Origin of the sequence: Enterococcus columbae DSM 7374 = ATCC 51263 (genome assembly GCF_000406925.1) — a bacterium.
Lineage (GTDB): Bacteria > Bacillota > Bacilli > Lactobacillales > Enterococcaceae > Enterococcus_E > Enterococcus_E columbae.
Window position 1 is genome coordinate 1 of sequence record NZ_KE136347.1, and the last position, 57,671, is coordinate 57,671.

The 57,671-nt window shown below is 37.1% G+C and carries 48 protein-coding genes, 4 tRNA genes, 2 rRNA genes, 2 pseudogenes and 1 other annotated feature (1 of these 57 running past the window's edge); of the genes and pseudogenes, 43 read left to right on the forward strand and 13 right to left on the reverse strand.

The window, feature by feature from the left end:
* Positions 1–123: 123 nt before the first annotated feature.
* The 9 genes from RK02_RS00005 (at position 124) to RK02_RS00045 (ending at position 7,118) form a co-directional block, all read left to right on the forward strand.
* Positions 124–3,035, forward strand: a 23S ribosomal RNA gene (locus RK02_RS00005).
* A 64-nt stretch (positions 3,036–3,099) separates the two neighbouring features.
* Positions 3,100–3,215: ribosomal RNA gene (gene rrf / locus RK02_RS00010) — 5S ribosomal RNA — on the forward strand.
* Between the two features lie 5 nt (positions 3,216–3,220).
* Positions 3,221–3,294: transfer RNA gene (locus RK02_RS00015), tRNA-Asn, on the forward strand.
* A 149-nt stretch (positions 3,295–3,443) separates the two neighbouring features.
* Positions 3,444–4,109: an HAD hydrolase-like protein gene (locus RK02_RS00020; RefSeq protein WP_016182178.1), complete on the forward strand. Its 666-nt coding sequence runs from the start codon at positions 3,444–3,446 to the stop codon at positions 4,107–4,109.
* Between the two features lie 167 nt (positions 4,110–4,276).
* Positions 4,277–4,349 (forward strand) — tRNA-Thr (locus RK02_RS00025).
* A gap of 85 nt (positions 4,350–4,434) precedes the next feature.
* Positions 4,435–4,508, forward strand: a tRNA-Asn gene (locus RK02_RS00030).
* Between the two features lie 246 nt (positions 4,509–4,754).
* Positions 4,755–5,501 (forward strand): acyl-[acyl-carrier-protein] thioesterase, encoded by a 747-nt coding sequence (locus RK02_RS00035; protein WP_016182179.1) that lies wholly within the window; start codon positions 4,755–4,757, stop codon positions 5,499–5,501.
* Positions 5,502–5,668: 167 nt separating this feature from the next.
* Complete coding sequence (locus tag RK02_RS00040; RefSeq protein WP_016182180.1) at positions 5,669–6,508, forward strand: Cof-type HAD-IIB family hydrolase; 840 nt, start codon at positions 5,669–5,671, stop codon at positions 6,506–6,508.
* A 28-nt stretch (positions 6,509–6,536) separates the two neighbouring features.
* On the forward strand, positions 6,537–7,118 hold the full coding sequence (locus tag RK02_RS00045) for a pyrophosphohydrolase domain-containing protein (protein ID WP_016182181.1): 582 nt from the start codon (positions 6,537–6,539) through the stop codon (positions 7,116–7,118).
* A 55-nt stretch (positions 7,119–7,173) separates the two neighbouring features.
* On the opposite strand, the gene RK02_RS00050 is transcribed toward RK02_RS00045, so the two are convergent.
* A complete protein-coding gene (locus tag RK02_RS00050; RefSeq protein ID WP_016182182.1) occupies positions 7,174–8,523 on the reverse strand; it encodes an aspartate kinase in 1,350 nt (449 codons plus the stop codon).
* Positions 8,524–9,036: 513 nt separating this feature from the next.
* Here RK02_RS00050 and RK02_RS00055 point away from each other — a divergent pair.
* From RK02_RS00055 to radC, 10 genes and pseudogenes are all read left to right on the forward strand, one after another.
* Positions 9,037–10,758, forward strand: a complete 1,722-nt coding sequence (locus RK02_RS00055; RefSeq protein ID WP_016182183.1) for a septation ring formation regulator EzrA — start codon at positions 9,037–9,039, stop codon at positions 10,756–10,758.
* A 150-nt stretch (positions 10,759–10,908) separates the two neighbouring features.
* Positions 10,909–12,060: a cysteine desulfurase family protein gene (locus RK02_RS00060; RefSeq protein ID WP_016182184.1), complete on the forward strand. Its 1,152-nt coding sequence runs from the start codon at positions 10,909–10,911 to the stop codon at positions 12,058–12,060.
* Between the two features lie 20 nt (positions 12,061–12,080).
* Positions 12,081–13,292, forward strand: coding sequence for a tRNA uracil 4-sulfurtransferase ThiI (thiI, locus tag RK02_RS00065; RefSeq protein ID WP_026231353.1), 1,212 nt, complete (start codon positions 12,081–12,083; stop codon positions 13,290–13,292).
* A gap of 171 nt (positions 13,293–13,463) precedes the next feature.
* A complete protein-coding gene (locus RK02_RS00070) occupies positions 13,464–14,111 on the forward strand; it encodes a redox-sensing transcriptional repressor Rex (RefSeq protein WP_016182186.1) in 648 nt (215 codons plus the stop codon).
* A 109-nt stretch (positions 14,112–14,220) separates the two neighbouring features.
* Complete coding sequence (gene tpx / locus RK02_RS00075) at positions 14,221–14,712, forward strand: thiol peroxidase (protein ID WP_016182187.1); 492 nt, start codon at positions 14,221–14,223, stop codon at positions 14,710–14,712.
* Positions 14,713–14,747: 35 nt separating this feature from the next.
* Positions 14,748–14,961: a binding site (T-box leader), on the forward strand.
* Between the two features lie 300 nt (positions 14,962–15,261).
* The gene (locus RK02_RS00080) at positions 15,262–17,907 is read left to right on the forward strand and encodes a valine--tRNA ligase (RefSeq protein WP_211211263.1); all 2,646 of its coding nucleotides are present in this window, start codon (positions 15,262–15,264) and stop codon (positions 17,905–17,907) included.
* A 96-nt stretch (positions 17,908–18,003) separates the two neighbouring features.
* A complete protein-coding gene (locus RK02_RS00085) occupies positions 18,004–19,329 on the forward strand; it encodes a bifunctional folylpolyglutamate synthase/dihydrofolate synthase (protein WP_016182189.1) in 1,326 nt (441 codons plus the stop codon).
* The gene (locus RK02_RS00090; RefSeq protein WP_016182190.1) at positions 19,330–19,995 is read left to right on the forward strand and encodes an HAD family hydrolase; all 666 of its coding nucleotides are present in this window, start codon (positions 19,330–19,332) and stop codon (positions 19,993–19,995) included. It abuts the gene before it with no gap.
* Between the two features lie 81 nt (positions 19,996–20,076).
* Positions 20,077–20,337: a UPF0758 domain-containing protein gene (locus RK02_RS00095; protein WP_016182191.1), complete on the forward strand. Its 261-nt coding sequence runs from the start codon at positions 20,077–20,079 to the stop codon at positions 20,335–20,337.
* A gap of 373 nt (positions 20,338–20,710) precedes the next feature.
* Positions 20,711–21,160: pseudogene (gene radC, locus RK02_RS00100) on the forward strand (RadC family protein); the annotation flags it as partial.
* Positions 21,161–21,211: 51 nt separating this feature from the next.
* Here radC and rnjA read toward each other — a convergent pair.
* The 3 genes from rnjA to clpP form a co-directional block, all read right to left on the reverse strand.
* Positions 21,212–22,891 (reverse strand): ribonuclease J1, encoded by a 1,680-nt coding sequence (gene rnjA / locus RK02_RS00105; RefSeq protein WP_016182193.1) that lies wholly within the window; start codon positions 22,889–22,891, stop codon positions 21,212–21,214.
* A 1-nt stretch (position 22,892) separates the two neighbouring features.
* A complete protein-coding gene (locus RK02_RS00110; RefSeq protein ID WP_016182194.1) occupies positions 22,893–23,105 on the reverse strand; it encodes a DNA-directed RNA polymerase subunit epsilon in 213 nt (70 codons plus the stop codon).
* Positions 23,106–23,476: 371 nt separating this feature from the next.
* A complete protein-coding gene (clpP, locus tag RK02_RS00115; RefSeq protein WP_016182195.1) occupies positions 23,477–24,070 on the reverse strand; it encodes an ATP-dependent Clp endopeptidase proteolytic subunit ClpP in 594 nt (197 codons plus the stop codon).
* A 309-nt stretch (positions 24,071–24,379) separates the two neighbouring features.
* Here clpP and RK02_RS00120 point away from each other — a divergent pair.
* The 9 genes and pseudogenes from RK02_RS00120 to rho all read left to right on the forward strand — a co-directional run bounded on the left by RK02_RS00120 (position 24,380) and on the right by rho (position 35,072).
* A pseudogene (locus RK02_RS00120) lies at positions 24,380–24,913 on the forward strand (hypothetical protein).
* A gap of 11 nt (positions 24,914–24,924) precedes the next feature.
* Entirely contained in the window at positions 24,925–25,848 is a 924-nt protein-coding gene (gene miaA / locus RK02_RS00125) for a tRNA (adenosine(37)-N6)-dimethylallyltransferase MiaA (protein ID WP_016182197.1), read from the forward strand.
* A 50-nt stretch (positions 25,849–25,898) separates the two neighbouring features.
* Positions 25,899–27,146: a GTPase HflX gene (hflX, locus tag RK02_RS00130; protein ID WP_016182198.1), complete on the forward strand. Its 1,248-nt coding sequence runs from the start codon at positions 25,899–25,901 to the stop codon at positions 27,144–27,146.
* 300 nt (positions 27,147–27,446) lie between these two features.
* The gene (locus RK02_RS00135) at positions 27,447–27,827 is read left to right on the forward strand and encodes a MerR family transcriptional regulator (RefSeq protein WP_016182199.1); all 381 of its coding nucleotides are present in this window, start codon (positions 27,447–27,449) and stop codon (positions 27,825–27,827) included.
* 46 nt (positions 27,828–27,873) lie between these two features.
* Complete coding sequence (gene glnA, locus RK02_RS00140) at positions 27,874–29,214, forward strand: type I glutamate--ammonia ligase (protein ID WP_016182200.1); 1,341 nt, start codon at positions 27,874–27,876, stop codon at positions 29,212–29,214.
* A gap of 291 nt (positions 29,215–29,505) precedes the next feature.
* The gene (gene pyrG, locus RK02_RS00145; RefSeq protein ID WP_016182201.1) at positions 29,506–31,107 is read left to right on the forward strand and encodes a CTP synthase; all 1,602 of its coding nucleotides are present in this window, start codon (positions 29,506–29,508) and stop codon (positions 31,105–31,107) included.
* Positions 31,108–31,332: 225 nt separating this feature from the next.
* Positions 31,333–32,202: a class II fructose-bisphosphate aldolase gene (locus RK02_RS00150; RefSeq protein WP_016182202.1), complete on the forward strand. Its 870-nt coding sequence runs from the start codon at positions 31,333–31,335 to the stop codon at positions 32,200–32,202.
* Positions 32,203–32,493: 291 nt separating this feature from the next.
* The gene (gene murA / locus RK02_RS00155) at positions 32,494–33,753 is read left to right on the forward strand and encodes a UDP-N-acetylglucosamine 1-carboxyvinyltransferase (RefSeq protein ID WP_016182203.1); all 1,260 of its coding nucleotides are present in this window, start codon (positions 32,494–32,496) and stop codon (positions 33,751–33,753) included.
* Positions 33,754–33,755: 2 nt separating this feature from the next.
* Positions 33,756–35,072: a transcription termination factor Rho gene (gene rho, locus RK02_RS00160; protein ID WP_016182204.1), complete on the forward strand. Its 1,317-nt coding sequence runs from the start codon at positions 33,756–33,758 to the stop codon at positions 35,070–35,072.
* A gap of 137 nt (positions 35,073–35,209) precedes the next feature.
* Here the strand turns inward: rho and RK02_RS00165 are convergent, their stop codons facing one another.
* Positions 35,210–35,458 carry a type B 50S ribosomal protein L31 gene (locus RK02_RS00165; protein WP_016182205.1) on the reverse strand — a complete coding sequence of 83 codons (249 nt, stop codon included), beginning with the start codon at positions 35,456–35,458 and terminating at the stop codon, positions 35,210–35,212.
* Between the two features lie 211 nt (positions 35,459–35,669).
* Between RK02_RS00165 and RK02_RS00170 the strand changes: the two genes are divergently transcribed.
* Together RK02_RS00170 and RK02_RS00175 are read left to right on the forward strand one after the other, a co-directional pair.
* The gene (locus RK02_RS00170; RefSeq protein ID WP_016182206.1) at positions 35,670–36,662 is read left to right on the forward strand and encodes a hypothetical protein; all 993 of its coding nucleotides are present in this window, start codon (positions 35,670–35,672) and stop codon (positions 36,660–36,662) included.
* 21 nt (positions 36,663–36,683) lie between these two features.
* Complete coding sequence (locus tag RK02_RS00175) at positions 36,684–36,995, forward strand: antibiotic biosynthesis monooxygenase (RefSeq protein WP_016182207.1); 312 nt, start codon at positions 36,684–36,686, stop codon at positions 36,993–36,995.
* A 79-nt stretch (positions 36,996–37,074) separates the two neighbouring features.
* Here RK02_RS00175 and nrdF read toward each other — a convergent pair whose 3' ends face one another.
* The 3 genes from nrdF to nrdH form a co-directional block, all read right to left on the reverse strand.
* The gene (gene nrdF, locus RK02_RS00180; RefSeq protein WP_016182208.1) at positions 37,075–38,043 is read right to left on the reverse strand and encodes a class 1b ribonucleoside-diphosphate reductase subunit beta; all 969 of its coding nucleotides are present in this window, start codon (positions 38,041–38,043) and stop codon (positions 37,075–37,077) included.
* A 135-nt stretch (positions 38,044–38,178) separates the two neighbouring features.
* Positions 38,179–40,338: a class 1b ribonucleoside-diphosphate reductase subunit alpha gene (gene nrdE, locus RK02_RS00185; RefSeq protein WP_016182209.1), complete on the reverse strand. Its 2,160-nt coding sequence runs from the start codon at positions 40,336–40,338 to the stop codon at positions 38,179–38,181.
* 116 nt (positions 40,339–40,454) lie between these two features.
* Positions 40,455–40,676: a glutaredoxin-like protein NrdH gene (nrdH, locus tag RK02_RS00190; protein WP_016182210.1), complete on the reverse strand. Its 222-nt coding sequence runs from the start codon at positions 40,674–40,676 to the stop codon at positions 40,455–40,457.
* A gap of 323 nt (positions 40,677–40,999) precedes the next feature.
* On the opposite strand from nrdH, the gene RK02_RS00195 reads away from it, so the two are divergent.
* The 3 genes from RK02_RS00195 to RK02_RS12010 are packed head-to-tail and all read left to right on the forward strand — an operon-like array spanning position 41,000 to position 43,781.
* Positions 41,000–41,470 (forward strand): ferrous iron transport protein A, encoded by a 471-nt coding sequence (locus RK02_RS00195; protein WP_016182211.1) that lies wholly within the window; start codon positions 41,000–41,002, stop codon positions 41,468–41,470.
* Positions 41,467–43,617: a ferrous iron transport protein B gene (gene feoB, locus RK02_RS00200; RefSeq protein WP_016182212.1), complete on the forward strand. Its 2,151-nt coding sequence runs from the start codon at positions 41,467–41,469 to the stop codon at positions 43,615–43,617. Before RK02_RS00195 ends, feoB begins: the two co-directional genes overlap by 4 nt.
* Complete coding sequence (locus tag RK02_RS12010) at positions 43,617–43,781, forward strand: FeoB-associated Cys-rich membrane protein (protein ID WP_016182213.1); 165 nt, start codon at positions 43,617–43,619, stop codon at positions 43,779–43,781. The genes feoB and RK02_RS12010 overlap by 1 nt, the downstream gene beginning before the upstream one ends.
* A gap of 68 nt (positions 43,782–43,849) precedes the next feature.
* Here the strand turns inward: RK02_RS12010 and RK02_RS00205 are convergent, their stop codons facing one another.
* Positions 43,850–44,710, reverse strand: coding sequence for a DegV family protein (locus RK02_RS00205; RefSeq protein WP_016182214.1), 861 nt, complete (start codon positions 44,708–44,710; stop codon positions 43,850–43,852).
* Positions 44,703–45,263: a DUF1836 domain-containing protein gene (locus RK02_RS00210; RefSeq protein WP_016182215.1), complete on the reverse strand. Its 561-nt coding sequence runs from the start codon at positions 45,261–45,263 to the stop codon at positions 44,703–44,705. The genes RK02_RS00205 and RK02_RS00210 overlap by 8 nt, the downstream gene beginning before the upstream one ends.
* A 210-nt stretch (positions 45,264–45,473) precedes the next feature.
* Between RK02_RS00210 and RK02_RS00215 the strand changes: the two genes are divergently transcribed.
* The 10 genes from RK02_RS00215 to RK02_RS00260 all read left to right on the forward strand — a co-directional run bounded on the left by RK02_RS00215 (position 45,474) and on the right by RK02_RS00260 (position 55,716).
* Positions 45,474–45,546, forward strand: a tRNA-Lys gene (locus RK02_RS00215).
* A 195-nt stretch (positions 45,547–45,741) separates the two neighbouring features.
* Positions 45,742–46,446: a response regulator YycF gene (gene yycF / locus RK02_RS00220; protein ID WP_016182216.1), complete on the forward strand. Its 705-nt coding sequence runs from the start codon at positions 45,742–45,744 to the stop codon at positions 46,444–46,446.
* Positions 46,447–46,450: 4 nt separating this feature from the next.
* Positions 46,451–48,283 carry a cell wall metabolism sensor histidine kinase WalK gene (walK, locus tag RK02_RS00225; RefSeq protein ID WP_016182217.1) on the forward strand — a complete coding sequence of 611 codons (1,833 nt, stop codon included), beginning with the start codon at positions 46,451–46,453 and terminating at the stop codon, positions 48,281–48,283.
* Positions 48,271–49,584, forward strand: a complete 1,314-nt coding sequence (locus RK02_RS00230; RefSeq protein ID WP_245555665.1) for a YycH family regulatory protein — start codon at positions 48,271–48,273, stop codon at positions 49,582–49,584. The genes walK and RK02_RS00230 overlap by 13 nt, the downstream gene beginning before the upstream one ends.
* Positions 49,585–49,724: 140 nt before the next feature.
* A complete protein-coding gene (locus RK02_RS00235; protein ID WP_016182219.1) occupies positions 49,725–50,588 on the forward strand; it encodes a two-component system regulatory protein YycI in 864 nt (287 codons plus the stop codon).
* A 50-nt stretch (positions 50,589–50,638) separates the two neighbouring features.
* Positions 50,639–51,445, forward strand: coding sequence for an MBL fold metallo-hydrolase (locus RK02_RS00240; RefSeq protein WP_016182220.1), 807 nt, complete (start codon positions 50,639–50,641; stop codon positions 51,443–51,445).
* 315 nt (positions 51,446–51,760) lie between these two features.
* Positions 51,761–52,045: a co-chaperone GroES gene (groES, locus tag RK02_RS00245; protein WP_016182221.1), complete on the forward strand. Its 285-nt coding sequence runs from the start codon at positions 51,761–51,763 to the stop codon at positions 52,043–52,045.
* 27 nt (positions 52,046–52,072) lie between these two features.
* Entirely contained in the window at positions 52,073–53,704 is a 1,632-nt protein-coding gene (gene groL / locus RK02_RS00250; protein ID WP_016182222.1) for a chaperonin GroEL, read from the forward strand.
* Between the two features lie 188 nt (positions 53,705–53,892).
* Positions 53,893–54,672 (forward strand): hypothetical protein, encoded by a 780-nt coding sequence (locus RK02_RS00255; RefSeq protein ID WP_016182223.1) that lies wholly within the window; start codon positions 53,893–53,895, stop codon positions 54,670–54,672.
* A 45-nt stretch (positions 54,673–54,717) separates the two neighbouring features.
* On the forward strand, positions 54,718–55,716 hold the full coding sequence (locus RK02_RS00260; protein ID WP_016182224.1) for a DUF4365 domain-containing protein: 999 nt from the start codon (positions 54,718–54,720) through the stop codon (positions 55,714–55,716).
* A gap of 727 nt (positions 55,717–56,443) precedes the next feature.
* Here the strand turns inward: RK02_RS00260 and RK02_RS00265 are convergent.
* From RK02_RS00265 to RK02_RS00275, 3 genes are all read right to left on the reverse strand, one after another.
* On the reverse strand, positions 56,444–56,659 hold the full coding sequence (locus tag RK02_RS00265) for a hypothetical protein (RefSeq protein WP_016182225.1): 216 nt from the start codon (positions 56,657–56,659) through the stop codon (positions 56,444–56,446).
* A 47-nt stretch (positions 56,660–56,706) separates the two neighbouring features.
* Positions 56,707–56,928 carry a hypothetical protein gene (locus RK02_RS00270; RefSeq protein WP_016182226.1) on the reverse strand — a complete coding sequence of 74 codons (222 nt, stop codon included), beginning with the start codon at positions 56,926–56,928 and terminating at the stop codon, positions 56,707–56,709.
* Positions 56,929–57,278: 350 nt separating this feature from the next.
* A protein-coding gene (locus tag RK02_RS00275; RefSeq protein WP_016182227.1) for a YoaK family protein crosses the window boundary here: on the reverse strand, positions 57,279–57,671 show its 3' portion. Its footprint extends 342 nt past the window's final position; only the last 393 of its 735 coding nucleotides appear in the window; its start codon lies beyond the right edge, outside the window — the gene reads right to left on this strand; its stop codon occupies positions 57,279–57,281.

A 57,671-nucleotide genomic window follows, 5' to 3' on the forward strand; every position in this document is an offset into this window, starting at 1 on the left:
AATTGTTCATTGAAAACTGGATATTGAAGAGAAACATCAATTAATAAACCGAGAAAACACCGCGTTGAATGAGTTTAAGAAGTTCAATTGCTTTATTAAAAAGATCTGATCGCACAGATCGAAGGTTAAGTGAATAAGGGCGCACGGTGGATGCCTTGGCACTAGGAGCCGATGAAGGACGGGACTAACACCGATATGCTTCGGGGAGCTGTAAGTAAGCTTTGATCCGGAGATTTCCGAATGGGGGAACCCAATATCTTTAATAGGATATTACCTTTAAGTGAATCCATAGCTTAAAGGAGGTAGACGCAGAGAACTGAAACATCTAAGTACCTGCAGGAAGAGAAAGAAAAATCGATTCCCTGAGTAGCGGCGAGCGAAACGGGACCAGCCCAAACCAAGATGCTTGCATCTTGGGGTTGTAGGACTCCGATGTGGGAGCAAGCAAGATAGCCGAATGACTTGGAAAGGTCAGCTAAAGAGGGTGAAAGCCCCGTAGGTGAAATGTTGTAAGCCCCTAGGAGGATCCTGAGTACGGCGGAACACGAGGAATTCCGTCGGAATCCGGGAGGACCATCTCCCAAGGCTAAATACTCCCTAGTGACCGATAGTGAACCAGTACCGTGAGGGAAAGGTGAAAAGCACCCCGGGAGGGGAGTGAAATAGAACCTGAAACCGTGTGCCTACAACAAGTTAGAGCCCGTTAATGGGTGATAGCGTGCCTTTTGTAGAATGAACCGGCGAGTTACGATTGCATGCGAGGTTAAGTTGAAGAGACGGAGCCGTAGCGAAAGCGAGTCTGAATAGGGCGAGTGAGTATGTAGTCGTAGACCCGAAACCATGTGATCTACCCATGTCCAGGTTGAAGGTGCGGTAAAACGCACTGGAGGACCGAACCAGGACACGTTGAAAAGTGTTTGGATGAGGTGTGGGTAGCGGAGAAATTCCAAACGAACTTGGAGATAGCTGGTTCTCTCCGAAATAGCTTTAGGGCTAGCCTCGGAAGTGAGAATGATGGAGGTAGAGCACTGTTTGGACTAGGGGCCCATCTCGGGTTACCGAATTCAGATAAACTCCGAATGCCATTCATTTATATCCGGGAGTCAGACTGCGAGTGATAAGATCCGTAGTCGAAAGGGAAACAGCCCAGACCACCAGCTAAGGTCCCCAAATGTATGTTAAGTGGAAAAGGATGTGGGGTTGCACAGACAACTAGGATGTTGGCTTAGAAGCAGCCACCATTTAAAGAGTGCGTAATAGCTCACTAGTCGAGTGACCCTGCGCCGAAAATGTACCGGGGCTAAACATACTACCGAAGCTGTGGATTGCACTTAGGTGCAATGGTAGGAGAGCGTTCTAAGGGCGTTGAAGGTAGATCGTGAGGACTGCTGGAGCGCTTAGAAGTGAGAATGCCGGTATGAGTAGCGAAAGACAGGTGAGAATCCTGTCCACCGAATAACTAAGGTTTCCTGGGGAAGGCTCGTCCGCCCAGGGTTAGTCGGGACCTAAGCCGAGGCCGACAGGCGTAGGCGATGGACAACAGGTTGATATTCCTGTACTCGTTGTTTTTGTTTGAGCAATGGAGGGACGCAGGAGGCTAGGAAGAGCAAACAGTTGGAAAAGTTTGTCTAAGCAGTAAGTCTTGTGATGAGTCAAATGCTTGTCACTATAAGGATGAGCTGTGATGGGGAGGTTGATTAAGATCGACCGAGCTTCTGATGTCACACTGCCAAGAAAAGCTTCTAGTGAGAAAACAACGACCCGTACCGCAAACCGACACAGGTAGTTGAGGAGAGAATCCTAAGGTGAGCGAGAGAACTCTCGTTAAGGAACTCGGCAAAATGACCCCGTAACTTCGGGAGAAGGGGTGCTGCTCTATGAGCAGCCGCAGTGAATAGGCCCAAGCGACTGTTTATCAAAAACACAGGTCTCTGCAAAATCGTAAGATGAAGTATAGGGGCTGACGCCTGCCCGGTGCTGGAAGGTTAAGAGGAGTGCTTAGCGCAAGCGAAGGTACGAATTGAAGCCCCAGTAAACGGCGGCCGTAACTATAACGGTCCTAAGGTAGCGAAATTCCTTGTCGGGTAAGTTCCGACCCGCACGAAAGGCGTAACGATTTGGGCACTGTCTCAACGAGAGACTCGGTGAAATTTTAGTACCTGTGAAGATGCAGGTTACCCGCGACAGGACGGAAAGACCCCATGGAGCTTTACTGTAGTTTGATATTGAGTGTCTGTACCGCATGTACAGGATAGGTAGGAGCCGTAGAAGCCGGGACGCCAGTTTCGGCAGAGGCGCTGGTGGGATACTACCTTTGCGTTATGGCCACTCTAACCCGCACCACTGATCGTGGTGGGAGACAGTGTCAGATGGGCAGTTTGACTGGGGCGGTCGCCTCCTAAAAGGTAACGGAGGCGCCCAAAGGTTCCCTCAGAATGGTTGGAAATCATTCGAAGAGTGTAAAGGCAGAAGGGAGCTTGACTGCGAGAGCTACAACTCGAGCAGGGACGAAAGTCGGGCTTAGTGATCCGGTGGTTCCGCATGGAAGGGCCATCGCTCAACGGATAAAAGCTACCCTGGGGATAACAGGCTTATCTCCCCCAAGAGTCCACATCGACGGGGAGGTTTGGCACCTCGATGTCGGCTCGTCGCATCCTGGGGCTGTAGTCGGTCCCAAGGGTTGGGCTGTTCGCCCATTAAAGCGGCACGCGAGCTGGGTTCAGAACGTCGTGAGACAGTTCGGTCCCTATCCGTCGCGGGCGTTGGAAATTTGAGAGGAGCTGTCCTTAGTACGAGAGGACCGGGATGGACTTACCGCTGGTGTACCAGTTGTCTCGCCAGAGGCATCGCTGGGTAGCTATGTAGGGAAGGGATAAACGCTGAAAGCATCTAAGTGTGAAGCCCACCTCAAGATGAGATTTCCCATTTCTTTAAGAAAGTAAGATCCCTGAGAGATGATCAGGTAGATAGGTCAGAAGTGGAAGTATAGTGATATATGGAGCGGACTGATACTAATCGATCGAGGACTTAACCAAAAAAATCGGTAGATTGATAAACTTCAAATCCAGTTTTGAGTGAAGCAATTTACTCAATAAAAAGTGTGGTGGCGATAGCAAGAAGGATACACCTGTTCCCATGCCGAACACAGAAGTTAAGCTTCTTAGCGCCGATTGTAGTTGGGGGTTTCCCCCTGTGAGAGTAGGACGTCGCCACGCTTGATTCCGGCATAGCTCAGTTGGTAGTAGCGCATGACTGTTAATCATGATGTCGTAGGTTCGAGTCCTACTGCCGGAGTTATTAAACACTTATCATTCGATAGGTGTTTTTTTTATTGTTTGCTTTTTAGGCAGAAAGCTTGTTATACTAGTTATTGGAATTAATGTGAGAAATAATGAGCGGTTAAACCTTTGATTATATAGCTAAAAAGAAAAGAGGAACTATTTATGGTTGTGGATTCAACAAGGCTTTTTGCAGATAAAAAATATCTTTTATTTGATTTTGATGGAACGATTGTTGATTCGAGCCAAGGGATTTTTGCGGCCATTCAATATGCTTTGAAACAGCTTAATTTGCCAGCAGTAGATCAAAAAATCTTAAATACTTTCATTGGCCCACCATTACTAGATAGTTTTATACAGTTAGGTTTGTCAGCTGATCTTGCCAAACAAGCTGTAAGTTGTTACCGTAGCTTTTATGAAAAGGAGGCGATGTATCAACTGCAGATGTATCCTAAAATAAAAGAGAGCCTACAAATATTGTCTCAATCTTATCAGCTGTATATTGCTAGCTCTAAGCCGGAAGTTTTTGTTAAGCAGTTAGCTGAACATTTAGCCATTGCTCAGTATTTTACCGGTATTTTTGGTGCTGATTTATCAGGTGAACGCTCTAAAAAAGCTGATGTAATCAGCTATGCTTTAGCATCTGCGAATTTAAAGGCAAATGAAGGCGTAATGATAGGTGATCGTAGCCATGATTGCTCAGGAGCAAAAATTAATCAACTATCAGCTATCGGGGTATTGTATGGGTTTGGCAGTCAAAAAGAGCTTTTAGCAGCTGGTGCAGATTATCTATGCGCCTCACCTGAGGAATTGGTTTTGCTATTTAGGTGATTTTTTCGCTATTTAAAAATAATTTTTAGCTGATAAAGAAAGAATTGATAATGATATTTAAAGATATATATTTAATCATTCAATTTTTTTGAGAAAAGATAAAAAAATTTAAAAAAATGAATTGACAAATAGTAAGTTATCGGGTATTCTTATATTTGTGCTGATATGCCGCCTTAGCTCAGTTGGTAGAGCACCACCATGGTAAGGTGGGGGTCGCCGGTTCAAGCCCGGCAGGTGGCTTTCAAAAAAATTATTTTTTAAATGATTTTTTTGAAAAAAATACTTGCAAATTATTTGATAATCTGTTATATTTTAATCATCTCATTCCGGCATAGCTCAGTTGGTAGTAGCGCATGACTGTTAATCATGATGTCGTAGGTTCGAGTCCTACTGCCGGAGTGGATGAACACTTATCGTTTGATAGGTGTTCTTTTTTTAGTCTTTCTAACGACTTGTTTAGCCCATTTAAAAATTTGCATGGTAGTCGCTGTTTGAAAATGGCTGATTGAACATTTTTATGAAACGATGAGGTAAATTTTCTAAGTGGCTACTTGCCAAATGCGAATTATTTATTTCAAAAGGATGACGCAAGACAAAAAGAGATAAAATTGATATAATAACATGCGAATAAAAGGAGGAATTATTTTGGCTCAAATATATAGTATTATGCATCAAGTCGCTTATTATGAGTGCGATATTAATCAACAAATGACTTTACCTTCATTGATTCAGGTAATGATTAAAGCTTCTGAAGAGCAAAGTGATAGCTTGAATCGTGGCTCTGCTTTTGTTAATCACTTAGGTTTAGGCTGGGTTATTACCAATTATGAATTAACCATTCAACGCTTACCTCGTTTAGGTGAAACTATCCGTTTTTCAACAAAGGCCACAGCGTATAATAAATTTTTTTGTTACCGCGACTTTTATATAGAGGATGAACAAGGTAATCGCTTGGTGACAGTTGAATCGGTCTTTGTCTTGATGGATTTAGTGACACGCAAAATTAAAACAGTCGATGAGCAAGTGATTGCCCCGTTTGAAAGTGAAAAAATTAATCGGATTAAACGTTTCGAAAAAATCCCCGCATTAACCAATCCTACTAGCCAACCGTATCGTGTGCGCTTTTATGATTTGGATGGTAATCAACATGTCAATAATGCCATCTATTTCCACTGGATGTTAGATGTGTTAGATTATGAATTTTTAACAAAGTATCAGCCAACGCATGTGCAAATTCGCTTTGATAAAGAAATTGAATATGGCAATATTGTGGATAGTGCTTATCAGGTAATTTTTGATGCTGATGCACAGACGGCGCAAAGCATTCATCAGATGAAAGTTGCTGATCAATTGTGCTGTGAAGCTGTCTTTACTTGGCACGTAATGGACTAGGTTTCACTTTTTTACTTTGGCTACTTTTTTCTTTCCATAGACATCTTTTGTATTTTTCACATAACGTTTTTTTTGGTAAAATATGATTAGCAAAAGTCATAGTTATTGATAACTCCAAGTGTGAAAGGAGGGAATATCCTGCTAGATAAATGACAGGATAGCCAATGATGAAAATTAAAGCAGTTTTTTTTGATATTGATGGTACGCTGTTAAATGATCATGGATCGATTCTGCCTAGTACAAAGCGCGCAATTGCCTTGGCTAGAGCGCAAGGAATCTATTGTGGAATTGCTACAGGACGTGGTTTGCCGAATGTTAAGCAGGTTATTTCTTCTTTACCGATGGATATGTTTGTGACTTATAATGGTCAGTATGTGATTCATCATGACCATGTAATCTATGCGCATCCGTTTGATGTAACCACATTAAAGGAGATTGTCCAATATGCTCATGAACATAAGCGCCAAGCCTTATTTGGTAGTGGCGATAAGATGATGGGAAGTCTGACGATGCGAATCGGTCAATCGAAGCTCTTTAGTCACCTATTAAACCACTTACCTAAAGGAGAAGTGTTCCATTTTGGTTCTCAACTATTAAAAAAATTAAGTCCTAATCAAAAGGCACTACGCTATCAGCAGCTATCAATTTTACAAGAGCCAATTTATCAGTGTGTGATGCTTTGTTCTAATCGAGAGTTAGTAGAGATGCAGCAGTTTTTGCCTAATTGTGATTTTCAGCGTTCAAATCCTTATTCAGTGGATATTGTTCCTAAAGGAGGTTCAAAAATCAAAGGGATTAAGGAGTTTGCTGATTATTTAGGTATTGAGATGAGTGAAATCATGGCTTTTGGGGATCATTTAAATGATTTAGAGATGCTTGCTGGTGTTGGAATTGGCGTAGCGATGGGAAATGCGCAAGAGATTGTGAAGCAAAAAGCGGATTTTGTAACTTTAAGTAATAATCATGATGGAATTTATTATGCTATGAAGCAGTTTGAAGTAATTTAAAATTTTTGAAAGAAAGAGTTTGATAGATTTGCAACCTTATGAGATGGCAGCGACTTTTCATCAAATATTTGATGATCGTCAACCTAAGATACCTACCCCTTTTACTTTACAAGAAGCGATTTTTCGTCAGGGATTTAAGCTAGAGGAATTAATTGAACTCTTGCATGTGACTGCAGGCGATGATCAGCAGGCTTTTGATCAGGCATGCTTAGCAATGCATCAAGTGATTGAGCAAACAAAGGAAAAAATCTTAAAGAAAGCAGCGACGCAAAAAGTGTCTGTTCAAACAGCTAGTAAAGAAGTAAATGCAACCGATGATTTGACGATACTTACGCAACAGGTGGATGCTTTAGTTGATTTACTTTATTTTACCTATGGATCGTTTGTTTTATTAGGAGTTGATCCTAAGCCAATGCTAGAAATTGTTCATCAAGCGAATTTAGGTAAATTATTTCCAGATGGTAAGCCACATCATGATCCGGTCACCAATAAGGTCTTAAAACCAGCCGATTGGGCACAAAGATATGCACCTGAGCCTAAGATTTTGGCTGAACTAAAACGACAAATTGCCCTAGCACAAGAAAAGCAGCAAAGTGATCTCTTACAATAAATAGTAAAAAAAGACTAAATCAACGCAAGTTTAAAGTGTTGATTTAGTCTTTTGTTTAGTCAAAGAAGGTGTAGTAAAGGGTGCGAATGGCTGCTTTTTCATCTTTTTCTGGGATACTAAACATGATGCTTACCTCAGAAGAACCTTGATTAATCATAGCAAGATTAATCTTTTTACGGGCTAGCGCAGCTGCACTTTCAGCGGTAATCCCTACACGTTCACGCATCCCTTCACCAACGACGACAACCATTGCCAAGCCATGCTTAATTCGTAATTCATCCGGATCAATTTCATAGGCAATTTTTCTTAATAATTCTTCTTCTTTTTCCTCAGTTAGTTGATTGGAGCGAATAATGATGGAAATATCATCAATTCCAGATGGCATATGCTCATAATTAATATTAAAATCTTTTAGAATTTGTAAAACACGTAAAGTAAAGCCAACCTCACGATTCATGAGATATTTGCTGATATAAATCATGGTAAAGCCACGATCACAGGCAATTCCCACGACGGGTTTATCATTTTTTTGTTTTTCGTGAACAATGCGTGTACCTGGATGATTTGGGTTATTCGTATTTTTTATGACAACAGGAATTTTGGCCTTAAATGATGGAATCAAGGCTTCATCATGAAAGACAGAAAAACCAGCATAGGCCAATTCACGCATTTCGCGGTAGCTTAATTCTTCGACAAGTTCTGGTTCATGAATAATTCCAGGGTGAGCAGAATAAATTCCATCTACATCGGTAAAGTTTTCATATAAATCAGCATTGACACCGGCTGCGACAATTGCTCCAGTGATGTCTGAGCCACCTCTTGAAAAAGTGCAGATATTGCCTTCTTCTGTAATACCAAAGAAGCCTGGAATGACCAAAATTTCTGGATTTTTACGCCACTTTCTTATTTTTGGATAGGCTTGATTTAAAATACGCGCATTTTGTGGTTCATCTGTAACCAAGATTCCCAACTCTTGCGGACTAATATAGCGTGCGGATAAGCCTTGAGCTTTTAAAATCCCTGCGATTAATTTGGCATTATTATTTTCGCCACTAGCCAAAATCGTATCGTATAAATGAGGATTATCTTTAATCGGTAAGCTAGTCAAGCCTTGAATCGCTTGATGAATTTTTTCAAGTAAGGCACGATCTACTTGAAAGGCTGTACCAATTTCTTCATAGCGATGATAGATGGCATCAATCAAGCGATGAGGGTCTTTTTCAGCAACTAATTGTTCATAAAGTGAAATCAGTAAGTCTGTGACCTTAATGTCATCACTATGGCGTTTTCCTGGTGCCGAAACAACCACGAATCGACGTTCAGGATCGGCTTTGATAATATCAACAACTTTTTTGACCTGACCAGAAGAAGCAAGTGAGCTTCCTCCAAATTTTGCAACTTTCATTTGATTACTCCTTTACTTAAAGGGTTTGGATGAGCAATTGACCTTGTCAATAATTAAAAATTAAAGGTTTCTAAGAAAGTCTTTTTGAACTATTGACCTAGCCAGTACTTATCTTAGCTCTTTATCTTAATGTAATCTTAATATTATCACATAATTGATATTTTCAGAAAGAATTTTTCGAATTTTTTCAAATATAATAATTGTTATGAGTAGTTTTTACTAAGAAAAATTAAATTTATTTAAATTTCTTAACCGTCTAAGGAGACATGAAAAAGAGTCAAACGCAGAGCTAAGCGAGTGTTTCGGTTGATTTAGTTAAAATTTGCAAAAAAAAATTGAAAAAAATCGTTTATTTTCAGTCTTTTTAGTGATAGATTGTATACTTTGTGATATAATTCAATGCAGATGCCTTTTTGACCAGAAATATATTATATTTCGAAGTAGTATTCTTGTAGTATCACCTGTAAACCTAATACAAAATCTGTATTTTTTCGAAAACTGGAGGAATCATCAGTGGGTAGTAATCTAATCATTGGAATCGTCATTGCGATTATTTTGGCTGTGGCTATTGTTTACTTTGTAGGCTATTTTGTTAGAAAGAAAACGTTGGCTAGATTAGACGAAATTGAAAGACGTAGAGAAGAGTTGTTTGATTTACCGGTGATTGAAGAGGTCGACGAAGTGAAAAAAATGCACCTTGTTGGCCAAAGTCAGAATACTTTTAGAGAATGGAATCAAAAATGGACGGATATTTCAACGACAGCCTTTGCTGATCTTGAAAGTCAAATTTTAGAGGTTGAGTCTTTAAATGAGACATTTCGTTTTATGAAGGCAAAGACAGCGGTAGAAGATGCCGAAATTACTTTGCTTAATATGGAACAAGATGTTGCTGAGATTCGTAATGGTCTTAAAGAATTACGTGAGAGTGAGGAACGAAACTCTCTACAAGTTCAAAAAGCCTTGGATATGTATCAAGAGTTGAAAAAACGGATGCGTGAAGAATCTGATGCTTTTGGACCAGCCTATTCGGAATTACAAAAACAGTTAAAAAACATCGAGATCGAATTTACGCAATTTGTGACGTTAAATACTTCTGGTGACCCGGTTGAGGCACGTGAGGTTTTAGCAACTGCGGAAGATCACACCTATCATTTAGAAGATGTGATGGATCGTTTACCTGCTTTGTATGAAGAATTAAATAAGACTTTCCCAGATCAATTGAAGGAAATCGAAGAAGGGTACCAAAAATTGACAGAAGATCATTTTGTATTCCCTGAAGAAAACTTCTTAGCAGATATTCAACGCGTGCGCACACGAATTGAAAATTCTATGCGTGATTTAGCTAAAACTGAAGTGAATTTGGTTGAACCAGCGAACAGTGATACAGCGAATGATATTGATAATTTATACAGTATCATGGAACGCGAGATTGAAGCGAAGAAATATGTCTTGAAGAATCGTCAAATTATTGCAGATTATGTGGCACATGCTACGAAAAATAATCGTCAATTATTGATTGAAATCGATCATACGGCTCAAAGCTATACGTTAAATCATAACGAATTAGGTCGTGTAAGAGGATTTCAAACGGAAGTTGACGAATTAGTTCGTCGTAATACTAGCTACATGGAAGCAATGGAGGCCCATACGATTCCATATTCTGAGGTGCAAGAATTTTATAAGGATGCCTATAAGATTTTGGATGATATTCAAAATCAACAAGTCGAAATTGACGACTCCTTGCGTGAATTACGTCGTGGTGAAAAAGTAGCTCAAGAAAAAGTTGAAAACTTTGAGTTTCAATTGCGTAATTTGAAGCGTTTTGTTGAAAAGCAACGTTTACCTGGATTACCAAATGATTATCTTGAGTTTTTCTTCATGGTGACAGATCATGTTGAGGGCTTAAATAAGGCACTGAATAAAATCCGAATCAATATGGAAGACATCAATCGATACGTGGCAACTTGCCAAGAAGATTTAGAAAAGCTTGAGGCAGAAACCCATGAATTAGTCGATGCAGCAGCACTTACGGAACAAATGATGCAGTATGCTAATCGTTACCGTCATTCTCATCCAGATATCAGAGCTTCAATTGATCGAAGCTTAGATTTGTTTACGAATACTTATCAATATCAAGAGGCACTTGATGAGATTGGTACCGCATTAGAACGCGTTGAACCAGGTGCATTTAACCGTATTGAGAATTTTTACTTCAATCATCGTGAATTAGCTTAGTAATTGAAATTGAGCGACTCTTTGTATTTGTTTAGGCAAATGCAAGGAGCGCTTTTTCTTTTTGGTAGCTACGCCTTGAAACATTAGGCAAGAGTCGCTATAATGATTAGGGTTTAGAAGAATTATTTAAGAAATGAAAGGATTAGTTTCGTGATATATTTTGATAATAGTGCAACGACTGTCATTCATCCATTAGCTTTAGATGCGTATGTAAAGACTAGTCAGCGAATTTTTGGTAATCCATCAAGTTTACATCGACTTGGCGTTCAAGCCAATCGCCTACTACAACAAGCCCGTCAACAGATTGCAGATTTATTAGCGGTGCAATCTAGTGAGATTGTATTTACCAGTGGGGGTACTGAAGGAAATAACTGGATTATTAAAGGAACGGCTTATGAAAAGCAAGGATATGGCAAGCATATTATTCTGTCGGCTATTGAACATCCTTCAGTCAGCAATACGGTCGAACAGTTAAAAAGTCAAGGCTTTTCAGTCACTGTTCTACCAGTTGATCAAGCTGGTTTTGTTCAAGTAGAGGCTTTAAGACAGGCAATTTGTAAAGAAACCATTTTAGTTTCTGTAATGGCGGTAAATAATGAGATCGGTTCAATGCAGCCTATTCAAGCAATCAGCGAGGTTTTAGCTGATTATCCCAAAATTCATTTTCATGTGGATGCGGTTCAAGCCATTGGTCAGGTCCCAACTTCCGCTTGGTTGACTGATCGAGTGGATTTTGCGACTTTTTCTGCACATAAATTTCATGGTCCACGTGGGATTGGTTTTATTTATTGGAAGCAAGGTCGCAAGCTAGCTTCTTTATTAGCTGGTGGGGGTCAGGAAAACAATCAACGGAGTGGAACGGAAAACCTACCGGCAATTGTGGCGATGGCAAAAGCCTTACGTTTAAAATTTGACCAAGCACAAAGTAAGCAACAGCACGTTCAAGCTTTACGCTTGGCTCTAATGCAAGCCTTAAAAGATAATCCAGGGATTCAACTATTTTCTGGGGAAGAAAATTTTGCCCCGCATATTCTTTGTTTTGCTTTAGTTGGTATTCGTGGCGAGGTGTTGGTCCATGCACTAGAAGAAAAAGAAATTTTTATTTCAACGACTAGTGCTTGTTCGAGTCGTAAACATTTAGCTAGCAGTACCTTGCATGCGATGAAAGTACCCAATATTGAAGCGACAAGTGCGGTAAGAATTAGTCTAGATGAAAGTAATACGATGGCCGAGGTTGAACAATTTATGATTGTTTTTCGTCAGTTACAAGAAAAATTTGCTAAAATTCAGCCAAATGAATAAATGAGGAAAGGATGAAAAGATTGAACTATAGCGAAATTATGGTGCGATATGGTGAGCTATCGACAAAAGGGAAAAATCGCAAGGGCTTCATCATGCAACTGGCACAGAATGTTCGTAGTACTCTACAAGAATTTCCAATGATTAAGATTAAGGCAGATCGTGACCGAATGCATTTACTTTTAAATGGGGCCGATAGTCAAGCGGTCATTGAAAAATTGCAAAAAGTCTTCGGGATTCAAAATTTTTCACCAAGTATTCGAGTGCCTAAAGAGATTCCGGCGTTAATTGACGCGGTTCAAATGATGATGAAGGAAATTTATACAGGAGTAGAAAGCTTCAAGATTACTGCCAAGCGAAGTGATCATGATTTTGTCCAAACAAGCGAGGAATTGAATCTAACCTTGGGCAATGCGGTTATTGATCTTTTTCCAGATATTAAGGTGCAAATGAAACGTCCAGATATTAACTTGCGTGTCGAAATTCGTTTGGATGCGGCCTATCTGTCTTATGAAACTATTCAAGGTGCAGGTGGGTTACCAGTAGGAACAAGTGGTCGTGGAATGTTGATGTTATCAGGTGGTATTGATTCTCCAGTGGCGGGATATTTTGCGATGAAGCGTGGAGTTGAAATCGAAGCGGTTCACTTTGCTTCACCCCCTTATACCAGTGAACAGGCTTTACAAAAAGCCAAGGATTTAACCGCTAAGCTAGCCCCTTATGTTGGTAGCATCCAATTTATTGAAGTACCTTTTACCGAGGTACAAGAAGAAATTAAAAAGGTTGTTCCACAAGGCTACTGGATGACGATTACCCGCCGAATGATGCTGCGTTTAACTGATGCGATTTGTCAATTACGCAATGGATTGATTATTTTAAATGGGGAATCCTTAGGTCAGGTAGCTTCACAAACATTACAAAGCATGGTCGCAATTAACGAGGTGACAAATCGTCCAGTGGTTCGCCCAGTCGCAACCATGGATAAGCTAGAAATCATTGAAGTGGCGCAACAAATTGATACCTTTGAATTAGCGATTCAACCCTTTGAGGATTGCTGTACGATTTTTGCTCCACCACAACCTAAGACTCGGCCAAAATTAGAAAAAGTTTATTTATATGAAGAACGTCTAGATATTGAGGGTATGATGCAACGAGCTTTAGCCAATTTGAAGATTTCAACAATTACTGCAAGTTCACTTTCACAAAATACCGAAGAATTTGAAGATTTATTATAAAATTTAAACTGAATTGTTACTAGATTTTAAGCTAGTACAATTCAGTTTTTTTAATCAATAAAACACTTACATTAAAAATAAAAAAAGAACAATCGATTGATTGCATTTTGTGAAAATAAATGTTAAACTCAAAATGTGAAAAGATGAACAAAAATTAAGGAGGATTTTCGCTTGTTGAAGGAAACGAAGAAGCATTTGCCTAAAGCAACAGCCAAACGCTTACCGGTATATTTGCGCTATTTAAAAATGCTTCAGGATTCAAATGTATTGAGAATTAAATCAAAAGATTTTGCACAAATTACCCAAATTCCATCGGCTACGATTCGCCGAGATTTTTCTTACTTAGGTGAGCTTGGTCGTAGTGGCTATGGTTATGATGTGCCTTATTTAATTGAGGTTTTTAGTAACTTACTAGATACTGAAGAGGAAAAACGGATTGCTTTAATCGGTTTTGGTAATTTGGGTAAGGCATTAGCGAACAATAATTTTCGTCGTAACGCCAATCTAAATATTGTTTCTGTATTTGATAATAATCCAGCGATGATAAACCAAGAAATCGATGGTTTTATCGTTCATGATTTAGCTGAATTTAAACAAATCGTAGCTAATGAAGGGATTAGCGTGGCTATTTCCACCGTGCCGAGTAAGTATTCCCAAGAGGTGGTAGATATCATCGTTGAAGCAGGTATTACAGCTATCTTAAGCTTTGCGCCTGACAGAGTAAAGGTACCAAAAGGGGTGACCGTTCAGTATATTGATTTAACGACTGAGTTACAAACACTGATTTATTTTGATCAAGAGTATAAAAAAGTATTATAAGCTCACATTCTAAATGACCTTATCTTAGAAGGGCAATTATTTGTGTAAATGTTATTTGCGTGTTAGACTAAGAGTACCTAATCAACTTTTCATAAAGGTGGAGTGAATAATGGAAATTACTAAACGAAATGAGCATTATCAGTTGTATAAGGAACCATTAGCAGTAGGACAGTTGGCTAAACCTTTTCATTTAAAGGATTTGAAAGAACAAGTCCATCGTTTAGGTGATTTTTTAGACAAGCCGACATTAATTAGTATTGTACCGGATATTAATACATCGGTTTGTTCGATACAAACACGCGCTTTTAATGAACGCTTAAGTCAAAATAAGCAAATCCATTTTGTAACGATTTCTAATAATACTTTAGCGCAGCAACAACACTGGTGTGCTGCAGAAGGCTTAGATTTAGTTATGTTACATGATCCAGAAAATACCTTTGGAAAAGATTATGGCGTATATATTCCTGATTTAAATATTTATGCACGCGCTATTTTTGTTTTGGATACTGAAGGAAACATTTGCTATGAAGAAATTGTCCCTGAATTAACGCATGAGCCTGACTACGAACAAGCAATCGCTGCTTTAGATGCGTTACAATAATTGAATTGACTTTGATATACCTTCATTGTAAAATGAAAGAGACGTTGAGCAAGAGGAGTAATGACGTTTATTGATTTTTAGAGAGAAAACCCTAGGCTGTAAGGTTTTTAATCAAGCGTTATGAAGGTAGCTTGTGAGTCTTAATCTTGAAAGCTTTAGTAAGGATTAACGAGTCGTGATCGTTATCTCACGCTTAAGAGGTAGCAATGGCTGCAATTTAGGTGGTACCGCGTAATTTACGTCCTAAAGTAAGAAAGATACTCTTTCTTACTTTAGGACTTTTTTATTCTAAGGATGTAAATGAACTTGCTTAGATACGAGAAAATTCGAGTATTACCCTCCGAAATGAAAAGCAATATAAAGGCCAAAGATTTTCAATTCGGAGGGGCGAATTTTCCGAGTATCTAGTTCATTTACACAGATTCCAAGGATGTGATGCGACTGGTTAGCCACGAACAGATCAGTTTTTAGGCTAACTGTTCGCTTAACTTGTAGCCTTTTATCAATGGATGCTAAGGACATAAACGAAAACAAGATTATAGGAGGAAAATAATGGCAGAAAATACCCTATCAAGCAAGTATAATCCACAAGAAGTGGAAGCTGGCCGTTATAATGAATGGCTAGAAAAAGATTTATTTAAACCAAGTGGTGATAAAAAAGCAAAACCTTATTCAATCGTGATTCCACCACCAAATGTAACCGGAAAACTCCATTTAGGTCATGCCTGGGATACAACCTTACAAGATATGATTATTCGTCAAAAACGCATGCAAGGTTATGATACTTTATGGTTACCAGGAATGGACCATGCAGGCATTGCGACTCAAGCCAAAGTAGAAGCTAAACTGCAAGAACAAGGAATTTCCCGCTATGATTTAGGGCGTGAAAAATTTGTCGAGCAGGTTTGGGATTGGAAAGAAGAATATGCGACTCATATCCGTGAACAATGGGGCAAATTAGGTCTTTCTGTGGATTATTCTCGCGAGCGTTTTACCCTAGATGAAGGGCTATCAAAGGCGGTTCGTAAAGTCTTTGTTTCTTTATACGAAAAAGGTCTGATTTATCGTGGAGAATATATTATTAACTGGGATCCTAAAGCGAGAACTGCTCTTTCAGATATTGAGGTAATTCATAAGGATGTAGAAGGTGCTTTTTATCACATGACTTATGAACTAGCTGATGGCTCAGGGACGCTTGAGATTGCTACTACACGTCCGGAAACAATGTTAGGGGATACCGCAGTAGCTGTGCATCCAGAAGACGAACGTTACCAACATTTAATTGGTAAAAAAGTGATTTTACCGATTGTGAATAAAGAAATTCCAGTTGTTGCTGATACTTATGTGGATATGGAATTTGGAACAGGGGTAGTAAAAATTACGCCTGCGCATGATCCTAATGACTTTGAGGTGGGCAATCGTCATGACTTACCACGTGTAAATGTCATGAATGACGATGGTACGATGAATGAATTAGCTGGCAAATATGCTGGCATGGATCGTTTTGAAGCACGTAAAGCCATCGTTAAAGAATTGGAAGAATTAGGTCGTTTGGTGAAAATTGAAAAGATGACGCACAGTGTCGGTCATTCTGAACGGACCGGTGTCGTGGTGGAACCTCGTCTTTCAACACAATGGTTTGTGAAGATGGCGCCTTTAGCCAAACGTGCAATCGAAAATCAAGAGACTGAAGATGCGGTTGAATTTTATCCACCACGCTTTAATCAAACCTTCTTGCGTTGGATGGAAAATGTACATGACTGGGTGATTTCACGTCAATTATGGTGGGGACATCAAATTCCCGCTTGGTATCATAAAGAAACTGGTGAAATGTATGTCGGTATGCAAGAGCCAGCTGATAGCGAAAACTGGGTACAAGATCCAGATGTACTAGATACTTGGTTTAGCTCTGCTTTATGGCCATTTTCAACAATGGGTTGGCCAGAGGTGGAAAGTGAAGACTTTAAACGTTACTTCCCAACCAATACGCTAGTTACTGGTTATGATATTATCTTCTTCTGGGTTAGTCGAATGATTTTCCAAAGCTTAGAATTTACAGACAGTCGTCCATTTAAGAATGTTTTAATTCACGGCTTGATTCGTGATGAACAAGGCCGTAAAATGAGTAAATCATTAGGTAACGGGATTGATCCGATGGAAGTGATCGAAAAATATGGGGCAGATGCTTTACGTTGGTTCTTATCTAATGGTTCAGCCCCTGGACAAGATGTGCGTTTTAGTTACGAAAAGATGGATGCTGCTTGGAACTTTATCAATAAAATTTGGAATGCTTCTCGCTTTGTTTTAATGAATGTAGAAGGCATGACGGCCGATGAATTACATTTAGAAGGCCCTAAGAGTGTGGCAGATCGCTGGATTTTAACTCGCCTAAATGAAACGATTGAAAAAGTGACGCATCTATTTGATCGCTTTGAATTTGGGGAAGCTGGTCGCAATCTTTATAACTTTATTTGGGATGATTTCTGTGATTGGTATATTGAAATGAGTAAAGAAACACTATACGGCGATAATCCAGAAGCAAAACGGATGAATCAAGCAGTTTTAGTTTATGTTTTGGATCATATCGTTCGTTTATTACATCCAATTATGCCATTTGTAACAGAAGAAATTTTCTCTAAATTACCAACGACAACAGGCTCTATCGTTGTAGCTAGCTATCCAGAGGTAAATGAATTTAGTGATGAATCTGCTGCTGAAGGCATGGAAATTCTAAAAGAAGTGATTCGTGCGGTTCGTAACATTCGTGCGGAAGTGAATACACCTTTATCAAAAGCAGTTACATTATTGATTCAAGCCAATGATGAAAAAGTACAAGCTTTCCTAACTGCAAATCAAAACTACATTATGCGTTTTTGTAATCCAGAAGAGTTGGTTATTGCAACTGACCTTGCAGTGCCGGATATGGCGATGTCACAAGTGATTACTGGGGCAACGATTTATCTGCCATTAGCGAATTTAATCAATCTAGAAGAAGAAATTGCTCGTCTGGAAAAAGAATTAGTTAAATTAGATGGTGAAGTGAAACGAGTGCAAGGAAAACTTGCCAATGAACGTTTTGTCAGCAAAGCGCCACAAGCAGTTGTTGAACAAGAGCGTGCGAAAGAAGCGGACTATCTTGAAAAACAACAAGCTGTTTCAGAGCGAATTGCACAATTAAAGGCATTACAAAATTAATATTCATAAAGAGGTGCATGCTTTAGTAAAGAAAAACAACTGACCTATCGTCAAGCCGTTTTATCTTGCTTAAGCATGCTTTTTTGAGGTGATATGATGGTTTTAACAGAAAATGAAGCGATTGAATGGATTCACAGCCGACTAAAATTTGGTTCTAGACCAGGACTTGAGCGAGTTCAGGCGATTTTAGCGGCGTTAGATCATCCTGAAAATAAAATTCCAACGATTCATATTGCTGGCACCAATGGTAAGGGGTCGACGGTTAGTTATCTAAAAAGCTTTTTAATGGAGCTTGGCTTAACTGTAGGTACATTCACTTCGCCTTATATTGAATCTTTTAATGAGCGAATGATGATTAATGGTCAGCCAATACCTGCTGAAAAATTAGTTTCTCTTACGCAAAAAGTACAAGCAATTGTTGAAAAGCTTGATAATAATGAACATCTAGCTGGTGCAACTGAGTTTGAAATCATTACTGCGATGGGCTTTCTTTATTTTTATGAAGAACAGGTGGATATTGCTGTTATAGAAGTTGGGCTAGGGGGCCTATTAGATTGTACCAATGTGATTACGCCGATTTTGACTGGGATTACAACGATTGGTCTAGATCATCAAGATATATTAGGTGAAAGCTTAGCAGAAATTGCTTTTCAAAAGGCAGGCATTATCAAGCGTAAAGTACCTTTAGTGACTGGTGTCATTGATGAAGAAAGCTTGGTTGTTATTAATCAGATAGCCAAAGAAAAACAGGCGACAGTATGGCATTATGGCACGGATTATCAGGCAACTTATTTACATCGCAAGCAGCCCTGGGGTGAGTGTTTTGATTATCAAGATGAAGAGGGAATGATTAAGAATTTAGTCACCCCGTTATTAGGTCACCATCAAGTAGAAAATGCAGCGATGGCGATTCGTTTATTTAAAGTCTACTGTCAGCTTAAAAAAATTCCCTTCCAAAATAAATGGTTGATTCAAGGATTAGCCAAAACTTTTTGGCCAGCTAGAATGGAAAAAATCAGTGATCAACCACTGATTATTTTAGATGGTGCCCATAATCTACCGGCGATGCATCGCTTGGTTGAAAACCTACAAGATTTCAAGGATTATCATAAATACATTCTTTTTTCAGCCTTGCAGACAAAAGATGTATTTGGCATGTTAGATACTTTATTGGCGCTACCTAATACGGAAATTATCGTTTCGTCCTTTGAGCATCCTAAATCTATTACGATGACCGAACAAATTGAACAGTATGCACCGGAGAAGCTTTCGGTAGTTTCCTTATGGCAATTTGGTCTAGCTGAAATTTTAGAAAACATGCAAGAACAAGATATGCTGTTAATCACCGGGTCTTTATACTTTGTTTCTCAAGTCCGTCAATTATTATTAAATGAAATAGAAAATCAGGAAGAAGGCGTCTAAATGAAAAAAAATTATCAAGCAGTAATATTTGATATGGATGGACTGCTTTTTGAGACTGAAATGTTGTATTATGAAGCAAATCTAAAAGCAGCACAGGATTTTGGGATGCCTTATGATTTTTCCACCTATCAACAATATATTGGCATTTCTGATGAAGAGATGTTTCAAGGCTATCATCAAACCTTTGATGCCACTTTTGGTCAAGAGACAGTTGATCAAATGATTGCCCGTAGCTACGTCTATATCAAGGAACGTTTTCGTGAGGGAAGGGTTGAGTTAAAACCTGGTGCCAAAGATTTACTGGTTCGATTAAAGCAGTTAAATATTAAAACAGCGCTAGCTTCTAGTAATACTCGCTATTTTATCGATCTTTTATTAGAAAAAGCCGAAATTGCTGCTTATTTTGATGTCGTCGTATCAGCAGAAGATGTTCGCTTGGCTAAGCCAGATCCAGAGATTTTCGAGTTAGCTGTTGAACGTTTAGCAATCCCTAAAAATCAAGCTCTAGTATTAGAAGATTCAAAAAACGGTGTCTTAGCGGCTAATGCAGCTGGAATAGATGTTATCATGATTCCAGACTTAATTGCACCTAGTGAGGAATTACGAACTAAGGCTATAGCGGTCTATCCTTCATTAGTGGATATTGGTGAATATTTTACTGATTAATAAAAAGAAAATAGGATGAGCGTATTTTAAAGACGTTCATCTTATTTTTTTCGTATATAAAGAATAGAAGGGAGTGATTTGATGTCGGTAAGAGGAATTATTCCAGCTAGCTCGATGCCACGAGAGCGATTGTTAAGCTACGGTGTGCAAGCCTTATCAGACCAGGAATTGTTAGCTATTTTACTGCGAACAGGTACTAAAGAGATTAATGTCTTGGAGCTAGCTGGATATGTTTTAAATATTTTTCCCAATCTTTATGAGTTAAAATCTGCAAACCTTGCTGAATTATGTAGTATTCATGGAATCGGTGAAACGAAGGTGATTGCCTTGCATATTCTGTGAGGAATATGTACTCCACGTTAATTGCTTTGACCCCCTAAAGCCAATTCACCCAAACAGTGATTGGAAACGATGAGCTGAGCGGTACGAAAGTAGAAAAAACGAATTGGATGGCATATGAAAAAGTGGATCTTTTTCTAAGTGCTTTAATCAAATGGGTATTTAGCAGGGACTGCCCTAAGTAGGTTGGCTTGACCTATAAGGGAAACCTTCAACGACTATCTCCTAGTGGGAGAGTAAAGCCGTAAGCGAATGACGGAAGAAAAATGTGGCACTTACGTATGGACGTAAGTTGAAGAAATAGTCTCAACTCTTATGAAAGTAAGAGAAGCTTATTTTTAGGCTGCATCTATGTTGCGAATAGATGTCAAGAACTGCAATTCAACTACAAGCAGCAATGGAATTTGGTTTGCGGATACAAAAAGCATCACAACCAAAACTGGGGCGGATTTCAACCAGTTTTCAAGTAGCCCAACAATTAATTGAAGAATGGAAGGATGCCCCACAAGAGCATTTGATTTGTTTATATCTCAATACGAAAAACGAGATTATTCAAAAACGAATCTTGTTTGTTGGTTCTTTGGATCAGTCAATTGCGCATCCACGAGAAATTTTTAGAGAAGCGGTTCGCTGCAGTGCGGCAAGGATTATTATTAGTCATAATCATCCGAGTGGGAATCCTGAGCCTTCTGAAAATGACCGGCGCTTTACGCTGCGCTTAATTAAATGTGGTGAATTAGTTGGGATTGAAGTATTAGATCATTTAATTATTGGTCAAAGCAGCTATGTTAGCTTGAGAGAGCGCGGACTGTGGCAGCAAAGATAAAATAGAGGTATTTCTAACTACTTAAATAGTAGTAGAAATACCTCTCATTTTTCATTCTTTATCAGGTGTCATAATCATGGATAAAATCATTGGTTTACGACGTGTTTTTTCGTAAAGGTACGGTTCGATTGCTGCCGCTAAACATTCACGTAAGCGATGCTCAGAAACATCTGGTTGTTGTAAAGCATCCAGTAAGGTACGCTGTAAAATGCCTTGCGCTTCATTAATCATTTCACCAGACTCACGCATATAGATAAAACCTCTAGATAAAATATCCGGTCCAGCTAATAATTCGCGTTTTTCTAAGTCTACCGTTACCACTACTAAGACCAAACCTTCTTCAGAAAGAATTTGGCGATCACGTAAAACGACGTTACCAATATCACCAATACCACTGCCATCGACATAAACATCGCCTGCATGGAATCGACCAGCTAAACGTGCACTATCATGGGTAAGGGCTAGCATATCACCGTTTTCCATGATAAAGCAGTTTTCTTTAGGAATGCCTGTATCTTGTGCTAGTTGTGTATGAATTTTTAGCATTCTAAACTCACCATGAACTGGCATAAAGAATTTAGGTTTCATTAAACGGAGCATTAGCTTTTGCTCTTCTTGGCCACCATGACCGGAAGTATGAATATTATTTAATTTACCATGAATGACATTCGCACCAGCTTCTAGCAGTAAGTTAATCAACTGATTCACACTGGTTGTATTACCCGGAATCGGTGAGCTAGAGAAGATGACCGTATCATCAGGATGAATTTGAATTTGGCGATGCGTCCCATTGGCGATACGACTTAAGGCTGCCATCGGTTCGCCTTGTGAACCGGTACATAAAATCATCGTTTCGTTAGCCGGTAGTCGATGTAGTTCGCTGGCTTCAACAAAAGTACCTTTAGGAACCTTAATATAGCCTAACTTCTGACCGTTCACAATGGCATTTTCCATACTACGACCAAATACAGCGATTTTTCGACCAGTAGCAACTGCGGCATCGGCTGCTTGCTGTAAACGGAAAATATTTGAGGCGAAGCTCGCAAAAATAATGCGTCCATCAATTTTTTCAACAATTTTGATGATGGATTCGCCAATGGTTTGTTCAGATTTAGTGAAGGTAGGAATTTCAGCATTGGTACTATCAGATAGTAAGCATAGCACTCCTTCTTCACCGATTTTTGCCATTTTGTGTAGGTTTGCTGGCTCACCAACTGGCGTAAAGTCAAACTTAAAGTCACCAGTTGCGACAATATTACCAGAAGGTGTTTTAACAACAACCCCTAAAGCATCAGGAATACTGTGTGTTGTTCTAAAGAAACTAACGGAGGTCTTTCTAAAGCGAATGATTGTGTCTTCGTTAATTTCATTTAAAGTAGCATCTCGTAACAAACCATGCTCTTCTAGTTTATTGGTAATCAAAGCTAAGGCTAAAGGACCAGCATAAATGGGAATATTTGCCTGTCTAAGTAGGTAAGGAATGCCACCGATATGGTCTTCGTGTCCATGAGTAATAATCAAACCTTTGACCTTTTGAAGATTTTGCACGATATAGCTGTAATCAGAAATCACATAGTCAATTCCAAGTAATTCATCTTCGGGGAATTTAATTCCGGCATCAATAAGAATGATTTCATCTTGGAATTGCACCCCATAACAGTTTTTTCCGATTTCACCTAAACCGCCAATCGCAAAAACACCGGTTTCGTTGTTTTTTAGACTGACCTTCATCTTAAAACTCCGCTAACTTAAAGTCGGCATTTTCTTGCTCATAGGCTAGATGATTGCCTTCAAGTAATTGGATATATTCAATATTATATGGGGTATTGTCTTCGATTAATTGACGCGCAGTTACTTCGCTATCTGCTTCGATGTAAAGTGATTTGGTTTGTTCACGTTTTGGATTACGCTCTTTTGTTGCTTGATAAAAAACTTTGTAAATCATAAAAAAATTCTCCTTTATCTTTTTGCCAAAGGGCAGGTATTTATTTTGTCCGCAAGAAATAAATAGGTTCTTTTTTTAGCAACGGGGCTAGAAAAAAAGAGAAAGTCTCGTATTTACTTTCCGATTTACCTCTTACCATAAAACTTAAATTGGACGCATTACACTAATAGTCATTTTAACATATAAATAGGAATAAGTATAGAAAACAAGTACAAATAAATACAGAATACAGCGGATAAATCGAGCCATCTAAATAGCTAGCACTCGAACATAATTAAAGAAAGATAAAATAAAAAAACGAATAGCTCCATTAATTGTCAATAGCTGCTGACGATTAATTTGAACTATCCGTCTATAGAATTTGATAATAATTATTTTAAGTTTTTACTGCTTACCATAATTTCATCGATTAAGCCATAAGCTTTAGCTTCTTCAGCTGACATAAAGTTGTCGCGATCTGTATCTTTTTCAATGACTTCAATTGGTTGACCAGTACGTTCAGATAAAATTTTATTTAATCGTTCACGTGTTTTTAAAATATGACGAGCAGCAATTTCGATTTCAGTGGCTTGACCTTGTGCACCACCTAAAGGTTGATGAATCATGATTTCAGCATTAGGTAGGGCAAAACGTTTTCCTTTCGCTCCAGCCGTTAATAAGAAACTACCCATTGAAGCGGCCATCCCCATGACAATTGTTTGGACATCAGCTTTGACAAAATTCATCGTGTCATAGATTGCTAAACCAGCAGTCACACTACCACCAGGTGAATTGATGTATAAGTAGATATCCTTTTCAGAATCTTGGGCATCTAAAAATAATAATTGAGAGATAATAGAATTTGCTAAATCATCAGTTACAGGACCACTTAACATAATAATTCGATCCTTTAATAGACGTGAATAGATGTCATAAGCACGTTCACCACGAGATGATTGTTCGATAACTGTAGGAATTAAATTCATTTCAGTTCCTCCTTTTAAAATAAACAGATAAATTACAAAGATATTTTAGCAAATATCTAATTAAATTGCTATGTTTAAGTATACGCTTAAGGTCAAAAAAGGTCAAACGGATTGCTTGTATTTTTGATGAAAAATTGAACAAAACCAGTTTAAAAGAAAGTCAAAAGGTAAATGAAGATTTGACCAAAAAGACATTTTTTCTTCGATGAAATTCTCAACCAAAAAAATACGCACTATGCTATAATGATAATTGATACTAATTATTGAATGCAAGAAAGGGGTTTAAGTTAGGAGTTTTCCTAGGATATAATGAAAATATTGGCATTAACAGAATTGATTTCAGGTTTTTTAGGGGTAATATTAGGTGCGCTAATCGTCATTATTACTAATGGATTACGCATTCGTTATGATGAGCGTAAACGAACACAAACACGACTTTTAGAGCATAAAGTTAGAGAAATCGAATTATTGGTTTTATTAAACAAGAAAATTCGCGAATTATTAGAAAAACGGATCGTGATGATGGATAAATATATTAGCTTTGATGCTTTTGATGATTGTTATATTACAATAGACGATTATGTTTACTTGCAATCTTTCGCTGCTCAAAATAGTTTTTATCTACCCAATCATTTATTAGAAGAATTTTTCAAAAAAATTGCGACGCGTAAAGTGGTGCTTTCACCAGAGGAGACTGTGTAATTTGGCGCCTATGCCTATAAGGGTGGGCGGATGGTTTTAGAGGAATTTTCTGATGAAATTACTGAACTAATCTATGAGCGTAAGATTCAGATGCGTCAATTAACGGATCGTCCGTTAGCTTATTTCTCAAAAGCATTGTAAAGGAAAGAGTTATGAAAAAAGTAATCGTCGTTGCTGGACCAACAGCGGTCGGCAAAACTGCCTTGAGTATTGAACTAGCTCAAAAATATAACGGTGAAGTGATTAATGGGGATTCGATGCAGGTTTATCGTGGGCTGGATATTGGTACGGCTAAAATTACCTCTGAGGAAAAACAAGGGGTACCTCATCATCTATTAGATATTCGTTCGGTAGATGAAGGCTTTTCGGTTGCAGATTTTAAGCAATTAGCTAGTGAATGTATCGATAATATTATTCATCGTGGGCATTTACCTATTATTGTAGGGGGAACAGGGTTATATTTGCAGGCACTTTTGGAAGATTTCCAACTTGGACAGGCTGATGAATCAGCAGAGCTTTCGGCTAAAATTCGACAGGAATATCAGCAGTATAGTCAAAAACATGGGAAAGAAGCACTGTGGCAATTATTAGCACAAACCGATTCATTAGCTGCTGAAAAAATTCATTTCAATAATGAACGAAAGGTGATTCGCGCCTTAGAGGTTTGGCAACTAACTAATCGCAGTATTTTTGATCCCGCAACCAAACCGCAAAAACGTTATGATGATTTTTCCATCGCTTTAACTTGTGCGCGTGAGGTATTATATGAACGCATAAATCAGCGAGTTTTATTAATGATTGAACAGGGGTTAGTTGAAGAAGCTAAATTTATTTTACAACAGCCAACCAGTCAAGCTGCCAAAGGGATTGGCTATAAAGAATTATTGCCCTATTATAAAGGTGAAAGTAGCTTAGATGAGGCGATTGCAACCATTCAGCAAAATTCAAGACGCTATGCGAAACGGCAATTAACCTGGTTTAGAAATCGAATGGCGATGCATTGGTACAATTTGTTACAGGAGCCAAAGCAAAAACAAGAACTATTTGTCGCAATTGATCAATGGCTTAACCAATAATGAAGAAAGGAGACAATCAATTAGCTCTTTAATTGATTGTTTAAAAAAGCATGAACGAAAAAGTAATCTTAGTTGGTGTGGAAACGGAAAGTAATTTTCGCTATTTTGAATCATCGATGGACGAATTACGTGGACTGACCAAAACGGCAGAGGGGGAAATCGTTTTTATCTTAAAGCAAAAACGACCACAAATTGATCGTCAAACCATTTTAGGTAAAGGAAAATTAGAAGAATTAAAACAGCTAGTGATTGCGCATGAAGCCAATTTAGTTATTTTCAACCATGAACTATCGCCGCGTCAAGGTCAAGTGTTAGCTGAAATCTTAGAAGTCAAGGTATTAGATCGCGTGCAATTGATTTTAGATATTTTCGCATTACGTGCACGCTCTAAAGAAGGTAAGCTTCAGGTTGAATTAGCGCAATTAGAATATTTATTGCCACGACTAGCTGGTCAAGGAAATCAACTATCTAGACTGGGTGGGGGGATTGGAACACGTGGTCCGGGTGAAACCAAGTTAGAAACGGATCGCCGTCACATTAGAAATAAAATTACCCAAATTAAGCGTGAGTTAAAAGAAGTAGCAGCCCATCGTTTACGTGCCCGAAAGCAAAGACAAGATAAGAATATATTTCAATTGGGCTTGATTGGCTACACAAATGCTGGTAAATCAACTATTTTAAATATCCTCACCAGTGCGCAAACCTATGAACAGGATCAATTATTCGCAACACTTGATCCTTTAACAAAAAAATGGCGCATGCCAGAAGGCTTTGAAGTAACAGTTACAGATACAGTCGGTTTTATTCAAGATCTACCCACTCAGTTAGTCGATGCCTTTGAATCCACCTTAGAAGAGAGTAAAGAAGTAGATATGTTATTACATGTTGTTGATGCACACGCACAAGATCGTTTGCAACATGAGCAAACTGTTGCGCAATTGATGCAACAACTAGCAATAGTGGATATTCCTATTTTGACCGTCTACAATAAATCAGACTTAATTGGTGAGGAACCATTTGTGCCAACGCTCTTTCCTAATGTTTGTATTTCAGCCAAAAGTAACAAAGGGAAGGAAGATTTGATTCGAGCAATTAAACAGCAATTAATGGAACAATTTGAACCTTATGTAACAACAATAAACGCTACTGATGCCAAACAACTATATGAAATCAAACGGCAAACCTTAGTGACCAGTATGGAATTTGATGAATTAAAACAAGTTTATCTTATTTCAGGTTTTGCGCCAGCTTATCATCAACTGGTGCGTATACAAATTGATGAAGAAGACTTAGACTAAATCAAATAAGTAGTAGACTATCAATCAAACTTTTAAGCGAATGGCTAAAGGTTTGATTGATTTTTTTATGAATAATAAAATTGGTATAGACGTTTAATGTTCGTGATGAGTTTATTTAATGCTAAATTCTCGGAAAAATATTTGGTGAATAAACCTTGATATCACTGGCTTTTTTAGCAGTTTACAAAAAAATATCTAATCTATGTTAGGTTTTCTTACATAAGCGCTTGACAGAAGAATACGAACTTGGTATATTATAAACAAGTTTTCAGAAAATACTAACAAAAGCGAGGGATAGCCATGAGCGAAAAAGAATTGCGAAGATCAATGTCAGTTTTTCCAATTGGAACGGTCATGAAGCTAACCGATTTAACTGCTAGACAGATTCGCTATTATGAAGAGCAAGACTTGATTAAGCCTGAACGTAGTGAGGGCAATCGTCGAATGTATTCGTTAAATGATATTGATGTCTTGTTAGAGATTAAAGATTATTTATCTGAAGGACTAAATATGGCTGGCATCAAGCGTGTCTATGAAATGCGTCAGGTTCAAAAGCAAGCCAAAAAAGAAAAGCAGCCGCTGACAGATAAGGATGTTAGAAGAATTTTTTATGACGAAATCATGTCGCAAAGCGGATTAAATCAACCCAATCCATATCAGCAAAAAGGTCGCATGATGTGATTGCTGTGGAAATAAAAAATGAGTAGAAAAATAAAGGCGGGATATTATGGCAAAAGAGAACTATACTGTAGAAGATATCAAACGAATTGCTAAAGAAGAAAATGTACGTTTCTTACGATTGATGTTTACTGACATTATGGGTACGATTAAAAATGTTGAGGTACCAGTTAGTCAGTTAAACAAAGTTTTGGAAAATAAAATGATGTTTGATGGTTCTTCAATTGAAGGCTTTGTGCGCATTGAAGAAAGTGATATGTATCTATATCCAGATTTATCAACATGGATGATTTTCCCTTGGGAGAGTGAACATGGCAAAGTTGCTCGTTTAATTTGTGATATTTACAATCCAGATGGTACACCTTTTGCAGGAGATCCTCGTGGTAATTTAAAACGTGCTTTAAAACATATGGAAGAAATGGGCTTCACTTCATTTAACTTAGGTCCAGAACCAGAATTCTTCCTATTTAAACTAAATGAAAAAGGCGAAATCACTTCTGATTTAAATGATAAAGGTGGCTATTTCGATTTTGCACCAACTGACCTTGGTGAAAATTGCCGTCGTGACATCGTATTAGAATTAGAAAGTCTTGGTTTTGAAGTGGAAGCTTCTCACCACGAAGTTGCCCCTGGTCAACATGAAATTGACTTTAAATATGCAAATGTAATCGAAGCGTGTGATAACATTCAAACATTCAAATTAGTCGTTAAAACAATTGCTAGAAAACATGGTTTACATGCGACATTCATGCCAAAACCATTATTTGGTATCAATGGTTCAGGTATGCATTGTAATATGTCTTTATTTAAAGGTGATGACAATGTGTTCTTTGATCCTGCTGGTCCATTACAATTAAGTGAAACTGCTTATCATTTCTTAGGTGGTTTAATGGAGCATGCTCGTGCATTTACTGCGGTATGTAACCCAACTGTGAACTCATACAAACGTTTAGTACCAGGTTATGAAGCGCCAGTATATGTTGCTTGGTCAGGTCGTAACCGTTCACCATTAATTCGTGTGCCTGAATCACGTGGTTTATCAACTCGTTTAGAATTACGTTCAGTTGACCCTGCTGCTAATCCATATTTAGCAATGGCTGTATTGCTTGAAGCTGGTTTAGATGGTATCAACCGTGGTTTAACACCACCACCAGCTGTGGATCGCAACATCTACATCATGAATGAAGAAGAACGTGCGGAAGCATTGATTAAAGATCTACCTTCAACCTTACACAATGCAATCAAAGAATTACGTACTGACCAAGTGATGATTGATGCATTAGGTCAACATATCTTCTCTAACTTTGTCGAAGCTAAACGTATGGAATGGGCTTCATTTAGACAAACTGTTTCTGAATGGGAAAGAGAACAATACTTAGAATTATACTAAGATAACGATAAACCGTTGGAGCGCAAGACTTCCAGCGGTTTATTTTTTGATTTTAGACATTTAGGGGGGCAAAAAGGGGGCAAAAATGCTAACTTTATCTAAAGAAAATTTTCTGTAAGTGGTTGACATCTTGAGCTTGACCTTGTAGTATATTGCTTGGGCACTCTTAAAATTTAAGAGTCAGATTCGTGTAGAAATAATTGCTCCCTATCCAATCTTTTTGATTAGGTAGGGAGCGTTCTTTTATTTCTGGAATCTTCCTGTAAAAAATGAAAAGGAGCAAATGCATTTATGACAAAATACATCTTTGTAACAGGTGGCGTTGTTTCCTCAATTGGTAAAGGAATCGTCGCTGCATCACTTGGAAGATTACTTAAAAACCGTGGATTAAAAGTAACAATTCAAAAATTCGATCCATATATCAATGTCGATCCTGGAACGATGAGTCCATATCAACATGGTGAGGTATTTGTAACTGACGATGGTGCAGAAACTGATTTGGACCTTGGACATTATGAGCGTTTTATCGATATTAATTTGAACAAATATTCTAATGTAACTACCGGGAAGATCTATTCAGAAGTTTTGCGCAAAGAACGTAAAGGGGAATATCTTGGGGCAACGGTACAGGTAATTCCACATATTACGAATGAAATTAAAGAAAAAATCATGCGTGCAGCAAGTCTTACTGATGCCGATGTGATTATTACCGAAGTTGGCGGAACGGTAGGAGATATTGAATCACTCCCATTTTTAGAAGCACTTCGTCAAATGAAAGCAGACGTCGGTTCAGATAATGTGATGTATATTCATACAACCCTTATTCCCTATCTAAAAGCTGCTGGCGAAATGAAAACTAAGCCAACCCAACACAGCGTAAAAGAATTACGAGGTTTAGGGATTCAGCCAAATATTTTAGTCGTTCGTACGGAACAACCGATTTCACAAGGTACTAAAAATAAATTAGCCCAATTCTGTGACGTAGCACCAGAAGCAGTCATTGAATCGCGCGATGTGGAAACACTTTATTCTATTCCGTTAAACCTACAAAAACAAGGAATGGATCAAATTGTTTGTGATCATTTGAAATTAGAGGCACCAGCAGCCGATATGACTGAGTGGAAAGCTTTAGAAAACCGCGTCTTGAATTTAAGCAAGAAAGTTAAAATTGCTTTAGTTGGTAAATATGTTGAGTTACCAGATGCTTATATCTCGGTTGTAGAGGCGTTGAAACATTCTGGTTTTGCTTTTGATGCAGACCTTGACTTAAAATGGGTAAAATCGCATGAATTGACACGTGAAAATGTGGCTGAATATTTAAGCGATGTTGATGGTATCTTAGTGCCAGGTGGTTTTGGTGATCGCGGGGTAGAAGGTAAGATTGAAGCGATTCGCTATGCACGTGAAAACGATATTCCATTCTTAGGGATTTGTTTAGGGATGCAAATGGCATGTGTTGAATTTGCTCGTAACGTAGTCGGCTTAGAAGATGCCCATACAGCTGAAAATCATCCAAATATTAAAAATAATATTATTGATTTAATGGCTGACCAAGAAAACGTGGAAAACTTAGGTGGGACTTTACGTCTTGGTTTATACCCATGTAAGTTGAAAAAAGGAACGAAAACAGCAGCAGCTTATGACAATCAAGAAGTTGTTCAAGAACGTCATCGTCACCGTTATGAATTTAACAATAAATATCGTGAAATGTTTGAAGAGCATGGGTTGGTCTTTTCAGGGGTATCGCCAGACAACCGTTTAGTCGAAATCGTTGAATTACCAGAGAAAAAATTCTTTGTCGGTTGTCAATTCCACCCAGAATTAATTTCTCGTCCAAATCGTCCACAACGTTTAATCAAAGCCTTTGTGGAAGCTGCTTTGGCAAATCAATAAGCGTAGTGAAGGTCTTTCCAAATGGGAAGACCTTTTTTGAAAGTTTAAATGGTTTTCTGAAATTTTTTCGCAACAGAAAATGATGATTTCTGCATTTTTTTGAAAAAAGTTTAAGGAATTCACTTCTTTTTGTAGAAATTTGTGATTTTTTTTGCTAAAATGAATACGTTGGTTAAGCAAGGCTTAACAAATAAAAGTTTTTCTAATACTTAGGAGGAATTAATTATGCCATTAGTATCAGGTACTGAAATTTTTAAGGCAGCTCGTCAAGGTGGATACGCTGTTGGTGCGTTCAACACAAATAACTTAGAATGGACTCAAGCTTTATTAGAAGCAGCTCAAGCTAAAAATGCACCAGTTTTAATCCAAACTTCTATGGGTGCTGCTAAATACATGGGTGGCTATAAAGTTGTTAAAAACTTAGTAGAAAACTTAATCGAATCAATGAACATCACTGTTCCTGTAGTATTACACTTAGACCATGGTACTTACGAAGCAGCTTTAGAATGTATCGAAGCTGGTTACACTTCAGTAATGTTCGATGGATCACACTTACCATTTGAAGAAAACTTAGAAAAAGCAAAAGACGTTGTTGCTAAAGCTCACGCTAAAGGCGTTTCTGTAGAATGTGAAGTTGGTTCAATCGGTGGTGAAGAAGATGGCGTTATCGGTGCTGGTGAATTAGCTGATATCGAAGAATGTAAACAAATCGTTGCTACTGGTATCGACTTCTTAGCTTGTGGTATTGGTAACATCCACGGTGTTTACCCAGAAAACTGGCAAGGATTAGCTTTCGATCACTTACAAGCAATTGCTGATGCTGTAGGTCATGATGTACCTTTAGTATTACACGGTGGTTCTGGTATTCCTCAAGAACAAATCGAAAAAGCAATCAAGATGGGTGTTTCAAAAGTTAATGTTAACACTGAATTCCAATTATCATTTGCTAAAGCTACTCGTGAATACATCGAAGCTGGTAAAGATTTAGAAGGTAAAGGCTTTGACCCTCGTAAATTATTAGCTCCTGGTAAAGCAGCTATCGTTAAAGATGCTGAAGAACACATTGACTGGTTCGGTTCAGCTAACAAAGCTTAATAAATTCCGTTTTTTAAAAAAAGACCTGTTTACGGCAGGTCTTTTTTCTTTATATTCATTAACGTACGTTTTCCTTTAATTATCCCACTCGTACAATTATTTCATTTGTTTTCCAACGATACATTTTTACTAAAACCATCTTTCAATTTGTTTACGATATTGTTCTAAATCATTAAAAACTGTTGTTTTACAAAAAACTCTTTTCTCAATTACTTTTTTCTTCCATTATAGTATGATAAAATGATTTGGATGATGCTATTATCATGAAAAAGATATTTAAGGTGAATATATATGAAAAAGATTGTCATTAATGGAAATCGTCCATTAAAAGGAGAGGTAACAATTTCTGGAGCTAAAAATAGTGCGGTTGCTTTAATTCCAGCAGCTATTTTAGCCGACTCTCCAGTTATTTTAGAAGGTGTACCTGATATTCAAGATGTCCATTCTTTGATGGAAATCCTTGAAATTATGGGTGTGAAAGTAAAATTTGAAAATAATCAATTAGAAATTGATCCAACCAATATTGTTTCTATTCCTATGCCAAGTGGAAAAATTAATAGCTTGCGCGCTTCTTATTACTTTATGGGCGCTTTATTAGGTAAGTTTGGTGAAGGCGTAGTGGGATTACCAGGTGGTTGTAATTTAGGGCCAAGACCAATTGACTTACATATCAAAGGCTTTGAAGCTCTAGGGGCTACGGTAAGTAATGAACGTGGTGCCATGTATTTACGAACAGATGAAAAAGGCTTAGTTGGCGATCGAATTTATATGGATATGGTTTCAATCGGGGCAACGATTAATGTGATGCTAGCAGCTGTTAAAGCTAAAGGTAAAACAATTATTGAAAATGCTGCGCGCGAGCCAGAAATTATTGATGTCGCAACTTTATTGAATAATATGGGTGCCAAAATTCGCGGTGCTGGTACCAATGAAATTCGTATTGAAGGCGTTGAACAATTACATGGTTGCAGACATATGATTATCCCAGATCGAATTGAAGCCGGCACCTACTTATCGATTGCAGCTGCTGTCGGTCAAGGGATGACAGTAAGAAATGTGATTTATGAACATCTAGAGAGTTTTATTGCTAAGCTAGAAGAAATGGGGGTACGCTTAGATATTTCTGAAGATAGTATCTACGTACATCCTGTTGAGAAATTAAAGGCAATTAGTTTAAAGACTTTTCCATATCCTGGTTTTGCGACTGATTTACAACAGCCAATCGCCCCGCTGTTGTTAAAAGCAGAGGGCGTATCAGAGATTGTGGATACGATTTATCCTAAACGTATTAATCATATTCCAGAATTGGCTCGGATGGGTGCGAATGCTAAAGTAGAAGGCAATTATATGTATTTAGCTAAAACTGATCGAATGATTGGGACGGATGTGGCTGCATCTGATTTACGTGCGGGGGCCTGCTTAGTGGTAGCTGGTCTAATGGCAGAAGGAACAACAAAAATCTCTAAAATAGAAAATATTTTAAGAGGGTATGATCATATTATCGAAAAATTAACCGCACTAGGTGCAGACATTCATATGATAGAGGAGTAAATATGAGCGATTATTTAACAATGGCGGAATTAGAGAATAAAACGCTAAAAGAAATTTATACCTACGCGAAAGAATTCAAAATTCCGTATTACAGCCAAATGAATAAAAAAGAACTTTCTTTAGCTGTAATCAGAGCACAAGCAGAAAAACAAGGCTTCTTTTATATGGAAGGAATTCTAGATATTGTTAGTCAGGAGGGATTTGGCTTTTTACGCCCAATCAATTATGGACCTAGCGCTGAGGATATCTATATTTCTTCATCACAAATTAGACGTTTTGGACTAAGAAATGGTGATAAGGTGGCAGGAAAAGCACGCCCACCAAAAGAAAATGAACGCTATTATGGTTTGATGCATGTGGAAAGTGTCAATGGTAAAGATCCTGAAGAAGCCAAGGAACGTCCACACTTTCCAGCCTTAACGCCACTTTATCCAAATCGACCATTAAAATTGTCTACGCAACCAAATGTCTTAACTACACGGATGATTGATTTATTTTCACCGGTCGGTTTTGGGCAACGTGGTTTGATTGTAGCGCCACCTAAAGCAGGGAAAACAACCATTTTAAAGGAAATTGCTAACGGTATTACTGCAAATCACCCAGAAGTTGAGCTAATCGTTTTGTTAATTGATGAACGACCAGAGGAAGTAACAGATTTAGAGCGTAGTGTTAAAGGGGATGTTGTCTCTTCTACCTTTGATTTACAACCAAGTAACCATACACGAGTAGCTGAATTAGTCTTAGAACGAGCCATGCGTTTAGTCGAAGATAAACGTGATGTGGTTATCTTGATGGATAGTATTACTCGTCTGGCTAGAGCCTATAATTTAGTGGTACCGCCTAGTGGTAGAACGCTTAGTGGAGGGATTGATCCGGCTGCGCTCTTTAAGCCTAAGAAGTTCTTTGGTGCTGCTCGTAATATTGAAGAAGGTGGCAGCTTGACCATTTTAGCTACTGCTTTAGTTGATACGGGTAGTCGCATGGATGATGTCATTTATGAAGAATTTAAGGGTACTGGTAATATGGAGTTACAACTTTCTCGTTCGCTAGCTGAAAGACGTATCTTCCCAGCAATCGATATGAAGAAATCAAGTACGCGTAAAGAAGAATTGTTAATGACTGAAGAGCAATTAGAAGAGACCTGGCGTTTACGCAACAATATGACAGGAGATTCTTTAGAGTATACTGATCAATTTATCAAGATTCTACGTAAGACGAAAACGAACGAAGAGTTTATTCAGGTGTTTCAAGAGGTTTCCTTTGGTGGAGAAGAAAAAACGCCGCGAGTCCCACGTCGTTTAAATAAACGAACCACCTAATCAGTCCAATATTAATCAGACATTTAGTCGAGAGGGTTCTCTGTCTAGATGTCTTTTTTTATTAAAAAGAATTTATAATAAAAAAAGCATCTCGATAAACGAGATGCCTTTTAGTAAGCCAATAACTAATGATAAAATTAGTTTGAAAAACCGTATTTTTTGTTGAAACGGTCCACACGTCCGTCGGCTTGAGTGAATTTTTGACGACCTGTGTAGAATGGGTGTGAGTCAGAAGTTACTTCGACACGGATCAGTGGATAAGTATTGCCATCTTCCCATTCAACTGTTTCGTTAGAAGTTTTAGTTGAACCTGATAAAAATTTGAATCCTGTTGTAGAATCCATAAATACTACTGGATGATAATCTGGATGAATATTTGCTTTCATGTTTTTCTCTCCTTTGCCCTGGTCCATTTGCTGCACCAGAGTTAATATATGTTGAATACAACAAATTGATTCTATCATATGGAAATTTGAGTGTCAATAAAATAGATAAATATTCTATGATGAATAATTTTTTATCAATCTATAAATAAAATGATTATCATTCTCAATTAAATGTGCTATAATTTAAAAAAATGAAAGAGAAGGTGATTGCGTGGAGTATGTAATTGGCAAGGTAGACATGACTTTTGAGACTTTTTATCAAAGTGATTGTTCAGCTGAAGTATTAGCGGATTTAAAATTAGCTACTATATTTGAACCAATTTTAAAACGCCAGTCCACCAGAAATCCACGTCTTCAAAAGCAATTAAATAATCATTATTGTATAAAACAGGTGCCGGTGTATATGGATTTGGCTGATTATTTAGTCATTAAGGATCAAGTAAATCATCCTTTGTATCCTCTCGTTCAAGAGTGGCAGGATATAAAAAGCGTTCGTGCTGATGAGGTGGATGCGTGTAAGTATAAGCGTCTGTTAGCTGATGGTAGTTATGGAAAAAGAGAGTACCTTGGTAAAAAACGCCCTAAACCAGTCCCTTTTCCGTTAAAAATATTGGCCGATTACTATCAATTCATGCATTATAGCTATGCTGCGGAAATAGGCTTTGTAAGTAATCAGGTCAATAGCTATGAAGCTTTTGATCAATTATATGGTCGACATATTTATAGTGTGATAGCTCGGATAAATAATCAAGCCATTCCTTTGCTTTGGCCAGATTATCTTTATCATGTACCGGAGAATCACTTAGAGCTCGGTTTTTTAAAAACAGAAGAAAATTTACGCTATCAGCTGTTGAATCAATGGCAAGCAGGTGACCAATTGAAGATCGAAATTTGGGCAGATGGTTTTGCGGATGTTTGTCTAGTAACCGAATTAAAAGCGAATTTAGGACAGCCGATTACAGCAGCAATCGAGGAAGAAGGCATATTATTCCGTTTACCAAAAGCACTAGCTGAAGTGATTTATCCATCAAAAGATAAAGGAATTTGGTTTGTTGAAGATAGCTGGCAGCCTTTACCTGGCAAATGGTTAGATGAACAAACTTGGTTAGTAGCTAACGAGTCTCTTGGTGATTTACCACGTTATCAAGTAAAGTGGACACATCCGTTATATGGTACTTATTTAACTGTGGTTAGCATAAAATAAATAATTTTTGAGGTGATACATATGTTTATTGTAACGAATACCATTCAAGTGAAGTCGGCATTTTTACCTAAAATGATTGCCCAATTTCAATCTAGTCATACGAATGAGAAAATGAAAGATGTACCGGGGTTCATTGGCTTTGAATTAATGCAAAGAGCAGTAGATGATTCGACGAGTGAGTTAGTCGTGTTAAGTCGCTGGCAAACAGAGGAGGATCAGAAAAATTGGACGAAAAGTCAATCCTTTGCTGACCTGCATCCTAAAAAGGGTGAGGCTAAAAGTGCCAATAGTCCAGTATTGGGGAATACGGTTGCACGTTTTACCACTGTTTAGTATAAAAAGATAAAAAAGAAAATAGCCGTATGTTGACAATTGCAACATATGGCTATTTTAGTCATTCAATCTAGATGAATTATTCGTCCATCCCGATGAAATAATCCTCATCTTGCATTGCTTCAACCGTACCTAGTAAATAACCATTTCCCACTTGTGAAAAGAAATCGTGATTGCTTGTGCCAGTTGAGATCCCATTCATCACAATCGGATTGACGTCATTTGCGGTATCTGGGAAAAGGGGATCTTGTCCTAGATTCATTAGGGCTTTATTCGCATTATATCGTAAGAAGGTTTTGACTTCTTCGGTCCAACCAAGGGCATCATATAATTCTTCCGTATAACGCTCTTCATTTTCGTATAATTCGTATAATAAATCATACATCCAATCGCGTAATTTTTGTTGTTCCTCTTCGGTTAATTCATTAAAGCCTAATTGAAACTTATAACCAATATAAGTGCCGTGGACAGATTCGTCACGAATAATTAATTTAATAATTTCAGCAACATTGGCTAATTTATTATTACCTAGATAATAAAGTGGAGTGTAAAAACCAGAATAGAATAGGAAAGTTTCTAAAAAGACACTCGCTACTTTTTTCTCAAGTGCACTTCCGTTTTTATAAATTTCATTAATTCTTTCGGCTTTTTTTTGTAAATAAGGATTGGTATTGGTCCATTCAAAGATTTCTTCAATTTCAGCCTTAGTATTTAATGTACTAAAAATAGAAGAGTAGCTTTTAGCATGAACGGATTCCATAAATTGAATATTATTTAAAACAGCTTCTTCATGCGGCGTGCGTACGTCCTTGCGCAATTGCTCCATGCCACTTTCTGATTGCACCGTATCTAGCAAGGTTAAGCCACCGAAAACATGGCCGACTGTTTGTTTTTCTAATTCAGAAAGACCACGCCAATCATCTAAATCATTAGAAAGTGGAATTCGAGTATCTAACCAAAATTGTTCAGTTAGCTTTTCCCAAGTAGATTTATCGATAATATCTTCAATTTCATTCCAGTTTATTGCCGCATAGTAGGTTTCAGCCATAATAACTCTCCTTTTATCCATTGTTCTTGTTTTATTATAAGCAAAAATGGCTAGTATAGGAAGTAAACTAGCTTAAAATAATTGGTAGATTTCTTCAATTGAAAAAATCTACCAATAAGTCATGAATGATTGTATTTAGATAACACAGCTTTCACACTGATTGCTACCGATTTCTTCCGCATCGTCAGTAAAGGTACGAACGTAATAGATGGACTTAATTCCTTTATGAAAGGCATAGTGACGTAAAATATTTAAGTCACGAGTCGTCTGTTTGGTTGTTGTTTTCCATTCATATAAGCCAGCTGGAATTTCTGAACGCATGAATAAGGTTAGGCTCATCCCTTGATCGATGTGTTTTTGAGCAGTTGCATAGACATCGATAACTTTACGCATATCCATATCATAAGCTGATTGATAATAACCAATCGTTTCGTTAGATAAATGTGGTGCAGGAAAATAAATTTTACCAATTTTCTTTTCTTGACGTTCTTCAATTAAACGAGTGATTGGATGCAAGCTAGCACTTGTATCATTAATATAAGAAATAGATCCGTTTGGTGCGACGGCTAATCGGTTTTGATGATAAAGTCCATATTTTTGAACATTTTCGGCTAATGCTTGCCAATCAGCAGCACTTGGAATGAAAATCCCCTCAAATAATGCTTTTACTTTATCCGATTTTGGTTGATATTCACCAGTTAAATAAGTGTCAAAATAACTACCATCTGCATATTTTGATTTTTCAAAATGATAGAAGGTCTGTTTGCGTTCTTTAGCAATTTGATTGCTTTCATAAAGCGTCCAATAGTTTAGTAGCATAAAGTAAATATCTGTAAATTCAATTGATTCTGGTGAACCATACAACATTTGATTTTTTGCAAAATAAGTATGCAAGCCCATTGCCCCTAAGCCAATGGTATGGCTTAAGGCATTGCCGTTTTGGATAGAAGGGACTACATCAATATCAGAAGCATCAGTCACATAGGTTAAGGCTCTAGTCATTACACGAACAGATTGACCAAAGTCTGGACTTTCCATCAAGTTCACGATATTGGTAGAACCTAAATTACAACTAATATCAGTTCCCAATACTTCATATTCTTGTTTACCGTTTAAAATAGAAGGTTGTTGAACCTGTAAAATCTCAGAACATAAATTACTCATGATAATTTTACCGTCAATTGGATTGGCACGATTAGCCGTATCTAAATTAACGATATAAGGATAACCAGATTCTTGTTGTAATTTAGAGATTTCATTTTCTAAATCACGCGCTTTAATCTTAGTCTTACGAATATTAGGGTTAGCAACCAATTTATCGTATTCTTTAGTAATATCGATATAAGAAAATGGCACACCATATTCGCGTTCAATACTATAAGGGCTAAAGAGATACATATCCTCATTTTTTCGAGTGAGTTCATAAAATTTATCTGGAACTAAAACACCAAGTGATAAGGTTTTTACACGAATTTTTTCATCAGCATTTTCTTTTTTGGCTGATAAAAATTGAATGATATCAGGATGGAAGACATTTAGATAAACAACCCCAGCTCCTTGACGTTGTCCAAGCTGATTGGAGTAGCTAAAACTATCTTCAAATAACTTCATTACGGGCATAACTCCGCTGGCGGCATTTTCGTAACCTTTAATTGGCGCGCCTGCTTCACGTAAATTAGATAAGGTAATGCCTACGCCACCACCGATACGAGATAATTGAAGAGCGGAGTTGATTCCACGGCCAATCGAATTCATGTCATCAGTGATTTGAATTAAAAAGCAGCTTACTAATTCGCCGCGACGTTTACGTCCGGCATTCAAAAAGGAAGGAGTTGCTGGCTGATAACGCTGATGAATCATTTCATCAGCTAAAGCTAAAGCTAAAGCTTCATCACCGTTAGCAAAATAAAGCGCATTGAAGGCCACACGATCTTCATAGCTTTCCAAATAAGTAGTCCCATCATTAGTCTTTAAGGCATACTGTGAATAGAATTTATAAGCCGCCATAAAAGATTTAAATTGAAAATTTTGCTCTTTTAAGTAGGTAAATAATTCGTCAATAAAACGAGGTTGATATTTATTGATGAATTCACTTTCTATGTAATCATGTTCAATCAAGTATTGAATTTTTTCATTTGGCGAAGAGAAGACCTTGGTGTTAGGTTTTACATTTTCTTCAAAAAATGCGGCTAAGGCTTCTTTATCTTTGTTTAATGGAATTTGTCCGTTGACAGGACGATTAATCTCATTATTCAATTTGAAGTAAGTTACATCTTTTAATGCTTTCAAACTCATCAACTCACAACCTTTTTTGTTTTTTTATTTAAACATTAAAAAAGATTTGTAGTTATTTTTTAACTAACAAATCTTTTCACTACTCTTATTACTATACGCTATTTTTTTTGATTTGTCTATGCTAATTGTCTCAATTGATCAGGACGGAATCCGACAATTGTTGCCAACTCAGAGGTTACCACTGGGACAGATTGGAAGCCGTTTTCCTTCAACCAATCAATCGCTTCTGGTTGCATATCAATATTGATTTCTTCAAAGTTTATTTGATGTTCAGTTAAGAATCTTTTAGCCATTTTACATTGCATACAATTATTTTTAGAAAATAGTTTGATACTCATCTTCATACCCTCCGTACAAAATATCTATATCACTAGTATAAATATCTTGAATAAAAAGTCAATAGAAAAACACAATATGTAGTGCTTGATTTTTAGTTCAGACACTATAAGTAGTATTGACTGACAATCTCTTGTGAATGATGTACAAATTAATTTTTGAAAGCGTAAAAAAGGTAGCAAGACTAGCTGATTATTCTTGTGAAAAAAAGGACATTTATTTACAAATGTGATTGACATTTTTGAGATAAATAGGTATTCTATTGATAATGATTCTCAATTTCACGAAAAGGAGTTCAATCTCAGTAAGGAAAGGACTATTGTTGATGTTAAAATTAAGTCAAGGGGTTTGCCATCAATTGTATGTGGTTCAGTCAATTGAGGCAAATGAGAAATTAAAGAAGCGATTGCAGGATTTAGGAATAGTTCCTGATGCAACGATTGTTCTTATTCAATCGAATAAAGATAGCGGAATTGTTATGTTAAAAAATAGTCGTTTAGCATTAGATATACAGGTACTTTCTTTAATAGAGGTAAAAGAGCAAGCTACAAGAAAAGAATGGTTATCTTTAGATCAAGTGGCAGTAGGTCAAACGGTTAAAGTAGTCGGTATTCATGGTCAAGGGGCCATTAAGCGTCGTTTGATGGATATGGGAGTCACCAAGCACCTCACGATTTTTGTGCATAAAGTCGCTCCTTTAGGTGATCCAATCGAGATCAATTTGCGCGGCTATACGTTAACTTTGCGTAAGGCCGAAGCGGCTTTAATTTTAGTCGAAAGGGATGTTGCGGTATGATCAGACAGCAGGTTGCCCTAGTAGGAAATCCAAATAGTGGCAAGACAAGTACTTTTAATGTGTTAACTGGCGCTAATCAAACGGTTGGAAATTGGCCAGGGGTTACAGTTGAACGCAAATCTGGTTTGCTAAAAAAGAATAAAAATATATGTATTCAGGATTTACCAGGCATTTATTCAGTCTCATCCTACTCGCCAGAAGAAGTGATTGCCAGAGAATACCTATTAAGTGATGAGTCTCAGTTACTACTAAATATTGTGGATGCGAGTAATTTAGAGCGTAATCTTTATTTGACTATTCAGCTCATGGAGTTCGGCTTGCCGATGATGGTTGGGCTAAATATGATGGATGTTGTAAAGAAAAATGGTCATAAATTAAATATCGAAAAGCTTACTTATGCGCTAGGGCTGCCCGTGGTCAGTATGAGCGCCTTGAAAAAACAGGGAATTGCTGAGTTAGTTGGGACCATTGAGCAGCAATTATCCCAGCCTGAGCTGCCGGCCTTTTTACCGACCTATGATAAGCGGGTGGAAGCTGCCTTAGCAGAAATTATTGATTTGATTAAAGAGAAAGTGCCTGCTGAACGTTTGCGCTTTTATGCGATTAAATTGTTTGAACGTGATCAACAATTGACTGATCAACTGCAATTATCCAAACATACGCTTAATGAAATTGCCGAAATTATCCAAATTACTGAAAAGATTTTTGATGACAGCAGTGAAGCGATTATCATTAATGAACGTTATGAGTATGTGATGAAGATTGTTGCTTTATGTATGGTTAAAAATACAAATTTTGAAATGAATTTGAGTGATAAAATCGATCGCATTGTAACCAATCGTTTTTTAGCTTTACCAATTTTTGCTTTTATCATGTGGGCGGTTTACTATCTGTCCATTCAAACAGTGGGGATTATGGGGACTGATTGGGTAAATGATGTATTATTTGGCCAATGGGTACCTGATTTTACTACCAGTTTATTAAATCAATGGCAAGTGGCTCCTTGGATGCAAGGATTAATTGTTGATGGAATTATCGCCGGGGTAGGGGCGGTCTTAGGCTTTTTACCACAATTACTGGTTTTATTTTGTTGCCTAGCTATTTTGGAAGACTGTGGCTATATGGCGAGAATTGCCTTTGTGATGGATCGTTTGTTGCGTCGCTTTGGTTTATCAGGAAAATCGTTTATTCCGATTTTAGTTGCGACCGGCTGTGGCGTACCTGGAATTATGGCTTCACGTACGATTGAAAGCGAAAGAGACCGTCGTTTAACCATTATGGTGACTACTTTTATGCCTTGTTCAGCAAAATTACCGATTATTGGTCTGATTGCTGGAGCTTTCTTCCCGCATAGTAGTTGGGTTGCACCCTCAGCTTATTTTTTAGGAATATTTGCTATTGTACTTTCAGCGATTAGTTTAAAGAAGACCGCCTTGTTTGCTGGCGAAGTAACCCCTTTTATTATGGAGTTACCGCCATATCATTTGCCACAAGTTAAAAATGTTGGCTTACAAATGTTTCAAAGAGGAAAAGCCTTTGTAAAAAAAGCCGGCACAATTATCTTTGCGACCTCTGTCATTTTGTGGTTTATGATGCATTTTAATTTTTATGGTGAAATGGTTGAGGTTAATCAGAGTATCTTGGCCTTTGTCGGTAAATGCTTTGCTCCTTTATTCTTGCCTTTAGGTTGGGGAAATTGGCAAGGCGCAGTTGCGACAATTACCGGTTTGATTGCCAAAGAAAATGTAATTAATACATTTGGGGTCTTATATACCCATTCTTCGACTATTTCTGAAACTGGGAAGGAATTCTGGGTGAATATGCATGTAGATTTTACCGCAGTTTCGGCCTATGCCTTTTTAGTCTTTAACCTGCTTTGTGCGCCTTGTTTTGCAGCGATTGGAGCCATTCATCGAGAAATGGCTAGTGCCAAATGGACTTGGTTGGCTATTGGCTATCAGTGCGGTTTTGCTTATATGATTAGTCTATTGATTTACCAATTTGGACATTTGTTGTTTGAAGCTGGTTCTTTAAATGTTTTAAGTATCGTTTCTATTGTAGTAGCAGGGATGTTTATCTATCTTTTTGTACGTCAACCAAAGCAAAATACTAAACAAACGATTCAACAATTGGTGGTGAATAAATAATGAATCTTTCAACTTTTATTTTAACGGTATTGATTATCGGAGCGGTAGGGATAGTCATTTATCGACAATTTAAGACAAAAGGTCATTGTGAGCATTGTGAAAGTGAGTGTGCCGTTAAGTATAGCCAATCGATGAAGGGTAAAAAATCTCCTTTGAGTAAATGAGTTTTTCTTTATTAGTAAAAAAGCCTGAGTAGTTCGCGCTACCCAGGCTTTTTTAACAATATTTACGATTATTCCGGTAAAATTTGGATGCCTAATCCTAGTAGACCAGGACCTGTATGAACGACCAAAGCTGGAGAGATATCACCAAATAAGATTTTTTTAGCCTTAGGGAAACGGCGGGTCATTTCTTCTTTTAACCATAAACCTTCTTCTAAAGCATCTCCTTGAGCGATGGCCAAACGATAATTTTTGGCTTCACCAATAAATTTCTCGGTTAATTGAATCATATTTTCGATGCTTTTTTTGCGTCCACGTGTTTTGGCTACGGTATAGTATATGCCGTCTTCGTTACAAGAAATAGTTGGATTTAATTTTAGCATATTGCCAACTAAAGAAGCGACTAGACCGATTCGTCCACCCTTTTGGAGATATTCTAAGGTAGCAACATTAAAGAAGACGCGATTAGCCGTCACTTCTTTGGTCATCGTCTCGATTAAATCTTCAAAGTCAATGCCTTCTTCGATTAGTTCAGCTGCCCGAATAGCCTGTAAGCCAGCTGCAATGCCGATATTTTTCGTATCTAATACAAATACATTTAAGTCAGGATCTTGATTGCCAATTAGACGAACGGCATTATACGTCCCACTTAAACCGCTGGAAATGGTAACAGCAAATACCTGTTTATAGCCAGCTGCCTTAATTTCATCAAGTACGCGATGAATGACTTCTCCACTAGGTAAGGAAGTTTTAGGGATTTCTTCTGAAAAGCGATCATAAACTTCACGAGGCGTAATATCGATTTTATCGGTGTAAGTTTCGTTTTGATAAATAATTTGTAAAGGTAGCATAAACATTTGTTTTTCTTGGACAATTTCCATCGGTACATCTGTTCCAGAATCAATTAATAAGGCGATTTTATGTTCATTCATAGCTATCTTCTCCTGTCAAATAAAGATTTGTTTGTAATTCAATCATTTTTTCAGCTAATAACTTATTGGCAAAAGAACGGGTGGCCACTCGGACAGCGAGTAATTCAACATCGTTTTGGGTATTGATTGCTAGACTTTGCTGTGTAGCTTGTTTACCGATAAAGTGAATGGCTAATTCCTGTTCGGTACAAAATAAATCATAAGCTTCACGTATCCCAGAGACTTTTCCTTGGAAAAGAATCCCGTTTTTAACCTCTGGAATAGTTAAGACTTGTTTTAAAAGCGTGATGGCAATTAAAAAAGCTAAATGTTTACGATTATAGCGCTTTTTCTTGGGAGCTGGAATCAAGCCTTTTTTGACGTAATTATTCACCATAGCGGGTGTCAATAGGCTATGCTTATCGCTTTGGATAACTGGTGCCAAGTATTGATCCACTAGTTGAATGACTTGATCCATATATAAGTCTAATTCAGGTAATTCTTCCCAACGAGGTAAGTGAAAATCGAGTAATTCAGCTCCCCATTGGGCTAAAGCAGCTTTTAATTCTTCCATTTGATTGACCTCTTTTATTTTAAAAATAAGTTTTTAAAGTTATAGGGTTTACTTTATCTAGTTTTTAAAACCAGATAAATTTTATCACATTTTTTCTAACTTGTCATGAGGCATTTGCTAATCAGCTGATTTTAAATTATATTTTATTTTTATAAAAATAACCCTTGCATTTTTTGAATTGAGATGCTATTATATACAAGTAATCGATACGGGTTGTTAGCTCAGTTGGTAGAGCAGCTGACTCTTAATCAGCGGGTCGCGGGTTCGAGCCCCTCACAACCCATAAATGATTAGAAAAAGAACGTTGTTGGATTGTTTAGGACAGTCTATCAGCGTTCTTTTTGTTATATCAATTTATGTAAAAAAAGTCATTAAATCTTAAATGAATAGAAAAAAAGACCTTTTAATGAAACATTCGCAAAAATAAGTTATAATAGAGACGAATGGTTCGACATAGAAAGTGAAGAGGTGACAATAAGTGAAAAAAATATTGGTTGTAGATGATGAAAAGCCAATTTCGGATATTGTAAAATTTAATTTAGCGAAGGAAGGCTATGAGGTATTTAGTGCCTATGATGGAGAAGAGGCCTTACAAAAGGTTGAAGAAATTCAACCAGACTTGATTTTATTGGATTTGATGTTACCTAAAATTGATGGCCTAGAGGTTGCTCGAGAGGTACGTAAGACTTATGATATGCCTATTATTATGGTGACGGCTAAAGATTCTGAAATTGACAAGGTTTTAGGATTAGAATTAGGTGCGGATGATTATGTGACCAAGCCATTTTCTAATCGTGAGCTAGTAGCTAGGGTGAAGGCTAATCTTAGAAGAGGAGCTTCTAGCGCTAAAGAAACAGAAGAAAGTCAAAATGCAGAGTTAAAAATTGGAGATTTAACGATCCATCCAAATGCGTATATGGTTACCAAGCTTGATGAAGAGATTGATTTAACGCATCGTGAGTTTGAGTTATTACATTATTTGGCCAAACATTTAGGTCAGGTGATGACCAGAGAGCATTTGTTACAAACTGTTTGGGGATATGACTATTTTGGGGATGTGCGTACTGTTGATGTGACGGTTCGACGTTTACGCGAAAAAATCGAGGACAAACCGAGTCATCCTAATTACCTAGTAACGCGCCGAGGCGTGGGCTATTACTTGAGAAATCCAGAACAGGAGTAAGTAAATGAAAGAAAGAGTTCGCTTTTTTCAATCAGTGAACTTTAAAATTGCCCTGACATTTATCTTGATTTTATTGATATCAATCGAGATAATCGGGGCATATTTTATTCGTGGATTGGAAAAATCAATTATTGATAATTATAGCAAGGGGATGGATACCCAGGTAGCAGCTTTAGCAAATACGATTTCTTCAGAATTAGATCGAGCGAGTGATAAGCAAAATATCAATCAAACCATTCAAAGATTACTAGATAATAGTAGTACTAGTGAAATACTAGAGATGCGTGTGGTTGATGAGAAGGGGATTGTACGCGCAACCACTGATGTTACCGAAAAATCTTCAATTGGGAAGAAAAATGATTATCAGGATATTAATAATTTTACCATCAAAAGTTTTCGGGTTTATGATGATGAAACGGGCAAACGTGTGTTAATCAATGTCCACCCAATTCAATCATTAACTGGTGATACCATTTTAGGCGCACTGTATGTCAAGAGTAATATTGAAGATCAGTATCAGCAAATTCGCAATATTGCGATTATCTTTGTGACGGCTTCTTTGATTGCTGTAGGGATTTCCATGGTGGTAGCCGTTTTAATTGCTCATTCGATTACCCAGCCGATTGGTGAGATGCGTGAGCAAGCGGTTCGGATTGCGCGAGGAGACTATAGTCGAAAAGTAACGGTACATGGAAAAGATGAGCTAGGACAACTGGCTACTACCTTTAATCAATTAGCTAAACAAATTGAGGAAACACAAGAGGCGATGGAATCTGAGCGTAATCGCTTGAATAGTGTCTTATCACACATGACTGATGGTGTGGTTGCTACCGATCGACGGGGGAAAGTAATTACCATTAACGATATGGCCTTATCCTTGTTAAATGTAAAAAAAGAAGTCGCTATCGGTCAGAGTATCCTAAAATTGTTAAATATTGAAAAAGACTATACGCTACGTAAAATTTTAGAAAGTACCGAGGAACTATTGATTGAATTAGCTGATTCACACCAAACCAACGATCAAAGAATTATTCGCGTGGAATTTTCGATGATTCGCCGTGAATCTGGTTTTATTTCTGGCTTAGTAGCTGTTTTACATGATGTTACTGAGCAAGAACAAACTGAACGTGAACGTCGTGAATTTGTCTCGAATGTTTCGCATGAATTACGAACACCGCTTACCAGCATGCGCAGTTATATTGAAACGCTGAGTGAAGGTGCTTGGCAGGATAAAGAGATTGCACCGAAATTTTTGAAAATTACGTTAGATGAAACAGATCGTATGATTCGGATGATTAATGACTTACTTGATTTATCGCGCATGGATAATGGCAATTTGAAGCTCCAGCTAGAAATGGTGAATTTCAATGAGCTAGTGAATTTTGTCTTGGATCGTTTTGACGTTATTTTGACCAATGAGGAAAAGAAATATACGATTCGTCGAGAATTTACTAAACGACAATTGTTTGTCGAGATTGATCCTGACCGAATGATTCAAGTAATAGATAATATTATGAATAATGCCATCAAATATTCACCTGATGGCGGTACGATTATCGTAAGGCTAATGGAAACACATAATAATGTTGTTCTATCGGTAACCGATAGAGGTTTAGGTATTCCGAAAAAAGATTTAGCTAAAATTTTTGATCGCTTCTATCGGGTAGATAAAGCGCGTGCGCGTAAACAAGGCGGAACCGGCTTAGGCTTGGCGATTTCACGAGAAGTGGTTCGTGCGTTGGGTGGTAGTATCTGGGCGGATAGTCGTGAAAACTTTGGTTCAACTTTCTATATTAGCTTACCATATGAACCAATCGAGGAGGAATGGTGGGATTGAAATATATTAATCGTTTAGTCCAGATTATTTTAGTCATACTCATTGGCCTTAGCTTTTATCTATCCTATCTTATTTGGTTGTTTCCGGCTAATCAGGAGGCAACCGATGTGCAAGAAGTTAGCCAAAACGTGGTGGCGATGCGCTCTAAGCAAGAGCTATTTTTGCCAACGCAATTGATTTTTCGGAATAATCAAGCTACTTTTAGTGCCCATTCAGAAAGTGTGATTCGCTTATTTCAAAATCAGCTAGCTAAGGTTAAATTAAGCCAAATGTCAGTAAAGACCTATTCAGCTAAAGCTGAGCTAGCAGCTAGCTATAAAGAGAATGAAGTAATTGTTTTTCATTATCTTTCTCAGATGAGCTTATCCACCTATTTGCAGGTTTATCATCTACAATTATCTACAGAAGCACTACAAAAAGCCAAACAGCTAACCTTTGATACGGTAAAAATAGATTTAAACAAAGAAAAACTTTCCTTTATTCATACGGATAAATTGAGAGTGATTCAATATGATTTTAGCGGTTTAAGTAGCAAAAACTTTTCCTCACTGCTAAATAAGACGCAGGATAAAATGCAAAAGTATCCGTTAAATCAGGAAATAGTAAATGGCGAAGTTCTTTCCGAACAACCAATCCGTTTACAGCTCTATTCTTATATTTCGGCTGACCAGCCTTATACCGTATTTCGCGATGCCTTTTTTAATGATACTAAAAATATTAAAGTAAACGATGATACACCAGATGCGATTTCAATCAGTAATAGTAAAGGGGATATCTTGACGATTAATTTAGATACCCAATTAATTGACTATCGTGAAAATAATTATTTATTAAAAAATCAAACATTATACAATGCAAGTGCGCATTATATGGCTAATTTAGGTACGAGTATGGGACAGTTACGTTATTTTACGGTTGAAGATGAACGGTTTACTTATCGGCCTTTTGTCGAAGGTTATCCCATTTTTCGAGAAAATAATCAGGGTGCTATTGAAGTGACGTTTAGTCCGACTGTAGAAAAAAATCAAAAAAATATCAATATTACCGGTAGCTTAACGACTATTCAAGTACCAATTCCGTCTGAAAAAACGCAAGAATTACCAGGGGCGGGGGCTGTTTATCAACAGTTGTTTAATGCGGGCTTAGATCAAAAGCAATATCCAATCATTACGATTGGTTATCAATGGACGGACTTACAAGACACCGGCGTGGTAGATTTAACGCCAACTTGGTTTGTATATTACCAACAAGAATGGTACCAATACCAAGTGCTACTTAAAGAGCTACAAGCGACCAACTAATCGAACTAGGTTATGCTAGGGTTGAGTTTTTGATCGTTCAAAAGCTAAAAAAGTAAGAAGGAGGGCTTGTTCTAAGAGTGTTGATGACCTGCTCTTAGAAAACTGCCCAACTATTTTTTAATAATAGTTGGATAAACAAAATGGATTTTAGAAGAATAGAACTTATTTTTTTAGTGGCCTTTTTATTTTTGAATGTTTTCTTATTTTCAATTTATCGCGAATCTCACGATGATCAAACCTTGGTTGCAAGAGTAAATCAAAAAATTGATATTGAAGAGAGATTGAAGGCAGATAAAATAGAATATGACGGCCCACTATCTGATAAGCATTCAAGTGGCTATTATCTCAGTGCTGTCCAGAGTAATTTAACTGCGGAAATTGCTAAGGTGAGAAAGCAAACAAAGGATGCAACTTTATTTACCAATAATGTTGAAGTAAAAGAAAAAATGTTGCTGATTTCTCCTGATAAATCAACTGAAATCAGTAAGAAAACGAATTTAGCAGATTTTATGAAAAAATTCCTAGCTGATCATCAGCAGGTGTTGGATGGAAATTTATATACTTACCATGCTGATTTTACTGCAAAATCAAAAGATTACTTGACATTAGTTGCTTGCCAAAGCTTTGAAGGCTTAATGATCCATGATGAAACCGCGCAAATTAAGCTGAGTCTAAAAGAAGAAAATGGCAAATATCGGTTGGTAAAATCACAACAGATGGCATTGACTAATCTTACCCCTTTACGTGAAAAAATTTCAGTGGTTTCTGAAAAAGATGCCTTAAATACCTTATATATCAATAATAAGTTGTTAAAAAATGACGAAATTTTATGGAGAAAGCTCGCTTATACTTTGATTTTGCAGGTTAGAGGTAAAAATGTTTATATTCCCGCTTGGTTTATTGCGATTAAACATGATGATGGCAATTCAGAAATAGAAGTAGTCAATGCTTTTCGAAATCGCATCATTACCAATAGTACAGTTCGTAAAGTGGAAAATCAGTAAAGGATGCTTTATACTAAGAGCAGCATGAAAAAAGAAAGGAAGAGACCACGTTGAGCAAACAACAGGCTTTTCAAATAAGTGTACTAGCCAGTGGGAGTACTGGAAATAGTTTATATTTAGAAACAGATAAAAAACGGATATTAGTCGATGCGGGATTAAGTGGGAAAAAGGTTGTTTCTTTACTGGCTGAGGTAGGAAAAAAACCAGAAGATTTAGATGCAATTTTCGTAACCCATGAGCATGTCGATCATATAAAAGGGGTAGGCGTTTTAGCACGCAAATATAACCTTGATGTTTATGCCAATGAAGGTACTTGGCAAGCCATGGATCAAGCACTTGGTAGATTAGCACCCGAGCAAAAACATATTTTCAAAATGGGGACGACCATGACTTTAGGGGATATGGATATTGAAAGCTTTGGGGTATCACATGATGCGGCTCAGCCACAATTTTATCGCTTTTATCGCAACAATAAATCCTTTGCGATGCTAACAGATACAGGTTATTGTAGTGATTATCTACGCGGTATTATTAAAGGTGCTGATGCGTATTTAATTGAGAGCAATCATGATTTAGAAATGCTGCGAATGGGCGGCTATCCTTGGCCATTAAAGCAACGCATTCTAGGTGACAAAGGTCATTTATCCAATGAAGATGGCGCCTTAGTAATGACAGATGTGATTACCGATAACACGAAAAGAATTTATCTTGGGCATTTAAGTAAAGAAAATAATTTAGTGGAATTAGCGCATATGACGATGGAAGAAACTTTAAAGCGTTATGATTATGCTGTTGGCGAGTCATTTGAAATTTACGATACTAGCCCTGATCAAGCCTGTGCCTTGTTTACATTATAGCCTTAAAAACGAAGATTGTTTTTGCGTTGATCGGCTATGCGCATGTAATCTCTGGCTTGATAGTAAAATCTATAGCTGTAAAGATTTTAATGCCGATGTGCCTATTTAAACAGTTAGCTACAGATAAAATAAGGATGTGATAATAAAAAATCACATCCTTATTTTATTGTAAAACTTGATTGTTAAGAAGTTACAAGAAGTTCAATCAAAAGACTTGCAAATATTGACGAAAATGAGTAATATAATACTTGTGAGTTAGCACTCTATATACAAGAGTGCTAAATTCTAGATTCACTATATCTGGAGGGATACATTGTGTTAAGACCATTAGGTAATCGTGTAATTATTGAAGTTGCACAAGAAGAAGAAAAAACAATTGGTGGAATCGTATTAGCGTCAGCTGCCAAAGAAAAACCACAAACAGGAAAAATTGTTGCTGTTGGTGAAGGTGAAGTATTAGAAAATGGTTCAACTGTTGCAGTTCCTGTGAAAGTCGGCGAAACAGTGATGTTTGAGAAATATGCTGGCTCAGAAGTGAAATATGAAGGAAAAGAATATTTAATCTTGTCAGCTAAAGACATTATGGCAGTTGTAGAATAATAAAAGAATATTTTGAGGTGATTATTCATGGCAAAAGAAATCAAATTTGCAGAAGATGCGCGAGCAGCAATGCTACGTGGTGTAGATAAATTAGCAGATACAGTTAAAGTAACTTTAGGGCCAAAAGGTCGCAATGTTGTTTTAGAAAAATCATTTGGTTCCCCATTAATTACTAATGACGGAGTAACGATTGCGAAAGAAATTGAGTTAGAAGATCATTTTGAAAATATGGGAGCAAAATTAGTTTCTGAAGTTGCTTCTAAAACCAATGATATTGCTGGAGATGGTACAACGACTGCCACAGTGTTAACTCAAGCAATCGTACGTGAAGGCTTGAAAAATGTGACAGCTGGTGCCAATCCTTTAGGCATTCGCCGTGGGATTGAATTAGCAACAAAAGCTGCAGTTGAAGAATTACACAATATTTCTGCTATTGTAGATTCAAAAGAAGCAATTGCTCAAGTTGGTGCAGTATCTTCAGGTAGCGAACAAGTTGGTAACTACATTGCTGATGCGATGGAAAAAGTTGGTAATGATGGTGTAATTACTATCGAAGAATCAAAAGGGATTGAAACAGAATTAGAAGTCGTTGAAGGAATGCAATTTGACCGTGGTTACTTATCACAATATATGGTAACTGATAACGATAAAATGGAAGCTGTTTTAGAAAATCCATATATCTTAATTACTGATAAGAAGATTTCAAACATTCAAGAAATCCTACCATTATTAGAACAAATTTTACAACAATCAAAACCATTATTAATCATTGCTGATGATGTAGATGGTGAAGCTTTACCAACTTTAGTTTTAAATAAAATTCGTGGTACCTTTAATGTGGTTGCTGTCAAAGCACCTGGTTTTGGTGATCGTCGTAAAGCAATGCTTGAAGATATCGCTATTTTAACTGGTGGTACAGTCATTACTGAAGATTTAGGTCTTGAATTAAAAGATGCTACTTTACAAACTTTAGGTCAAGCAAGCAAAGTGGTAGTTAACAAAGATAACACAACAATTGTTGAAGGTGCTGGCTCATCAGATGCTATTCAAGCTCGCGTGCAAGTAATTAAAAATCAAATCGCAGAAACTACTTCTGATTTTGATCGTGAAAAATTACAAGAACGTCTAGCAAAATTAGCTGGTGGGGTTGCTGTAATTAAAGTTGGTGCCCCTACTGAAACTGAATTAAAAGAAATGAAATTACGTATTGAAGATGCTTTAAACGCAACTAGAGCAGCCGTAGAAGAAGGTATGGTTTCTGGTGGTGGTACAGCATTAGTAAACGTAATTAATAAAGTTGCTCAAGCAGAAAGCAATGAAACTGGTGATGTTGCGACTGGTGTGCGCATTGTTTTACGTGCGTTAGAAGAACCTGTTCGTCAAATTGCTGAAAATGCTGGTTATGAAGGCTCAGTTATCGTTGATCGCTTGAAAAAAGAAGAATTAGGTATTGGCTTTAACGCTGCTACTGGTGAATGGGTGAATATGTTGGAAGCAGGTATCGTTGACCCAACTAAAGTAACTCGTTCTGCTTTACAAAACGCTGCAAGTGTAGCTGCTTTATTATTAACAACTGAAGCGGTTGTAGCTGATAAACCAGAACCAGCTGCCCCAGCTGCTCCAGCGATGGATCCATCAATGATGGGCGGTATGATGTAAAATATGATTGCGGCTGACCCAAAAGTCCCTTTTTAAGTCAAAAATCGGAGAAAATGCTAATCGTTTTCTCCGTTTTTTTGTTTTTCGAAATAAAAAATAGAAAATTTGTGAATAAATATTTTAATTAAAGTTTTTTTTTTTATTTTTATGATATAATTCATGTGATTTTAGAATGGAGGATGCAAGTAATGTCCAAGAAATCTTTTGATGAATGTTACTTTACTTCAATACATGATATTGAAGTATTAGATGATATAGTTACTTATGTAGAAAGAAATTATGGCAAGTTAGGTAAATATGAAAATTCAATATTTTGCCCTGAGTGTAGACATGCAGAACTAAGTTACGTACATCAAACTTCTAGAACAAGAGCATTTTTGAGAAGGAAATTTAGAACTGTACATCTACCGGGGTGCTCATATAACTATGAATACAGTTCTCCTAAATTTTCTAAGGAATACTATGAGTTGCTAACAGATGATCAGATTCAGGATAAAATGGCCTCCATGATGCGTTCGTTGTTACGCGATTCACTAGATAATGGGGAGAATGTCATCCAGGCAAGTAACACTGTAGAAGTTGATAATCCATTGATTTTAGAGAAGGAGCAGAATGGTCAACAAATTCGAAAATCACTCAGACGCAAAAAATTGAGTACATGGCTTGATGAAGAGATTGCAGGGGAGCTTCATCTGTTTTATGGAGAAGTAAAATTAAAGGTTAGAAGGATTGAAAAAACTAATGAGGCAGGAGAGTCCTATTTCTATTACTTTTTAGATATCTTTTGTGAAAATAAAAATAGAGAGTGGAAGCGAAAAACACAAATTTATAGAGGAGCTATGGAAGATAGTATTGATGAAAATCAAATTTATTATTTTGTCGCCGTTGGTAATATAGATTTTTCTAATAGTTTTCCGAGATTGGAACTATCTAACAAGCAATCGATTTTATTTAAAGCAATTCAATAAAATATACATATTAGCTAAAATTAATGGTTCAGATTGGAGAAAATAATGAGTATTGAAAGGATCGGCGTAAGTGCAGTCTCAAAATGTATTGCTCAGATGGGACTGATTTTTCGAGAGCAACCTACAGACGATTATGGTATTGATGCTCAAATAGAGACTTTTGATCGAGGGTATGCAAGTGGGAGATTAATTGCGGTCCAAATCAAGTCGGGAGACTCTTACTTTGATGAAGTTACAAATGGTAATATTATATTTAGAGGTGATATAAAACACTATAATTATTGGATTAATCATTCATTACCTGTAATTCTAGTATTGTATAATCCACAAGATGATAAATGCTATTGGAAAGAAGTGAATGAAGAGACCGCTGTATTGACTGATAAAAGTTGGAAAATTGAAATTCCGATGACAAATGTTCTAGATCGTAGTGCAAAATCTCAGTTAGTAAGAATAGCCGATAATCTAACTGAATACGAAAAGAAATTTAATAGTTTTTTATTGGCTAAACCCTGGATGCAGGAAATTATTTCTGGTAATAAAGTAATTTTAACTGTTCAAGAATGGATCAATAAAACTTCAGGTAGGGGAGAGTTCAATCTGAGAATATTAGATAAAACTGGTCAAGAGAGACAAATTTTTAACCGTTCTTTTCTGGGGTTTGGATTAAAACCTTATGAGCAAGTTTTTAAAGAATTATTTCCTTGGGCTAAAATAATTATTGATGCTGAATTTTATGAAGTCTACGATGAAGAAGCCCTTTTGGAAAAAGATTTTGAAGCAGCACTGTGTACCTATCCTTTATCTGTCGGAGCGATACTAGACAGAGAGAATTTTTGTTATATATATCCTGACTCTTGTCCGTCTATAGAAGAGTGGATGAAAGACGTTGAGAATATTAGACCTTATAGGGTTGGAGCTGGAGAAGTTGCATTTTATCAATTGGTATTAGAAATAAATGATGTAGGGATGTCATTTATAAAATTAGATAATTTTATAAATAATATAAACTTCTATAAACTAGATAAACGTTTACTTAATTAAAAATTTCATTCTTTTGACTTAAAAAGGGACTTTTGGGTCATCCTCTTTTAGTTTAGAGGGAATTTTTGGCTCTATGATATTGTTAAGAAATAATATTTAAAATTTTTCGTTCGGTAACTTTTGAATCAGCTGCTTTTTGAGTACAAGCAATTAAATCTTCCAGTTCTTCTAAATCCTTAAGAGCAACTTTATTTCTGATGAAACCTCAAGATGCACTTCATTGAGACAGATAAGTTCTTTTATTTCTATTTTTTATCATATTTTTTGCTGCTTTTTCTGACTTTCACTTACATTACTCATTTTTTGAACTGTTGTTCTTAGTCAAAATCATGCCAATAAACAAGATAGCGTAAATAGCAACGAGCCATGATGGTAACTTGTCAATGATTGCTAATATAAAGCAGATAATACTGTACACTAGCATGAAAATGTAAAAATATTTTTTGTTCATAATATTTATGCTATAATGAAATGAGAGAGGGAGGGATAGCTTCCTCTCAATAAATTAATGTTTTTCGTCGTTATCGTGTATTTGTTTTAGTAGATAAACACTGCTTAAACAAATACACGATTTCGTTGGCTTTTTTTATTTCATCTAGCACAACTTCATCTCCTATAATCTCGTTATAATACATATACTATAGTTTGTCCATAAAACTATCAAAAAAATAAAAAATCTATCACATTTTTCAGTGGTGTAATATAAATATTTATCATCATAACCTAGCTATTCGACTAGAACTTTTTTGCGTGTTGCAATTAATTCTTCTAGTTCTTCTAAATCTTCCAAAGTTGAATGTAGCCGTATATAACTTTTAGCAGTTCGAAATTGATTTTTTCGGTTGCGTTCTTTACGAGCATCATCATCAGCTTGTATTTTTTCACGATATTTTTTAGTTGCTTTTAGTTGAGCTTCGCTTGTCTTGTTTGTGTTCAATGTCATTCAACTCCTTTTCTAAGTTTTGTTTGATTCGTTTGAGATAGGATAACCTAACGAACAATACAGCAATTATAGCGATAATTAAAGCAATTATTAATTTGAACATCATTTAGATGGTGTGATATAGTTTTAAGCAAGAGAAGGACTATTTGCCCTTTGTCTTGTTGATTTCTAGCTTTAGCTTTTGTGTTTCTAACTTTGTTTTTTGTTTTATAGAACAATTGTCGGATAGTTAGAATGCCAATTGCTAAGGCTTTTATTATCAGCACCATCTGTTCACCTCCTTCATGATTTTATTATGTTGTAATACGTTACATAAATCAACAGAAACATAAAAAATAAACAATTCACTACATTTTTTAGTGGCAGAGTATCAATATTTATCATCATAACGATTATCCCTTAGCTATTTGGCTAGGTTTTTAGTGCTTCTTTACTTTCGACAAAGCCCACCAATTTTAAGGTGCTACCAATTCTTAATCTCATTAAATCTGCATTACCTTTTCTCAAATTTGTGATACTAGTCCTATTTAAACTGTTATCTTTTCTATTTCATATAAAAAGGAAAAAAAGGGGCAAACATGTGATTGTAGTGTACACTAGTCCCTATTTTTTTCTTGATTTAATCATTTATTTGTTCGTTCGGGTGTCGTTTTTTAGAGAGATAAGAACCAATCAGTAAGCAAAATAAAAGTGCGGCAGTAAACCATAATGTGTGCCGACCAAGTAAAAAATGTTTGGCCGAATAGGCACCAAAAAAGCCACCGATAGCAAAACCGGTTAAAACTTGTAAATATAAGCGACATGTACGTAAATTACTACGAGATTCTAATAAGCCGAGGAAAAGATAATTGAAAGTGGATTGTACTAAATTTGTAATAGCAACATTGCCATAGTGGTAATTTTCTAGTTGATGAAAAGCATTGCCTTGCATACCGGCAATAAAAGAAATAATTAAAGCAATTTGCCATGTTTCGAGGTAATTTTGGAGTGTATTTGAGCCACAAAGGAGTAA

Excerpts from the sequence above, each read along its gene's own strand:
- rnjA (WP_016182193.1), bottom strand. The coding sequence starts at position 22,891 with ATGAAGGTCAGTCTAAAAAACAACGAAACCGGTGTTTTTGCGATTGGC.
- rho (WP_016182204.1), top strand. The coding sequence starts at position 33,756 with ATGAGCGATTATTTAACAATGGCGGAATTAGAGAATAAAACGCTAAAA.
- RK02_RS00175 (WP_016182207.1), top strand. The coding sequence starts at position 36,684 with ATGTTTATTGTAACGAATACCATTCAAGTGAAGTCGGCATTTTTACCT.
- RK02_RS00255 (WP_016182223.1), top strand. The coding sequence starts at position 53,893 with ATGTCCAAGAAATCTTTTGATGAATGTTACTTTACTTCAATACATGAT.
- RK02_RS00265 (WP_016182225.1), bottom strand. The coding sequence starts at position 56,659 with ATGACATTGAACACAAACAAGACAAGCGAAGCTCAACTAAAAGCAACT.
- walK (WP_016182217.1), top strand. The coding sequence starts at position 46,451 with ATGAAAGAAAGAGTTCGCTTTTTTCAATCAGTGAACTTTAAAATTGCC.
- RK02_RS12010 (WP_016182213.1), top strand. The coding sequence starts at position 43,617 with ATGAATCTTTCAACTTTTATTTTAACGGTATTGATTATCGGAGCGGTA.
- RK02_RS00135 (WP_016182199.1), top strand. The coding sequence starts at position 27,447 with ATGAGCGAAAAAGAATTGCGAAGATCAATGTCAGTTTTTCCAATTGGA.
- RK02_RS00235 (WP_016182219.1), top strand. The coding sequence starts at position 49,725 with ATGGATTTTAGAAGAATAGAACTTATTTTTTTAGTGGCCTTTTTATTT.
- pyrG (WP_016182201.1), top strand. The coding sequence starts at position 29,506 with ATGACAAAATACATCTTTGTAACAGGTGGCGTTGTTTCCTCAATTGGT.
- RK02_RS00230 (WP_245555665.1), top strand. The coding sequence starts at position 48,271 with ATGGTGGGATTGAAATATATTAATCGTTTAGTCCAGATTATTTTAGTC.
- RK02_RS00165 (WP_016182205.1), bottom strand. The coding sequence starts at position 35,458 with ATGAAAGCAAATATTCATCCAGATTATCATCCAGTAGTATTTATGGAT.
- nrdF (WP_016182208.1), bottom strand. The coding sequence starts at position 38,043 with ATGGCTGAAACCTACTATGCGGCAATAAACTGGAATGAAATTGAAGAT.
- RK02_RS00110 (WP_016182194.1), bottom strand. The coding sequence starts at position 23,105 with ATGATTTACAAAGTTTTTTATCAAGCAACAAAAGAGCGTAATCCAAAA.
- RK02_RS00150 (WP_016182202.1), top strand. The coding sequence starts at position 31,333 with ATGCCATTAGTATCAGGTACTGAAATTTTTAAGGCAGCTCGTCAAGGT.
- tpx (WP_016182187.1), top strand. The coding sequence starts at position 14,221 with ATGGAAATTACTAAACGAAATGAGCATTATCAGTTGTATAAGGAACCA.
- miaA (WP_016182197.1), top strand. The coding sequence starts at position 24,925 with ATGAAAAAAGTAATCGTCGTTGCTGGACCAACAGCGGTCGGCAAAACT.
- RK02_RS00195 (WP_016182211.1), top strand. The coding sequence starts at position 41,000 with ATGTTAAAATTAAGTCAAGGGGTTTGCCATCAATTGTATGTGGTTCAG.
- RK02_RS00085 (WP_016182189.1), top strand. The coding sequence starts at position 18,004 with ATGGTTTTAACAGAAAATGAAGCGATTGAATGGATTCACAGCCGACTA.
- RK02_RS00260 (WP_016182224.1), top strand. The coding sequence starts at position 54,718 with ATGAGTATTGAAAGGATCGGCGTAAGTGCAGTCTCAAAATGTATTGCT.
- groL (WP_016182222.1), top strand. The coding sequence starts at position 52,073 with ATGGCAAAAGAAATCAAATTTGCAGAAGATGCGCGAGCAGCAATGCTA.
- RK02_RS00040 (WP_016182180.1), top strand. The coding sequence starts at position 5,669 with ATGAAAATTAAAGCAGTTTTTTTTGATATTGATGGTACGCTGTTAAAT.
- RK02_RS00095 (WP_016182191.1), top strand. The coding sequence starts at position 20,077 with ATGTCGGTAAGAGGAATTATTCCAGCTAGCTCGATGCCACGAGAGCGA.
- RK02_RS00210 (WP_016182215.1), bottom strand. The coding sequence starts at position 45,263 with ATGGAAGAATTAAAAGCTGCTTTAGCCCAATGGGGAGCTGAATTACTC.
- RK02_RS00020 (WP_016182178.1), top strand. The coding sequence starts at position 3,444 with ATGGTTGTGGATTCAACAAGGCTTTTTGCAGATAAAAAATATCTTTTA.
- hflX (WP_016182198.1), top strand. The coding sequence starts at position 25,899 with ATGAACGAAAAAGTAATCTTAGTTGGTGTGGAAACGGAAAGTAATTTT.
- glnA (WP_016182200.1), top strand. The coding sequence starts at position 27,874 with ATGGCAAAAGAGAACTATACTGTAGAAGATATCAAACGAATTGCTAAA.
- nrdE (WP_016182209.1), bottom strand. The coding sequence starts at position 40,338 with ATGAGTTTGAAAGCATTAAAAGATGTAACTTACTTCAAATTGAATAAT.
- RK02_RS00270 (WP_016182226.1), bottom strand. The coding sequence starts at position 56,928 with ATGGTGCTGATAATAAAAGCCTTAGCAATTGGCATTCTAACTATCCGA.
- murA (WP_016182203.1), top strand. The coding sequence starts at position 32,494 with ATGAAAAAGATTGTCATTAATGGAAATCGTCCATTAAAAGGAGAGGTA.
- nrdH (WP_016182210.1), bottom strand. The coding sequence starts at position 40,676 with ATGAGTATCAAACTATTTTCTAAAAATAATTGTATGCAATGTAAAATG.
- RK02_RS00050 (WP_016182182.1), bottom strand. The coding sequence starts at position 8,523 with ATGAAAGTTGCAAAATTTGGAGGAAGCTCACTTGCTTCTTCTGGTCAG.
- RK02_RS00205 (WP_016182214.1), bottom strand. The coding sequence starts at position 44,710 with ATGAATGAACATAAAATCGCCTTATTAATTGATTCTGGAACAGATGTA.
- RK02_RS00090 (WP_016182190.1), top strand. The coding sequence starts at position 19,330 with ATGAAAAAAAATTATCAAGCAGTAATATTTGATATGGATGGACTGCTT.
- clpP (WP_016182195.1), bottom strand. The coding sequence starts at position 24,070 with ATGAATTTAATTCCTACAGTTATCGAACAATCATCTCGTGGTGAACGT.
- feoB (WP_016182212.1), top strand. The coding sequence starts at position 41,467 with ATGATCAGACAGCAGGTTGCCCTAGTAGGAAATCCAAATAGTGGCAAG.